Source organism: Nocardia sp. XZ_19_369 (assembly GCF_015355715.1).
GTDB lineage: Bacteria > Actinomycetota > Actinomycetes > Mycobacteriales > Mycobacteriaceae > Nocardia.
In genome coordinates, this window is record NZ_JACVED010000002.1 from 459,683 (window position 1) to 517,353 (window position 57,671).

Below are 57,671 nucleotides of genomic sequence, written 5' to 3' on the forward strand. Positions count from 1 at the left end.
GACTGTTCTACAGGCTCGCAGCGAACCTCGGCATCGGGGTGCTTGAAGAAGATGCCCGCATCGACCGCCCCGTCCTCAGCGGCCGGCTACTGCCCCCAGCCTCGCGGTAGCTGCCGAGTCACCCGACACGCGACGTGCCGATCAGTTGGACGACGGCGAAGCGCTCAATGCGTGTGTGCTCGACATCGGCCAGCAGGGCAATCTGCTCGGAAAGTTCTGCGGTGCCGGTATTTTGTCTGGCGACGCTCATCCCACCGCACCGCTCGAGTTCGATTCCATCGCGCCGCCAATCACGTGCACTCAGACCAATTCTCCGGACCTAGTGGCCGGTTCGGGTCAGCGGGCTCCGCGCCATGAGCGAGCGTCGGCGTGCTATTCGAGCCTGTCAACGTTCAGGCGAGCTGTGCCGCCTCTGTCTGCGATCGCGGAGGCCAAGTCGCGCGCGAAGGTACCGATGGCTTGATAGCTCGTCGGGATCAGGATGCGGGCCTCGGTCACGGTGCCGACGGTCGGTGAGTTGTCATCGATGTCGACCGTCGCAAGATGTGCCGCGACCGCAAGCTGGCCGCGGTTCGTCACCATGTAGGCGGCCAGGTCGACGGTCTCTTGGTCGCCCAACGATGCGGAAACCCGCAGTCGTGCATCGCTTTTCCATGGATAAGCTTGCAGCGCGTGAGCCCACTCGCGAAGGTCGGTGTCGTTGAAGTAACCCACAGCGGCCCCCGAGCGAAGGGCGGTACGCGCGCGGACACGAGCAGCTCGCCGATCCCGAGCCGCCACCCCAGCCTTCCCCGGAGCCGGGGTGCGCTGTATCCAAGCCAAGGCGCCGACGGTCCGAGAACCGGGGCACCGACTCCGCCCTCTTATTGGTAGATCCGAAAGTGGATCAACTGACCGTGGGCTCACCCGCCAGGCGAGTAGCCGCTCGGTCCGAATTCATCGGCGCATCCCCGTACAGGGATGAGATATCGAGACCCATACTAGCGAGCCATGCACTCCGGATACTTTGAACCGCACATGGATTCGTGTTCAGATCTCCGCTGACACCGTGCGAGCGGCGCTCCTACGACGCCGTACCGGCGACCCGGTCGTAGGTGAGGAAGGCCGCTCCGCTGCCGAGGACCGTGTGGTCGACGAGGTTCCATGCATCGGGGGCGAAGCTCGCCGAGCGCCCGAACATCGGAATGCCGGCGCCGAGGGTGAGTGGGCTGAGCTTGACGATAACCTGATCGATCTCGCCATAGAGCGCGCCTGCCAGGTCTCCGCCGCCCACGAGCCAGATGTCCTTGCCGCCTTGACGTTTCAGCTCGCGCACCGTCGCCGCCGGATCATCGGCCACGACCTTCACCTGCGGGTCCGGGCTTTCGGTCAGGGTCCGGGAGAAGACCACATGCTCCAGATGCGGGTAGGCATCGGACACCCCGACCGCCAGCCCGATCTCGTAGCTCTTACGGCCCTCTACGACGGTATCGAACCGAACGTTCTCGGCCGTGATGCCGAACGCGGCCCGCGCCGCCCCGGGCAGCGTCTCGGGGTATTCCTCGATGAGGTGCTTCAGGTAGTCCTCCGACGGAGTCCAGAAGCCACCGGGCCCGCTCGGATCCGATCCGTCCGGGCCCGCGATGAAGCCGTCGAGAGTGGAGGCAATGAGGTACACCAGCTTGCGCAAAAAAGGCCCTTCGTTGATCGGATGGTGAGTGTCCGGTCCGAACCGGACGTTCACCGAGCTATCACTTCGTTGAAGTTGGACCAGTAAAGCACTTCATTCACAGTACTGCAAGCAGAGTGGTTATGTGGTGTCGGCCACTACCGCCGAGCATCCCCGACGTTGAAGAACGTCAACGTAATCCGGCCAGTTGCGGACGTTCGCGAACGGGCGGGGCGCGGCTATATAGGACGTCGTAACCGGCCGCTACTGCTTTCTTCACGGCGTATGAGCTCAATCGTGACAATTTGGCCGACGTGGGACACAGGCAAACCTTCGGCTTCTGAATCTCATGGCAGTGCTCTCCAGCGTTCTGATCTGGCGTAGCAGGGCGGGCTCGCTGTAAGCAGCATCTCTCCACTGCCGATGTGCGGTCGGGTTTGCTCGGTCAGAGCTGGGGAAAGCGCGACAGGGGGATAGATACTGAAGGAGCAATCTGATGGCTAACTCTGGCGCAGCATATGAGTACGACACGGCATCGCGTGACCCGGAATCCGGCGGCTTTTCTTCCGATGCGGCGCGGACCTCGAGAGGTCACGCTGGGGAAGGAATACAAGACGGTTACAACATTCCTGGCATCCTGTTATGGGTGGTGGGTATCGCTGCGCTTGGTGCGACGCTCACCGCGGCCGGGTCCGGCTTCCGTGGGTGGGCGACGATCGGCGCGATCGTGTGCGTAGTCAGCCTGCTGGGCGGTTCGGGCTGGCTCATCCTCGAGCATCGTCGAATCAAGGCCAAGGAAGGACTTTCCCTGACCGACCAAGTGGGGCACTAGCACTGCGGAGCTGGCGCATGCTCCGCGACGGGCCCGCCGACCAGCGCGCGCACGCCGCGCAAGTCACGGTCGTCGGGCCCATCAGCCCCGGCGCCCGACACGAACCGGACGCGGTGGCCCAGGAACTGTGGCACCTCCACCCCGAATGGGCCAGCCACTGACCGTCTTACGCTGACACCACCCCACAGTGTGCGATGCTCGGCATGAGCGGATGTTGCCGCAACGTCCGGGGTTCGGCGGCGATTTCGTATGCGGCAAGCTGGTTCGATGGGATTTGAACTGGTTTCCGACCGGCGTCCGCTGCTGTTCCTGACGTTGGTCACCACGATGTCGTTGCCCTTCTTCGTCTTGGGCGCGTTCGTCGACAGTGTGCGGGTGGGGGCGCTGGAATTGCCTGCCAGCGCGGCGATGTTCCTGGTACCGGTACTCGCGGCGGTGTTCCTCATCCGCCGGGACGAAGGCAAAAAGGCGGTCTGGGCGCTGCTGCGGCGCGCGTTCGACTATTCGGCCGCACCGCACAAGGTTTGGTACCTCGTGGCGGCGGGGGTGCCCGTAGTCGCCGGAATAGCTGCTTACGGGATCGCCCGGGGGTTGGGCGCGGTCGGCGGGGGTGTCCCAATTGCTTTGGCGGCGTTGCCTTTCGTGCTGATCGCAACGTTGTTCTCGGCGACCTGCGAGGAACTGGGCTGGACCGGCTACGCGACCGACCCGCTGCAACGGCGCTGGGGTCCGGTGTGGGCGGGCATTGCCCTCGGAATCTATTGGGCGGTCTGGCATCTGGTGCCGCTTGCCCAGGTCGGGCACGGCTTCTGGTGGATCTCCGGATGGTTCGTCGGGACCGTAGCCGGGCGAGTGCTGATCGTCTGGCTGCACAACCGAACCGGCCAGGGGGTCCTGGCCGCGATTCTGTTTCACGCCATGCTCAATGTAACCGCCGTGGTGACACCGGATTACGGCGAGCCGATCGTCCTGATCCTCGGCGGAGCGCTCCTGACCCTGGCCGTAGTCCTGGCATATGTTCCTGGACCACTGGGCGACCGGGCGGCACCGCCGGCTACCGCACTGTCGATGGCTGACAGGCCAGATCAATGAACCGCTCATCGGCAATTCCGGATGTTCGCCGGGCGGTCCGGCCGATCGCTACTCGCGGGTCGTCCGAACGCGCAGCTCGCGGCATGACAGTGCGTCGGCCGCTGCGGTTCCGGGCGAAAACGCCTATTCAGTGGATTGATGCTCCTTGCAGCATTGGCAGTAAGTACGAACTGAGTTCGTATCCACGCATCGGCCGCTGTCGAAACCGTTGACTTCACAACTGACAGCGCAGGATTCCGCGCTCTTACACGGCATATACAGCGGTCTGCAATCCTGCTCGACGACGGCTGGTCCCCAATTGCACGGTGTGGCCGGCGCAGCGGTAGCGGCGGCCGCGCTCAGGGGCAGAACAGCGACTGCCAGGGCTGTCGTTGTGAGAGTCAGAGCGCGTGACAACATGCGAGCAACGACGGGGGTCATGGATCGAGTCAACAACAACCCCCGACGCGACTCGACTTGCCACGCCGCAGAACGCATGCCGCGGGCAGTGCACGCTCGTCGGCAGAATAGGTCGTTCGCGAACGCGTGCCACGCGGCTTTATGCTCATTCGCCCCAGCTGAAGTCGGCTCGGGCGGGCGTGGTTCCGAGCGTCTTCGCTGATAAGCGGATAGTCGACTTTCCGCCGCGAGACCCGGGTTCAGTCAGATCCTCGATACCCGTTCACAAATGAGTCCAGCCGAGCGAAAACTATGTGTTCGGCTTGATCCGCAGTGATGTTGCCGGTCAGGGTCAGTCCGGCAAGGCCCGTGGACAGCGCGAGGAGTTCGCGTGCGGCCGCCGCAACGTCGAGACCGGTTGTGACCGTGCGGCCCAGAAGAAGTGCGATCAGGTCGATCAGCCCGCCGTAACCCTGGGTCACCTGGACGGCGAGACTCGGGCGCGGCAGCGCGTGCGTCTCGAACGCCTGCATGATTCGGAACAGTCGGCGGTCGGCGGCTGTTCGCGGAATGGTCTCGGCGAGTATCGCGCGCAGCACCGCGATCGGGTCGTCGGTGCTCGCTGCCGCGACTCGCTCTCGAACTCGGTTGCCGCCGGTCTCGGTGATGCTGGTGAACGCTGCCGCGAGCAGATCATCCTTGGTGGGAAAGTAATGCTGGACTCGGCCGATGGAGACGTCGGCCTGCTGCGCGACGTTCCGGATGCTCACCCTTTCAACCCCTTCGGTATCCACGATCGTGAACACCGCCTCCAGAATTGACTGCCGTCGCTCGTCGTGCGCGGCACCCACACCGCGCACCGGCGCGCCCTTGCCGCTCACCGCCGCCTCCTTTCCATATCGATCGTATTGGTTTGACTCTAGCCCAGGCCAAGGCTAGCCTGGCGACATCAAATCAATACGATCGTATCGATAAGGGAGAATGATGCTCGAAACACTGGGGTTGCTTCTGCTCGTCCAGGGCGTCGGCGGGCTGATCAACAACCTCGCCGGGGGCTCGAAAAGTTGGTTCGTACTGAACTATGTCGACGTCCCGGACTGGGCTCGGCTGGTCGGCTACCTGCTCCTGAGCGCCGTCGGTGCTGCGGTTCTGCTGTGGCGCAAAGCTTTCCGCTGACCGAGCGAGTCAGGCACCTGGCTATCCCGCACTGAACGCCGCAGATCCGACTAGGCCGAACGGATCGTGCGCAAGGTAAGGCACATGGGCATTCGACCCAGTAAACCGGTCGTCGCTTCGTTTGATCGGAGGCTGAACCCGCAGGCAGTATCGTGCGTTGGGAAGCCTTGCCCGCCAGCTGATTCGGGCGAGGCCGGTGATGGTTCATGCCGGTAGGTGGTTGGGGGAGTTGGGGACTGGGATTTGGAATTGCCAGGGGCCGGGGAGGGTGGGGTGGGCGGCGGCTTGGGTGTGGAGGTGCAGGTAGTCGGTGCGGGGGAGGTCGGTGGCGCCGAGGGAGGTGAGGTGGGTGGAGGTGACCTGGCAGTCGATGAGGGGGAAGTTCCAGGCGGCTAGTTGGGTGCAGAGCCAATACAGGGCGATCTGGAGGTGTCGCGGGCGCGGGAGAACATGGACTCGCCGGCGAAGGAGTGGCCGCAGGCGACGCCGTAGAGGCCGCCGACCAGGTCGCCGTTGCGCCATACTTCGACCGAGTGTGCGTGACCGAGTTGGTGTAGCTGCTGGTAGGCGGCCAGCATGTCGGGGCCGATCCAGGTTCCGGTCTCCTTGTCGCGCGGTTCAGCGCAATTCGACATCACCTCGGTGAAGGCGCGATCCATGGTCACCGCGTAGTCGGTGTTGGTGACCGCGCGGCGATAGGACTTGCTCACTCGCAGGTCGGTCGGCACGAGAATGCTGCGCGGGTCCGGGCAGTACCAGAGGATCGTTTCGCCGGGGTTGTACCAGGGGAAGATGCCCGCGGAATAGGCGTTCAACAGCCGCTCTGGCGACAGATCCCCGCCGAAAGCGACCAGTCCGGATGGATCTGCTAACTCGACAGGCGGGAAGGGCTGGTCTGGATCGACCAGATACATCCGCATCAGGTCGGTAGCGTCGGTCACCGGAAGGAGATTACCGACCTGCCTCAGGCTGCGACGACGCCTATGTCCGGGGAAACGGCCGGTGGCTCAGGCTGCGGTGCACCATCTCGGTGAGAGTGACGATGTCGAAGACGGGGAGGCCGAGGCGATCTTGGATGGCGTGGCTGTAGGGGGCCAGGTCGGTGCATTCGATGATGAGTGCGCCCATGTCGGGGTTGGCCGCGGCCAGTTGTTCGATCTCGGTCAGTACCTCGTTGCCGAGGCGTTCGGCGTCGAGTGTCGTCCGGCGTCCCTCCAGGATGACCTCGCGGAACTCCGGCTGGGTGTCCATTCCGGCGACGCAGATCGGTACCGACTCACCGCCGATCGCCGCCAGGTGACGCCGGGTGAGCGATTCCTTCTTGGCAACCAGCAGGCCGACTTTGCGATTCGCGGCGAGCATGCGGTGCACCATCGGTAACTGGATGAGACTCGAGCTGTACAGCGGGATCCCCACGGCGTCGGCCAGTTGCTGCTGGAAGATGACGAGGAAACCGCATCCGCTGGTAATCGCCGCCACGCCACAGGTTTCGAGCTCCTTGGCGGCGATGATGAACGGCTCCAGCAGGGTCGGATCGGCCTCGGTCACCATTCGCTGCGGCGTCGCGCCCTGCACCACCTGGTAGACGACCGGGAAGTCGAAGGTCGTCGGATTGCGGATATGGCCCGGGATCTTGGTGAATGCGGTGTCGAGGCAGAGGACGCCGATTGCGTGCTCGCCCTTGGTATTTTCGGCCATTGTTATCGCCTTGTCGATTCGGTGCTGCCGAACCGATCCGGCCGCAGCGGGGCCGGTTCGGTGATCGGTTGTTCGCCCGCCAGGATGTGTCTGATCAGCTCGCCACCGGCGGGCGCGAGCCCCATCCCGATATGGCCGTAGCCGACCGCGACCAGCAGGTTGCGCAGACCGGTGCGGCCGATCAGCGGCACCCCGTCGGGCGTGCACGGACGCAAACCGCTCCAGGTCTCCCGGGTCTGTGTTTCTTCCAACTCCGGCAGGTATTCGTGGACGGTCCGCAGCATCCCTTGGACACGCCGGGCGGAGATGTCGTTGTTCATCCCGGTGAGCTCGAGCCTGCCGCCGATGCGCAGCCGATCACCCAGCGGAACCATCGCCACCCGGCCCTCACTCAGCAATACCGGCCTGCTGGGACCACTCGGCGGCATATCGATGGTGACGCTGTAACCCTTGATCGGTTGCAGCATCAGCCCGATCCCCGCTAGCCGAGCACAATCGGTCGACCACGCACCTGCCGCGACGACCACGTCACGGGGGCGGAGATCCCCACGGTTCGTATGCAGCCCTACGACTTTCGTAGCTTGGACCTCGAAGCCGAGCACATCGGTGCGCTCGCAGATCTCGACACCCATCTCGCGCAGCAGCCGACCGAACTCGATCACGAACTCCGGTACACGCAGATAGGCCCCCTCCGGGTTGTGCAGCGCCCCATGAACAGCGAACCGGGTCTTCGGCTCGAGCTCTTCGAGCTCCCGAGGACCGAGGACCCGCAGCGGCACCCCGCTCGCGACGGTCCGTGCCACCGATCGACTGGCAGCCGCAAACCCTTCTGCGGTGCGATAGGTCAGCACAATACCGGGCGACTCGAAAGTCGCAGCGATGCTGGGTGATTCACACAGCCCGAGCAGTATCTCGAGGCTGCGCTTCTTCATCCCGACCAGTACCCGAAAACCGGCCGCCGCAGCCGTCGCCGAGCAGGCCCGCCCGAAATGCCCGAGCCAGCGCAGCAATTCGCCGTCCAGCCGCGGCTTGACATAGAACGCGGCGTCCGGACTCAACATCCCGAGCGTGCGCAGCGATCGAATGCCGGGCTCGGCCAGCGGTGCCGCACCGTGGGTTCCGACGAAACCGGTGTTCCCGTACGAACACGACTGCGGCCCACCGAGCGCCCCGCGCTCCAGCACGGTCACCGAAGCGCCACTGCGCCGCAGGTGATAAGCACAGAACAAACCGGCGACCCCGCCGCCGACAACCACCACATCCGGGTCGCTGCGCACGGGAGCCGCCCCCTCGCTCGTCACGAACCGACCTACACGGTGACGACGAAGAAGTTGGTCGGTAGGTTCACCACGACGCGCTCGTAGATCTCCGCCATGACCGCCGCGCCGGGTTCGCTGAAGGTGCCCGGCGGCGGCTCGGCGAAGCGGATCACCGACCGTCCCGCGTCGAAAAGCTGTGCGCCGTGGCCGAAGTCGCCCACCAGGGCGGTGCCGGGCTCGACCAGCCGGGTGCGGACGATGAACATGCCGTTCTGCTCGAGATCGTCCATCAGCCGTCCGGTGCCCATGGCGCGGTAGTAGTCGACCGGGTTGATGATCATGCCGTCGGCGGTGCCACCCATCTGCTCGACCTCGTTGCAGGCGCGCAGGATCGTCGAAGCGAACGGCCCAGGGGAGGTCATCCGTTCGATCCCGGGAATGTTGAGCAGGCCGCCCTCGCCGCTGATGATCGTGTGGTTCTCGGCGGTGCAGAGCCGGACGATCAGCCGGTAGTTGATGAAGGATTCGAACGTCTCCGGGTCCTCCCACAGCTGCGGCGGCACCTGCACCCAGGCCGTGGTGGTGAGCAGTTCGGGGATCGGCGACTTGTGGAACCGGCTGGCCAGTTCGCGGCGCACGTCGGCGCCTTCGATCGGGGCGTCGTCCGCGCTAGGTGCACTCTCGTGCCAGTAGAAATCGCGTGGATCACGCGACAGATCAACGGCTTTGAGCATATTGCGCGCCGGGTAGCGCGGTTTGCGGCGCGAGCTGGTCAGCGAGTCGGTGATGGTCACGTCGTACTCGACGGCGGCGTCGAGGCCGTCTTTCGCGCAGGCCTCGACGAACATCCGCCCCGGCGAAGGCTCCTTCTTGCGGTCCGCGACCACCTGCGCCAGCGTCTCTTTGACGCCTTCGGTCTTCAGCATGTGTGATTCCTTCCGTGTCATCGGCAACGGTGCCGAGAGCAGTGCTGGTCACTCCGGTTTCGCGCTGGCCTGCCAGGGCAGATGAGCCGCGGACGGTCCGAGCACGCTCGCACCGCCGTCGACCAGCTGTACCGTGCCGGTGAGGTAGGAGGCCCGCGCGCTCACCAGAAAGGTGGCCACGGCGGCCATCTCCTCCGGCCGGGCGATCCGCCCCACCGCCGTGTGCCTGCCCATCGCCTCGAACTGTGCCTCGCTCGGGCCTTCGGTAGAGCGTTGCGCCACAACACGTTCCAGCAGGGGAGTGCGGGTTGCGCTGGGCGCGAGCACATTGACCGTGACACCGTCCCGGCCCACCTCGGCGGCCAGCGACTGGGCGAATCGGACCAGGGCCGTGCGGGTTACGCCGGACATGGCCAGGCCGCTGATGGGGACACTCGCCGTCTCCGAGGCCACGAAAAGCATTCGGCCCCAACGCGCGTCCCGGAGATGTGGCAACGCGCCCAGCGCCACATCGACCGCCGGTATCAGCACCGCATCAACCGCCGCCCGATAGTCCGCCGTCTCGAAGGCTGCCGCGTGGCCGGTCGGCGGCGTGCCACCACTGATGACGACGATGTGCAGTCCGCCGAATTCGGCGGCGACCTCGTCGATCCAACGCCGGGTCGCCGCGCTGTCGGTGATGTCCACGCTGGTGGCATGCACCCGAGCACGTGCCACTTCTTTGACGGCACGCTCGGCCGCAGCGAGCCGCCCGGCGTCGCGCGCGCCGATCGCTACGTGGGCCCCCTCGGCGGCCAATTCCCGCGCGATCGCCAAGCCGATCCCGCTGGATCCGCCCGTCACCAGCGCGACCTTGTTCGACAACCCCAGATCCACGTGGCTAGCCCTTTCCCGTCGAGTCCACGGCGCCGAATTCATAGCCGTACCGGCGCGACAGCGGCCACGACAAGGCCGCGACGGTTCGCCTGTCCGACTTCGACAGCCCGCGCCGCCAGGAGTCGTCGGTCGGCCGCACCACGGTTTCGCCGATCTTGAATCGGTCCGGGTTCCCGGTCACCGTGTGATTGGTATGCAATTCGACCGTTCGATCGGTGACCGGGTTGGCCGCCGGATCGGTCGCACACAGCCGCAACAGCCGGTCGATCGTGCCCGCCGGATCCGCGATGAAGTCTTCGTACCGCAGGAACATGGACCGTTCCGGATAACGCCGGGTGATCGCATGTGTGGCGAGATTGAAGCCGGTCCAGTACCCGGTGCTCTTGCCCGGTGCCATGGCGTACACGTATTCCTTTGGCCTGCTCCAGGATTGGGCCACCGCACGCGGGTCACGCACCAGATGGACGTAATACGGGGTGATCCCGTCGAGGTGCGCCAGCAACGCCGCTTCACCGGGAATCTTCGTGGTATCCACGATCACCCGCGACTCGCTGCGCTCCGCGATGGCTTGGTAAACCTGGGTCATCAGCGCCGCGTGCGCACGGATCTGCTCGTTGTGCAGTCCACGACCGAGCACCCGCCAGGTATGCCGGGTCCGGACGCTGCCGAGTTGCCGCCGGATCACCGCGTCGGCGTGCTCCACCAGGGTCGTGCCCGCCGGTTGGCCGATCGGCAGGATAGTCGACCAGAACGGGCAGTCGACCAGTTTTAGTCCGCAGCCACATTCCTCGTTCACCCCGCGCCCCGCCGCGTTCCGCCACAGGAAGTGCAGCTCGCCGACGTGGAAGAAGCCCGGAATCTCATTGAGGATGTTGCCGATGATGGTGCTGCCGTTGCGGCACCAGCCGGTAATGCACAGGACCTTCACCGTGTTCGTCACCTGTCGACCGCCTTCTCCGTGGTCACCGCTTGCCGGATCGTCATGGCCAGCGCCGAAGCCGCCAGCGCGCAGCCTGCACCGACCACGAAGACGGCCGGGTAGCCGAACCCGGTGGCGATCGCGCCGGTCACCGGCCCCCACACGAACAACCCCAGATCCCAGAACGAGGTGTACGCACCGAGCGCGGCTCCCTGTTTGGCGCTGTCGGTGTTGTTCATGACCATCAACGCCAACGACGGGTGCAGCAGCGAGAATCCGACGCCCATCACTACGGCCCCGAGCACCGCCACCGGCAGACTCGGCGCCCACGCGATGATCAGCAACCCGGCCGCCTCGCCCAGCCCGCACCACGCAGCGACCCGCCGCGGTCCGTACTTGTCCGGTAGGTGCCCGATGAACAAGCGGGTGCCCGCGTACACCGCGCTGAAGGTGCTCAAAACCACTACGCCCGAGTCGATTCCACGCACTTGCAGCCCGTGGATGACGAACGCGGCCAGGCCGACGTAGCCTGCGGCCCCCAAGGCAAGACCGAGACCGGGCAGCACGGCGGGCCGCAGCAGCAACCCGCGCCCGCTGGTCGGCGTGACGTGCGGTTGCGGCGCGACAATGCTGATCAGGACGAGACCGATGAGCGGTGCGACGGAGCAGAAACTCCACACCGCGGTGATGCCGAAGTGCCGGATGGCCGCGCCGAGCGCGGTGCCCAGCGAGATACCACCCCACATGGCCACGCCGTAGAGCCCGATCACCTGCCCGCGACGGTGGTGCGGCGCGAGCGTGACGGTCCAGACCGCACCCGCGGTGAACAGCGCGGCCTCACCGACGCCCAGCAGCAGGCGCACCATGATCAGCCCGGCCAGACCGAGCGGCAGGAAGTACAGCAGGCCGCCCGCCGCGATGGCGAGCGCACCGAACTGCATGACGTTGCGGTGTCCATATCGGTCAGCCAGCCCACCGGAGATCGGACGGGTCAGCAGCGCGGTGAGCGCGGTGGACGTGACAGCGAGACCCACCGCGAGATCACCCGCGCCGAACTCGTCCCGGACATGCGCGGGCAGCACCGGAATCGCCGCGGCCAGGCCGAGGTAGCCGCAGAACAGCCCGCCGAACACTCCGGCCAGTGCGAGTCGGGGGAACGCTCCGGTTTCGGACGAAGTCATCGCCGACCGGCCCAGGTGGAACTGGAACCTTCTTCGTCGTCGAGGGTTTCGGTGACCGCGAGTGCATCCGCGACCTTGCGCACCGCCGCGACCAGGTGGTCACAGTCCGCCAGCGACAGCGTCGAAGACAACGGAATGTCCACTGCCCGTTGCAGATACCGCGTCGCGTTCGGCAGTAGTTCTTTGATGGCCGCGGTCTCCATCCCGCTGAACATGAACCGCCAGTTCCAGAACGCACGGATATTGCGATCGGAGTCCGAACCGAGATTGCGCGCCTCGATGCCCTCGTGGCGCAGCGCTTGCGCGAACCACTGCGCGCGGCCGTTCGGCACCTGAAAGATGAACGCCTCACCGAGATAGGCCCCGGGCGCGACCGGGCGCCGGATCCGGATCCCGGCGACATCGGCCAATGCCGAGGCCACGTAGTCGTAGTTGCGCCGGAACGCGGCCAAACGCACCGGCAGCCTGCCGAGCTCCGCCCGCAGCAGCGCGGCCCGGATCTCATCCATCCGGAAGCTGAGCAGCGGCAGGTCCAGATCGGTGGCGATCGGCGGTTCGCCGTCCGGGAAGTGCCGCCGCAGCCGTCCCTCGTAGGCGCCGGAAAGCACGGTGGCACGGGCGAACAGGGCACTGTCGTCGGTGACGAGGAAACCGCCCTCGCCGCTGTTGAGCGACTTGTCCGACTGGGTGCTGAACGCGCCGGCCAGGCCGAAGGTGCCGAGCTTGCGGCCGTCGAGTTCCGCGCCGAGGGCGGGGACCGCGTCCTCGAAGATCGGCACGTGCATGTCGTCGGCGAAGCGGAGCAGCGCGCCCATGTCACCGGCGAAGCCGCGCATGTGCACCACCATGATGCCCTTGACCTGCGGGGTCCATCGGCTGCGCAGGTCGGCCACGTCCAGGTGCAGGTTTTCGTCGACGTCGACCAGGAAGGGCGTGCAGCCGGCCAGGATGATGGCGCTCGGGGTGGCGGCGAAAGTGAAACCGGGACAGGCGATCAGGCTGCCCGGGGCGATACCCGCGGCCATGATGGCCAAGGCCAGCGCGGTGGTGCCGCTGGAGGTCGCCAGGGCGTGGCGGCAGTCGAAGTAGCGGCACAGGTCCGCTTCGAACTTGCCGCATTCGGTTTCGTGCGGCGGGCGATAGTCGTAGCGGAAGTAGAGGTGACTGCGGATCGCGCGCAGTGCGGCTTCCTCGTCATCGGGGTGAACGCAGACCGCGCCGCGGTCGTAGGTCGGCCATGGGGTCTGGCGAATGGGATTTCCGCCGTCCAAGGCCAGTCGCGAATCGGCGGTTATTCGGGTTCCCGGCAACTGCCGGGCTGCTGCTGAATGGTCGACTTCGTTGTCTGCCATCGTATTTCCCTGCCCAACTCTAAAACATCGGCGAGCCGCCACCTCATCGTCGGTCGAGCTTTTGCCGAAGCTCGTAGGACGATTCCGAAAACGCTACACCGAAGTCTCAATCTGGATACCCGAAATCGATTGTTCAGCAATGACATTGGTTGCTGCGACTTCACTGGGATCGTTTTGTCCAGGCAGCTGGAATTCGGGATGGGGGATATGGCACCGATGCGCCAGTGGGCCAAAAGAGTCGCAGCCGAACAAGTTTCAGTGCTGAAACTCGTTCGGCTGCCGCATCGTATTCGGTCCGGGTTATCCGGCTGTGCGCTGGGCACGCCTGCGCAGCAGATGGTGTCTGATGGCGACGGCGCTGCCCGCGACGACGACCAGCGCGGCGAGCAGGGGGTGGATGTCCTTCGACAGGCTCTGCGCCGGGTCCGGTCGGGTGGCCCAAATAGCCAGTGTGACAGCGTAAGCCACGGCGAGGGCGGCGGCCCACCAGCGGAGCGAGCGGAGCCGGGCATCGCGCAGGGTGCCGATGAGGACGATGGTGACCGGAACGATGGCCACCATCGCGAACTGACCGACGATGAGGACGGGAACGGCCCACGCCGCGATGAGGACGGGCCGTGCGGCGGGATACGTTTCCAGGTCGGGTCGAGGTGTGCTGGTGAACATGGTCTGCTCCTTGATGAATGGGCCGACAAGCGGTCGCGGCTAGGGTCGAACGCCGAGGGTGGCCAGCAGGACGTGCATGTCGGAGTTCACCCAGTACTCGGCGATGCGATCCTGGGTGAGGCGCAGGATGTCCGTGCCGGTGAACCGGACCGCGGTGCCCGAAGGGGCGGTCGCGCCGGGGAATCCGGCGTGATAGGTGCCGACGGCGACCCAGCGGAGCGCGAGGTGGTCGCGCTCGACAATGGGTCCGACCTCGACGCTGAACACGAGTTCGGTGAAGGCGGCTCGGGTCTGCGCGATCCAATCGACCAGGCTTTCCGGTCCGTGGACCGCACTGCCGTCGCCGCCGCCCAGTAGTGCGGCGTGCAAGCGGAAGTCCGGGGCGACGATCTGGTGGGCGAGGGCGTAATCCCCGTTCCAGAGGGACATCCATCCCGCCAGCAGGTCCCGGTAGGTCGGCGGATCATCGATGGTCGTCGTTCGGGTGTTCTGTTCCACGGCAATGCCTTTCGTATGGTCCCGGCATGGGTTTCGAGATCAGTCCTGGTCCGGGATCCAGTGCCCATGGATGCCTGCGGGTACCCGCTGCGGGAGGTCGACGGTGGCGACCGGTGGCTTGGCGAGGTCCGAAGCGTCGAGCACGAGGAGCCGCGACGCGTCGGCCGCGAGGTCGCTGACGATGGTGAGCAGGTATCCGTCGTCCTCCCGCGTGGCGCCCTCGGCCGGCACGAAGACGGCTTCGCCCGGCATTCGGTCCGGTCCGTGTGTGAACAACTGGCGTTGTCCGGTGAGGGTGTCGAATTTGACTGTGTGGTAGCCGGTGAGTCCCGCGCCGGGGAAGGCGACGGCGTAGCTGTAGCGGTTGTGCGTTCCGGTGTGGTCGTCGTTGATGGCGGGGAACTCGATCACCAGATCATCGAGCTCCTCCTCGGTGACCTTGCGGGTGGCCGGGTCGAGGATCCAGCGATGGAAGGTCGTGCCGACGCCGGGGGTGTCGGGGTAACCCGGCGCGCCCACCCACCACTTCCAGGAGGTTTCCCAGGCCGCACGGTCGAAGCGCGGGCATTCCAAGATGATTCGTCCGCGATCATCGACGTAGGAGTTGGCGACATGCAGGATCGCGCCCGCGCTTTCAACGTCGAACCAGACGACCTCGCCTAGTGTGTTCCGCGGCAGCACGCCGAGGCGCAGCGGGACCTGGTCGTGCCAGCGGTACGGGATGCCGGACTGTTCGGCGTGGTCGAAGACGACCGGGGAGCCGAGGAAGACAGCGTGCTCGCGGGTGATCGCGAAATCGTGCATCAGCGCCGAGCCCGCACCGGCGATCGGCGTGGACCGGATGATCTCGCCGCGGGCATCGGCCACGTAGTAGATCAGGTAGGGCGGAAAGGGACTGTAGGAGAAGAAATGTAGTTCTCCGGTCGCCGGGTCCACCTTCGGATGGGCGGTCATGGAGGTGGTCAGCTTGCCACCGAAGTTGTGCACGCCGATCGTCTCCAGCTCGCTGGTAACTTCCCAGGGCAGGTTCGCCTCCTGCAACGCGAGGTAGCGCCCGCCGTGGAAGATGATGCTGGTCGCGGCGGCGCTGACGTCGAGTTCGGTGCCGGTGAACGGGACACCGTCCAGGTACGGCGTTTTCACCCAGCGGTTGCGGTACCACTCGGCGCGGCCGCCGGTCAGCCGGATACCGTGCAGCATGCCCGCGCCGCGGAACCAATGCGTCGGTGTGACTCCGGGTTTGGGGTTGTGGCCGTTGCGGAAGTAGCGCCCGTTCAACTCCGGCGGCAGGATGCCGTGCACGGTCAGGTCGAACGAGGTGTGCTCCTCGGCGGTCGGTGCGAAGTGGCCGGTGAGGTAGGGCAGCGGTCGCGGTTGCATGATTGTCAGTTTTGTGGCGGGGGAGGTCTCCTCGCGTCGGTGATTCCTGCCTATACGGAGGTGGGCGGTACCTATGCCTGCGTTTGGCATGGGAGGTCGATTCGCGGAAGGATCGGCTCGTGAGCGAGCGCCCGTCAGTGAATCAATGGCACAGCGTGTGGCAGCGCGCGCTGAAGCCGAGCGCCGGCGAGGCGGAGTTGTGAGCGAGCGTCAGCGAGGGAACCGAAGACGCAGCGTGCTGGAGCGCACGACGGAGCCGAGTGCCGGCGAGGCGGAGTTGTGAGCGAGTGTCAGCGAGGGAACCGAAGACGCAGCGTGCTGGAGCGCACGACGGAGCCGAGCGCTAGCGAGGCGGAGTCGTGAGTTACCTGGTCGGGCGATCCGAGGAAACCGCGCGGTTGCTTGCGCTGCTGCACGAGGCGCGGGAGTCCCGTGGCGGGGCATTGCTGCTGCTGGGGGAGCCGGGTATCGGCAAGAGCGCGCTGCTGGACCACTTGGCTCAGGCATCCTCAGGCTTCCTGATCATGCGCGCGTCCGGAGCGGAGTTCGAGACGGAACTGCCGTACTCGGCGCTGCACCAGCTGTGCGCCCCGGTGCTGGACCACCTCGACGCACTGCCCGCACCCCACCGCACCGCACTGCGGATCGCGTTCGGCCTGGACACCGGCGCCCCGGACCCGTTCCTGGCCGGCGCGGCGGCGCTGGGTCTGCTGCTCGAGAACGATCGACCGCTGCTGTGCCTCATCGATGACGCGCAGTGGCTGGACCATGCCTCGGCTCGCGCGTTGGCGTTCGTGGCCCGCCGGATCGGCGCCGAACGCGTCGCGATGGTATTCGCCGCGCGGGAAGACGTGGGCGGGCTGGCGCAGCTACCCCAGGTCGACGTGGAGCGATTGAGCGAATCCGAGGCGCGCGCGTTGCTGGTGCGCGAGGTCCCCGCGTCGCTGGACGAGCGGGTGCGTGACCGCATCCTGGCCGAGGCGCGCGGCAACCCGCTCGCCCTGCTGGAACTGCCGCGAACCGCGGGATTGGCGGGCATGGCAGGCGGATTCGACCTGCCCGCGCCGCGCGCCGCCGAACGCAGCTTCCGTGCCCGCCTGGCGACGTTGTCGCCCGAGGTACGGTTACTACTGACCGTGGCCGCGGCCGAGCCGGTCGGCGATCCCGGCCTGCTGTGGCCCGCGGCGAAGCTCTTGGGAGTTGAAGGCGCTGCGGCCGAGGACGTTTCGCTGGTCGAGTTCGGCACGCGCGTTCGGTTCATTCACCCGCTGGCCCGCTCGGCGGTGTACCAGGCCGCGACCGCGGCGGAGCGGCGCCGTGCGCACGGCGCACTCGCCCAGGTGAGCGACCCGGTCACCGACCCCGACCGGGTGGCTTGGCATCGCGCGCTGGCCAGCGCGGGGCCGGACGAGGAGGTGGCGACCGCGCTGACGCGATCGGCGAATCGGGCGCAGGCGCGCGGCGGAGTCGCCGCCGCGGCGGCCTTCCTGGAACGCGCCGCCGCCTTGACACTCGACCCCGTCCTGCGTACCGAGCGGGTCCTCGCTGCGGTCGAGGCCAAGCTGTCGGTCGGGGATTTCGGCGTCGCCGCCGAACTGCTCTCGACCCTGGACTCCGACGATCCGCGCGTCGACCTGCTGCGCGGCCGGATCTCCTTCGCCCGCTTCCGCGGCGGCGACCAGCCGACCGACCATCTGCTCCGCGCCGCCACCCGGCTGGCCGACCACGATCCGGTCCGGTCACGCGAGTGCTATGTGGACGCGATCGAGATGAGCCTGCTGACCGGCGGATTCGACGCCGTGATCGCGGCCGCGCGCACCGCGCCACCCCACCCGCAACCACCGACCAGCGCCGACCTCATCCTCGACGGCATGATCGCGCTGACCGTCGAGGGACATCAGGCGGCCGCGAAGCTGCTGCGCTCCGTCGTGGCCGACAGTGCCGACGCGGCGTGGGCGCGGTGGCCGACCCTCGGCTTCCTGCTCGCCCTCGAACTGTGGGACATCGACGCCATGCGCGGCATCGCCACCAGGGTCACCGCGTCCGGCCGCGAGGTCGGCTCGTTCCACATGCTGCCGATCGGGCTGGCCATGCTCGCCACGGTCACCGCGTACTCCGGCGACTTCGGCGCCGCGACGGCGATGATCTCCGAGGAGGAGGCGATCGCGGAGGCCACCGGCGCGGCCCCGCTCGTCTATCCGCGAATTCACCTGGCCGCCTTGCGCGGTCGGCGCGCCGAGGCCGAAAAGCTGTTCGCCGGTGTCGGCCCGCACATGTCCCTCAGCGTGCAGTACGCCACCGCCGTCCTCAACAACGGACTCGCCGATTACCCCGCGGCGATGCGGGCCGCCGAACGCGCCGTCGCCACCGGCGATCTGGGGCTGGCGGGCCAGGCGCTCCCCGAACTGGTCGAGGCGGCGGTGCGCTGCCACGAACCGGACGTCGCTCGTGCCGCGCTCGCAATGCTCGCCGAACGCGCGGGCGGACATCCGTTCGGGCTCGGAATGCAAACTTACGCAAAGGCTTTGGTCGACGACGATGAGGACTCCTACCGCCAGGCCGTGTCGCTGCTCGATTCCAGCACCTTCGCCATCGCGGCCGGCCGTGCCCACCTCGTCTACGGCGAATGGCTGCGCCGCCAAGGTCGCCGCCGCGACGCCAGAACCGAACTGCGGCACGCCCACGAGGTGCTCGCGGCTCTCGGCGCCGAGGCCTTCGCGGCCCGCGCGGCAGGCGAACTCCGTGCCACCGGCGAGCACACCCGCAGCCGATCCGCCGACGTCTCCGACGCGCTCACCGTGCAGGAAGTACACATCGCCCGCCTGGTCGCCGAGGGCGCAACCTCGAAAGAAGTAGCCGCCAAACTGTTCTTGAGCCCGCGCACCGTAGATGCCCACCTACGCAACATCTTTCGCAAGTTGGGCATCACCTCCCGCCGTCAACTCCGAGATCTCCCAGACCTCCGCTAGCCGCCGCCTGTCCCGCGCCACCAGCCTGCATTCACCGCGGTCGGCTATGGTCGACTCGCTCTCCTCGACCACTACCCTGCGGCGGATTCCATGCTGATCGAGCTCGTACTTGCGGCGGTTGCCGTACTGGAGGCCATCGGACTGGTGGTGCTGCTCGTGCTGTGGGTGCGCAGCCGCCGCCAATCCGAGGAGCTGCAACGCCGGCTCGACGACTTGCAGCGCAGGTTCGATGCCCGGCAACTGCTGCGTAATGGCGGGCGGGAAGCGGTGAAAACCGTGTGGGATACGGCGAACCTGTTGCGCAAGAAAGGGTTCCGTGGCGCGGTCCTCACCTCGATCGAGAACCTGGCGGGCTGGGCGCAGGTGGAACGACCGGATCTGGCGGGCCTGACACCCGACGGTCACGTGGTGATCATGTTCTCCGACATCGAAGGCTCCACCGCCCTCAACGAACGCCTCGGCGACCAGGCCTGGGTCAAACTCCTCGACCGGCACGACCGCCTGACCCGCCAGTGCGTCGCCGAACACGGCGGGCACATCGTGAAAAGTCAGGGCGACGGCTTCATGATCGCCTTCGCCGAGCCCGAACAAGCCGTCTGCTGCGCCCTGGACATGCAGGCCGCCCTGCACAATTCCGGCAAATCCGTTGGCCGCGAACGGGTTCGCGTGCGGATCGGCGTCCACATGGGCAAGTCCGTCCGCCGCGGCGACGACCTCTTCGGCCGCAACGTAGCCATGGCCGCCCGGGTAGCCGACCAAGCCGACGGCAGCGAAATCCTCATCAGCACCCCGGTCCACGACGCCATCGCCGACCACCCCGACATCACCGTCACCGCGGAACGCCAGGTCGAACTCAAGGGCCTGCACGGCAGCCACCATCTCTTCACCGTCGAGCGCACCCGCACCACGTCAACGGACCGCCGCTCGTAGTTCGTCGGTGGCGTTTGGTAGACATCACCTGACAGCTATGGGGAGGAGCGGTGCCGGAGATGGAAGCTCGCGAGGAAGCTCAGCCGTCGCGCGCGGTAAGCGGGTGGACGGTCGGGCTGGTGTGTGTGGCGATCGTGGCGAGTGGCGTCATCGTCGGTGGGCTGCTGCACGAGCCGGAGCCGGAGCTGACGACCAAGCCGGTGCCTACGGCTACCGCTACTCCGTCCAGACCGCCGGTCGAGAGCTCCTATGTCACTCCACCTGTTGTGTTCCCGGTGGAGATTCCGGGTTGTGCCGTGGTGGAGCCGCCTACCGAGGGCAACTTGATGGCGTGGGCCAGCTACGGCACGTTCGGTTACGACAATCCGGCGTATCCGTGGTTCTCCGGTCCGAAGGCTGTCGCGATGTCGCGGGCGCTGCGGGACGGGTTGCCGGACGATGTCGAGGTCGCCTTTGCGTCCGACGAGCAGTCGCTGCTGTTTCAGCCCATCCTCGATGATCCGGAGGATGCCGATTCACCGCCGGGGGCCGGCGGCTGGACCACCGCGAGCGGCACGCTGCGCCGGGGTGCGGGCGAGGGTGGGCTGATGGTGACGGTGCGGCAGTCCACGGCACCTGTTCCGCCTTGTGTCGCAGGTGATCTCGATGAGCGGCGTCGGCTCGCCGATGGCACGACGGTCGATGTGCACGACACCTGGTACGAGATCGACAAGGTTCGCACGCTGTCTCGCACCGCCCGCGCGTACTTGCCGGACGGTACTGCGGTCACCACCGCCGCCACCGATCAGCGCACGGACGGCAGCGGTCATTCCGGCACGGTGCCGTTGACGGTCGACGAGCTCGCGGCCCTGGCCGCCGCCCCCGGCCTGCGCGTCACGACGCCGGTGCCGCCGGGCACCCCGGACGTTCCCGAAAGCTGTTCCGGTGCGACGGAAACCGGTGGGATGATCGACGAGGGCGTTACCCGGCGGTTGGACGCGGTGCTGGCGCGCATCCCGCTCGACGGTCTCACTCTCGATCGGCCACTCGGGCAGCTGCGACCGGCGGGCCCCAGCGCGAGCGGGGTGTGCCAAGCGGTTCGGATCACCACGCCGGGGCGGGAGTCGCGGTTGAGCGTCGCGATCGCCACGGAACAGCGCCTTCCGGAGGACGCGCCACCCAACCGTGACGGTGACCGCGTGACGACCCGGCGACTGCCGGACGGGACCGTGGTCGAGACCCGGGAGTCGCGGTTTTCGGTGCAGTCGCAGAAGCCGGGGGCGCAACCCGTGCCGGAAACTATGCGCACGGTCACCGTCACCCGTCCGTCGGGCACCCGTATTCACGTGTCGTCCACCGCCGCCGAACCGATCGAACCTTTCCCTTTCGCGCAGCTCGAAGCGATCGCCACCACCCCCGATCTCGAGGTGCGGTGATGGCGCCGATCCCGGGCTTGCGCAATCTGCTGCTTGCCGCTGCCGCCGCGGTAATCACCAGTGCCGGAGCCGTTTACGTCCTGGTGCAACCCGACGACGCCACCCGCAAGATCACCGGCACCGCGGCCGCAGCTCCCGGCCTCGCCTGGTCGGTCGATGCCACCGCGGCCTACGACGGCGCGTCCCCCGAATTCCGTGATCCGGTCGCGGGCACCGAATACGACATCGGCAGTGCGGGTTTCGTCGAAGCGGGCGACACCCTCGTCGCCGTGGTCGGCTCCTCGGACGGCGATATGTCGCTGCGTAATCCGACAATGATCGGTATCGATGCCGCCTCCGGCGCGGTGCGCTGGCGTACCCCCGCCGCCCACCTCGGTGGTTGTGCGCGCGCTCCGCTCGACAATCACCTCGTCTGCTTCACCGGACCGTCCGAGCCGCCCGCTCTCATCGGTTACGACATCGGCAGTGGAAAGGTCACCCGCACCTCCCTCGAGTGGTCGGTCTTCGCCCTCGCGACCGCCGAGGATCGCCTGTACCTGGCGGAAGGCGATGTCGAGTCCGACGACGTGCGCGTGCATTCCGGCACCCTCGCCGATCCCGACGCCCACTGGACCCGCGCGTTCACCATGGGCACCGCATGGGAATCCCTGCCCGCCGACGCGCTGGACGTCGCGCATGGGCAAGGGCTGTTCGCCCTCGGTGCCGATCTCGCCGGATTCGACCTGCGCACCGGCGCACCCACCTGGACTGCGGAACTGACCGGGTGTTCCCGTACAACCCAAACGAACCCGGCGCTGGTCGTGCGAATCCACACCGACTGCACCGGCTACCGGATCACCGGCTCCGACATCCTCGACCACACCGGGCGGGTGCTGGCCACCACCGATCACGAAGCCGCCCATAGCCTCTCGATCGACCTGCCGACCGACGACACCGTCCCCGTGTTGCTCGCCGACGGCGCCCGCGATCGCCGCACCGGACAGCTGATGTGGACCAGCCCCGATCTCGTCACGCAGCCGCGTACGACCCAGAGCGAGTACGGGAACGCCACTTCCGGCTCCGCGATCGCAGTGCTCGGCGACGTCGCACTGCTCCGAGATGACGCCGCAGGCACCACGACCGGGCTTGATATGCGCACGGGACGCCGACTGTGGCAGCACGCGACCGAGCGTTCCGGCACCCCGAACGCCTGGGACGGCGACGTCGTCGTTTTCGCCGATTCCACCGGTCTGTGGGCGATCGACCCGAAATCCGGCGGCACGGTGTGGGACATCCCGTTCCGGGCGGTGACCGACGTCCCGGACGCTCTCAGCGACGGCGGCCAAGTGACTGCCCGCGGCAAGGGCCACTACGTTTACGCTTCCGCACGCACGTTGATCGGCCTGCGCCCGCTCGGCCGGTAGACCTACGTCTTTACCTGTGACAGTTTGTTACAGGGAGGTAGTGTGGGCATATCAGAGCTCGTTCCCCGTGCAGCGTGGTTAAGGACCCCCATGCCCTCGAATTTCGCTCTCAAGACAATGAACACGGCCCATCGCGCGCTCTTGAAGGTCAGTTGCGGCAAGCTGGGCAACGACTTCAGCGGGATGCCGTCGATCGAACTCGTGACCATCGGCCGCAAATCCGGTCGCCCGCACGCGGTGATGCTGACCGCGCCGATCGTCGACGGCGACACCTACGTCGTCGTCGCCTCCCGCGGCGGCGACCCGCAACATCCGGCCTGGCTGCACAATGTGCGCGACAACCCGGATGTCCAGGTGTCGGTGCGCAGCGGACCCCGGCAACCGATGACCGCCCGGATCGCGAACGCCGAAGAGCGGGCCGCACTGTGGCCGCGCGTGATCGCCGCACAGAAGGTCTACGCCGGCTACCAGAAGAAGACGACCCGCGAGATCCCGCTGGTCCTGCTGACGCCGAAGCCCGCATCGGCCAACTGACCGTCTAACGGCTCGTTCGGTCGATTCGCTTCCGCGGCAGAGGGAATGGCATGAGCGAAGCGGGTTCGTACATCATTCGCGGCGGTATCCAGGGCCGAGAACGGTTGCGCGTCTTGGCCGGCGTGCTGGCGCCGCGCACCCGGGCATTGCTCGAGCAGTTACCTGTCCGCCCGGGTGATCGGTGCTGGGACGTCGGTTCCGGCGGCGGCGATGTGACACTGATGATCGCGGACATGGTCGGCCGGGACGGTCGAGTACTCGGCACCGACCTCGACCCCGCCAAAGTGGCGCTGGCCGAAGCCGAAGCCGCCGCGTATCCGCAGGTGGAATACCGAGTCGCCGACATCACGGAGGAGCTGCCTGCGGAAACCTTCGACATCGCGCACGCCCGTTTCCTGCTCTCGCACCTGACCGACCCCGCCGCGGCCGTCGCCGCCATCGCCCGGACACTCCGGCCGGGCGGCACCCTGGCCGTCGCGGACGTCGACTTCAGCGCACCCCTCTGCTGTCCCGACTCACCCGCATTCCGCGCCTACCACGACCTGTACATTCGCACCGGTCGTCACCGGGGCGCCGATCCGCTGATCGGCCCCCGGCTGCCCGCGCTGCTGCACAACGCGGGCCTCACCGACATCCACATCCAGGTGAATCAACCCGCCGAACCGGACCCCGCCACCAAACTCGTCCACGTCCTCACCCTCGAGAACATCGCGGACGCCGCGCTCACCGCCGGACTGACCAGCACCGCCGAACTCGACGCCATCCTCGCCGATCTCCGTGCGGCAGTAGATGATTCATCGATGGCGCTGGCCGCTCCCCGAATGGTCCAGACCTGGGGCCGCGCGCCGCGATGATCGCACGGTCAAGCGGCATCGAGGGCGGCGCGGAGCATGGCGAAGGCGCGCCGGGCGGCGGCGACGGCTTCGGGGTGCACCTCGTCGAGTGCGCGACCACCGGCTAGCTCGCGCAGATTCTCCTCGGCGAGCACCCGCAGCGTAATGATCACCTGGTGCGCGGCCACCCGCGCGGTGACACCGTCGGAGACGGCTCCGGCGTCGATCAGGGCTGCGGCGAGCTCCTCGGCGCCCTTGGCCACGAAACCGAGCACTCGCGCCGACAGGCTGGGCGTGGTCTCGAACATCTGGTGCAGCGCAAGCACTTCCGGGTCATCGTTCAACCCGGTGATCGGATCGTGCGCGTCGAGCGCGGCCAGGAAGTGCCGGCGCAGCGCGTTCAACGGAGCCTCGCCGGACCGCCGTTCGCGGACCACCCTGGCGGCCTCCTGCTCGTGGTCGATGATCCGGTGCAGCACCAGATCTTCTTTGGTGGGGAAGTATTTGAACAGCGTCGGCTTGGAAACCTGTGCGCGCGTAGCGATCTCGGCGCAAGACACCTGATCGAAGCCGGACTCCAGAAACATCTCGATCGCCGTATCGGCGATGGCTGTCCGAGTCTGCTGCTTCTTCCGCTCCCGCAGGCCGCCTTCTGCTCCCATGGCGTGAGCGTACCAAAGGTGCAACCGAGGCAATATAGACAGCGTGTGTATATATTGACTGGGTTAACGAATCGGTTCGTCACAACGCAGCTCGGGAGACTTCATGCGTATCGGTATTGCCTTGCCCACCAACTACACTCGCCTATCCGCGACAGCCGACCCGGTGCAGACCCTGATCAGCCAGGTCGCGGAGCTGGCCGCAGCCGGACTGGACGCCGCCTGGTTCATTCAGCGGTTCGACCACGACGCCCTCACCGTCGCCGCGCTCGCCGCACGCGAAGTACCGGACATCGCGGTCGGCACCGCGGTGGTCCCGATCTACCCTCGGCACCCGATCACGCTCGCGATGCAGGCCCGGACCGTGCAGGCCACCAGCCACGGCCGCCTCACCCTCGGCCTCGGGATGTCGATCGCCTCGTTCGTCGAACAGACCTACGGAATAGCGCCGCACCCCCGGATCCGGCATCTACGCGACTACCTGAAAGCGTTGCGCGCCTTGCTGGATGACGGAGCAGTGGAACTGGAAGGTGACACCCTGATCGCCCGAACGCCCCGGTCGGAACCGTTGCACGGCGTGCGGCCCCGCGTGCCGGTCCTGGTCGCGGCGGCAGGCGAGCTGACACTGCGCGCCGGCGCGGAGCTCGCCGACGGCGTGATCCCGATTCTCTCCGGGCCACGCACTCTGGCCGACTACACGGTGCCCACCCTCACCCGCTATGCCGACGCCGCCGGTCGGCCGACACCGCGGACCGCCGTGATCGTCTCCGGGGTGGTGACCGCCGACGTGGCGGGAGCCCGCGCGCGGGCCGAAGAGAATATGCAGCCCTATGCGACGATCCCGGCGTACCGCGCCGCCTTGGATCGCGAAGGCGTGCACCATCCGGCCGACCTGGTCGCGATCGGTGACGAGCAGGTACTGGCCGATCAGGTCGCCGCGTATCGCGAAGCGGGGGCAACGGAACTCATCTACACGCAGACCGCGATCGGTTCACCGGACGACGAACAGCGCACTTGGAAACTGCTGGGCGAACTGGCCGCGAGTTTCCGTAGCCCGTAGCGGATCTGATCAGGGCCTCATCGGCGGATCTCGTGTGGATTGTGTGGACGAGTGGCGGAGGCGCGAGCGACTCGAGTGAGACTGACGGGGTGAACGGGACTTGGGAGTCGTGGGGCGGGGTGGTGCTCGCCGCGATCGCCGCGCTGCCGGTGGCCGGTGTGGTGGCGTGGTGGCTGGCTCGGCGGCGCGGGTGGCGGGTGGCGCTGTGCGAGGTCGGGATGGTGGTGGGTACCGCGCCGTGGCTGTGGATGATCCTCACGCCCAAGGGATCTGGGCGTTCGTTGAACCTGGTGCCGCTGCGTGATCTGGCCGATCAGCTGACCGACGGAAGGGTGATCGAGCAGTTCGGTGGGAATCTGCTGGTCTTCGCCGCGCTCGGGTTCCTGCTGCCGGTGCGCTTCGCCTGGTTCACTCGCTCGTACCGGGTCCTGCTGGTGGGCGTCTGCGCGTCGATCGCGGTGGAGGCGGTGCAGTTCGCGCTGGCCATCGGCCGTCACTCCTCCATCGATGACGTGCTGTTGAACGCGACCGGTGCCTACCTCGCGGCCCAGCTCTCCCGGCCCTGGTGGGCGTCGCGCGCCGATCCCGCGTAGCCGGCCGGTCAGGGACCCTTCGGATCGACCATCGCGGCCATCGCAACCGCGCGACTCGACGGCGACAGATCGCATCGGATCAACGCCGCGGCCCTGCGGAACTCGGCCGAATGCGCTTCGGCCGCTTGCGTTGCCGTGGCGGCGAGAAACGTCGAGTCGATGCTGGCGACATGATCGGCGATGCGCCGGGTCTCCGGTAGGCCCAGGCTCGCGGCGATCGTCAGAGCGGTCTTCCAGTGCTTGCGCGCGACCGAGAAGTGCGCAGAGCAATAACTGACCGTGGCGATGGCGTCGTAGGCCAGCATTTCCTCATACGGCGAGCCGGATGCATAGGCGATATGCAGTGCGCGTTCGTAGTGGGCTAGCGCTTCCCGGTAGTGACCCTGCCTGCGATGGATATCGCCGATACCCAGATACGCGCAACACTTGAGGATCAGATCATTGCTGCGCTCGGCTCGCGCCAGCGCCACCCGGAAATTTTCCACCGCTGTCTCGTACTGCTTCAGCTGACAATAGGTATTGCCGATGCGGATCGAAAAATAGTTGTGGAAAAGGGTATTCGGCGACATCGGCGTCAGCGTTTTACGCGCGTCCTCCAGGTGTGCGAGCGCGTCGTCATATTTGTCGACCCGCATGTCGGCATCGCTGATGCGCATGAGGGCACTGGCGCGCAGGTATGGGTCGCCGGTTTCGTCGGCGATATCGACGGCTTGCCGCAGATAGTCGACGGCGTCCTCGCAATGCCCCATCCGCTCGTGGACCTGCCCGAGCCCTTGCAGCGCATAGCCTTCCATATATCTGTTACCGCTGGACCGGGACAACGACAGCGCTTGGTGATACCCCATCAGCGCATCCCGATACCGCGCCAGCCGGAAGTAGACCAGCCCGCTGTGATGCATGGCCCGCGCCGCGTTGGCCTGGTCGCGCATGCCGTGCGCCAGCCCGACGGCGTCGTTCAGCACCACCAGCGCCTGCTGGCAATGCCGCATCCGCCAGAGCGTGTAGCCCAGGTTGACCAGCAACCGACACTCTTCCGCGTGCTGTCCGCTACTACGCGCCACTTCGACCGCGTCGAAGTGCAAGGTGATCGCGTCGTCGGAGCAGCGCAGGCCCGTCACGTAAGGCCACCAGAGGATTTCGGAGAACAGCCTGGTGTAGCCGGACCAGCGGGCTTTGGTCGCCTCGCGGGCGATCGCCAGCAAGTTGAGCCGTTCGCTGTGTAACCAGGTCACGCACTCGTGATGAGTGACGAGCGCGGGCGTAGGCGTCGTCGGCCTGGGCAGATCGGCGACGCGGAAGGTGCGGTCGGGCAGTATTCGGGTGCCGACCGCCCACGCGGCATACCGGTAGTAGTCGAACAGTCGGGTCAACGCTTCGTCGCCATCAAGATCGGACGGCTCGCTCAGAGTCGCTGCGTAATCGCGTACCAAGCTGTGGAACCGATAGCGCTCGGAGACAACTTGCTCCAGCAGATGAACATCGACGAGCGCCTCCAGGATCTGCTCGGCGGCGTCGATCCCGATATCGGCGAGGGCGGCGGTGGCGTAGGTGTCGAAGTCGCGGCCGGGGTGCAGGCCGAGCAGCCGGAACGCCCGCTGCTGATCGTGCGACAGGTCTTGGAAACTGGCGGTGAGGGCGGCCGCTACGCTGCGGGATCCCGCGGACAGGTGTTCCAGCCGGCTGGGATGTCGGAGCCGCTCGGCCAACCGGTCGATCGGCCAGACCGGCCGCGCACGCAGCCGTCCGGCCGCAATGCGAATGGCCAGCGGCAGATAACCGCACAACCGGACGGTTTCCTGCACCGCCTCGGGCTCCGCCGCGACGCGCTCGTCGTGCACGATGGTGGTGAACAGCGCGGTGGCGTCTTCGCGTGAAAACACGTCCAATGACAGGGTTCTGGAGACTTCCAGGTCGACGAGCCTGCGCCTGCTGGTGATCAGCACCAGGCAGCTCGCTGTGCCGGGCAGCAGCGGCCGCACCTGATCGACGTCGGCGACGTTGTCCAGCACCAGCAGCGCCGAACGGGCGGCGATTCTGGTGCGCCACATAGCGGCTCGCGCATCCAGATCCGGCGGTATCGACTCACTCGGCACGCCCACCGCCCGCAACAGCCGGTCCAGCGCGACCATCGGTTCGACGGGCGCGCTCTCGGCGGCGTGCCCGTGCAGGTCGATATAGAGCTGGGCGTCGGGAAAGCGGCCGCTGAGCCGGTGCGCCGCGTGAATCGCCAGCGTCGTCTTACCCACACCGGCCATGCCGTCGATGGCCTCGATCAACACGGTCGGACGAGCCGCTTCCGGCGGTATGTCGGCGAGGAGCAGGTCCATTTCGCCGGTGCGGCCGGTGAAGTCCGCGATGTCGCCGGGCAGCTGATTTCGGCTGGGCAACACCTCGGGCTGGAACTCGGTCTTGTCCCCGCCGCCGACCTCACCCAGTGTGGACGCGCCCTCGGCGGCGGGCCGTGCCGCGTCCTGCTCTAGTCCTGCGAAATCGGTTGGGCTGTAGAGCGATTCATGCCGACCGGTCGGTGTGGACACGCCGCCCAGTGGTGGCTCGATCTCGTCGCGCAGGATTCTGCGGTGCAGCTCGCGCAGCTCGCGTCCCGGCTCGATCCCGATCTCGTCGGCGAGATGGCGCTGCGCGTCCTGGAAGACCAGCAGCGCCTCGGCTTGCCGCCCGCAGTGGTAGAGCCCGAGCATGAGCAGCGTCCGAAACCGTTCCTGCAGCGGATAAGAGGTGACCAGCGGGGCGAGCTCGGCGACCGCTTCGGCATGCTGGCCGCGGGCGAGTTTGATCGCGGCGCGGTGCTCGAGCGCGGTCAGGTAGCGCTCCTGCAACCTGCGGCGTTCGGCCTCGATGATGGGGCCAGCCAGGCCACTGAACGGTTCGCCGCGCCACAGTGCCAACGCGGCATCGGTGTGCGTGGCGGCCGCGGCGAGGTCGCTGTCGCGCCGGCATCGCTCGGCGGTAGCGAGGAGCCGGTCGAACGCGACGTGGTCCGACAGCGTGGGGTCGCCGTGCAGCACATAGCCGGTCTCCGACCACACCAGCGCGGGTTCGGCGGCCTTGCGGCACGGCGCCAAGGCGCGACGCAGCCGACTGACGTAGGTCTGTACGCCGTTGCGCGCGTCACCCGGAGGGTGTTCGCCCCACACCCCGTCGATGATCGCGTTCACCGTTACCGGCCGGTTCATCTCCAGCATCAGTGCCGCAAGCACCGCTTGCTGTTTCGCTGGGCCCAGCTCGATTTCACAGTCGTCGCGCCTTGCTGTGAACGAACCGAGCACCCCGTATCTGATCTGCGTGTGCGCCATGGACAAGCCCTCCTGAACCATGTGCTACCAGCGCTGAGCATAGGTGGCGCCGGACTCCTCCGAGGGAGGAACACTGGATAGTTACCATTTTGACCAGTCATTTACGCGCTAGTACAGCGGCAGTTACGCAGCTCGAGACATCCTGATCGAGTGTGCGGCAGCGGGATTCGGGGGAGGCGAGTTCATCGGCAGCCGACGAGCTGTCCGGGCAGCAACAGCTCATCTAGTTGTGAGCAAGCGTCCGATTCCGGGCTTTGTCACGCGCCGCACCAGTCGAATCGCCGTTTCGCCCTGCTGACGCAGGCTGTGGACAGGGTTGTCCCGCACGGTGATTCGGGGTGGGTGCCGCACTGGTGGTCAAGCAAATGGCCCGGTGCGGATTCGTCGACGGGGGCGGCGGCAGTCGACCGGGGACAACGAGTGTCCCCACCTTTGCCAGCGCAGCGAGCTGGGCGCGCGGCGGTGCAGTACGGGGCTGCATCCACGGCGCGCCCGCATCGCCGAAAACGATTCCGTTCGGCCAGCAGCGGATCGGTACGGCCCGGCAAAGGTGATAAGCGAGGGAGTTTGTCATGCAATCCGGTAACAAGTCACTGCTGCGCAGTCTGACATCGATTCAGAAAGAACTTTGGCTGGCCCACGAGCTTTCCGATATTCCCAATAATTGCCTGATATATATCGACATCGAGGCCGAACTGGAACTCGGCTACTTCGTCACCGCTTTGCGGCACGTGTTCGCGGAATCGGAGGCGCTCACGGTCAATTTCGTCGGTGGCGCCGACGGGCCGATGCAGATCGACCGAAACAGCCGCGATTGGATGCCCGCCTACCTCGATCTCAGCGAACAGCCCGAGCCCATCTCGGCCGCTTTCGACTACATGTCCCGTGAGCTCGAGCTGGCTTTCGATCTGGAGCTGGATGCGCTGTTGCGCGTCGCACTGCTCAAAGTCGAGGCCGGACAATACTTTCTGTCGATGTGCTTCCACCACATCATCATGGATGGGGTCGGTGTCGCCACCTGGGCGCAGCGGGTGCTGGATGTATACGGCGCCCTGAGCGCCGGAATGCCCATCGAGCCCGCCGATTTCGTGCCCGTCGACGAGATCATCGAGAGTGATCGGGCGTACCGTCGCCACCAGCAGGCGATCGATCGCGAGTACTGGCGCGGGCAGATCCCGCCCGGGATCGAACCGCTGCGCCTGCCGGGCAATGCCGCGCCAGGCGCCAAGCCCGGCCGGATCGGTTGCACGCACGGCTTTTCCGGCGCGGAGCTCGGCAGGTTGATCGATTCCGCGCAGGCGATCGGCGTGAAGCTGCCCTACCTGTTGATGTCGGTCGCGGCGGCCGCGGTGCAGCGCTATGCGTTGCGCGACGAATTCTGCGTACAGATGCCGGTCTCCAATCAGAATGCCATCGCCCGGCGCACGCCGTGCCAGCTGTCGGATACCGTTCCGTTGCTGGTGGATTCGGGCCGTGACCTCTCGCTGGGGCAACTGTCCCGACGGCTGCAGGACAGCATCGCGAGTGCGCGTGACCATCTCCGGTACGGGATGTCGGAGATCCGGCGCGACTTGAAAATGCCGCCCGCACAAGGGAACCCGTTCGGCCCGGTCATCAACGTCATGTCGTTCTTCGGAGCCTTGCGGATGACCGGTGGGACAGCCGATCTCCAGGTCTACTCGGCAGGCAACAGCGGGGATCTGTCGATCGTCCTGCACTACGAAAGGCAGTCGGCCCGTGGGGGATACCTGCGGATAGAAGGTGACGCGCAGCTCTACACCGAAGACGATCTGCGCGGCTACCTCGATTCGATCGCGTGTTACCTGTCGCAGGCGGTCACCGATCCGGCGGCGCCGATCGGGGCGGTGGATATCCTCGGCGACGATCGGTCGCTGGTCGTCGAGGCATGGAACGACACCGAAGTGCCGGTCGATCCGGCGGCGACTCTGCTGGGGTTGTTCGAGGATCAGGTGCGCCGGGCCCCGGACGCGGTGGCCGTGGTGTCCGGTGGGGAGCGGCTGTCGTATCGCGAACTCGACACGCGGGCGGATCGCGTCGCGCAGACTCTGCTCGCCGCGGATGTGCGTCCGGACAGCGTTGTGGCGGTTGCCTTGCCGAGGTCGGCGGAGCTGATCGTCGCGATTCTGGCGGTGTCGAAGGCCGGTGGTGCGTACCTGCCGATCGACCCGGGTTATCCGGCGGAACGGTTGACCTTCGTCCTCGCCGATGCCGCACCGATCGCGGTCCTCACCGACCGCGCGACCTCGAAACTGCTGCCGCAGCACGGAGTTCCGCGCATCCTGCTCGAAGAGGCCGAGACGGCACGCTATGACATGGTGCGGCCCGCCGCGCCGCTGCCCGGCAACCTCGCGTATCTGATCTACACCTCCGGCTCCACCGGCACGCCGAAGGGCGTGGCCGTCACCCATCGCAATGTGGCCTCGCTGTTCCTGAGTACCGCGCCGTGGTGTGCATTCCGGGCCGATGATGTGTGGGCTTGGTGCCATTCGCAGGCCTTCGACTTTTCGGTGTGGGAGATCTGGGGTGCACTCCTGCACGGTGGCCGGGTCGTCGTCGTGCCATGGGATGTGGTGCGCACGCCCGCGCAGCTGTGGGATCTGGTGGTCGCCGAGGGCGTGACCATCCTCAATCAGACCCCCTCGGCTTTCCACGCACTGGCCGAAGCCCGGTCGGTGAGCGGCCGCGTCGATTCGGCGCTGCGCCTGGTGATCTTCGGCGGGGAAGCTTTGCACCACAGCCACGTACAACCGTGGTATTCGGTCGGCGCTGCCGGTCCGGCCCTGGTGAACATGTATGGGATCACCGAAACAACGGTGCACGTCACGAAGCTGGAACTGCTGGCCGAGCACGGCGCCCGGGGTGAGAGCCCAATCGGGACGCCGCTGGGGAACATGCGGGCGTTCGTGCTCGACCCGTGGCTGGCGCCGGTTCCGGTGGGGACGGCCGGCGAACTGTATGTGGCCGGTGCGCAATTGGCGCGGGGCTATCGCGGTCGGCCGGGGTTGACCGCAACGCGGTTCATCGCCGATCCGTTCGATCGCACCGGCGGCCGGTTGTATCGCACCGGCGATGTGGTGCGCTGGACTCCGGCCGGGGTGCTGGAGTTCGTCGGCCGCGCCGACGATCAGGTCAAGATCCGCGGCTTTCGGGTGGAGCCGGGCGAGGTCGAATCGGTGCTGGTGCGACATCCCGCGGTGTCGCAGGCCGTGGTGCTGGCCCGCGACACCGGAACCGGGGACGACAAGCAGCTGATCGGTTATGTGGTCGCCGATCGGAGCAACGGTAACGGGGGCACGAACGCAAACGCGCTCGATGGGGCACTGGTGCGCCGGTTCGCCGCGGAGCGCCTGCCGGAGTTCCTGGTGCCGACCGTGGTGATGGTGATCGACCGCGTGCCACTGACCCCCAACGGCAAGCTCGATCGGGCCGCCCTGCCCGCCCCGGAGTTCGCCTCCTCGCGGGCCTATCGGGCGCCGGGCACCGAGCGCGAACGGGTGCTGGCAGGGTTGTTCGGCGAGGTGCTGGGGATCGACCGGGTCGGTGCGGACGACAGCTTCTTCGAGCTGGGCGGTCATTCGTTGTCCGCCACCCGGCTGATCAGTCGGATCCGGGTGGTGCTCGGGGTCGAGGTGCCCATCCGGACGGTGTTCGACGCGCCGACGGTGGCGCAGTTGGTGACCCGGCTCGATGCCGGCGTCGCCATGCGCCCGATGCTGCTCGCCCGGCCGCGACCCGAGGTGATTCCGCTGTCGTTCGCGCAGCGGCGACTGTGGTTCATCCACCGGTTGGAGGGGCCGTCGGCCACCTACAACATGCCGCTTGCCGCCCGGGTGACAGGCGCCTTCGATGCGGCGGCCTTCACGGCGGCGGTGCGCGACGTGGTGGCCCGGCACGAGAGCCTGCGCACGGTCTTCGTCGAAACCGACGGCGTCCCAGCTCAACTCGTGCTCGAGGCGGACGACGTCGAGGTGGCGGTGACCATCGCCGTCGTAGCTCCCAATGCGGTGGACGCGGCGGTCGCCGAGGCGGCGCGGTATCCGTTCGAGCTGTCCACACAGATCCCGATCCGCGCCGGTGCGTTCCGGTACGGGGCCGACGAGTGGACGGTGCTGGTGCTGATCCACCACATCGCCAGCGACGGCTGGTCCGCGGCGTCGCTACTGGACGATCTGTCGACGGCCTACGCGGCGCGCCGGGCAGGGCGGGCGCCGGAGTGGGAGCCGCTGCCCGTGCAGTACGTCGACTACACGCTGTGGCAGCAGGAACTGCTCGGTTCGCCGGACGATCCCGACAGTGTGCTGTCGCGGCAGTTCGGTTACTGGCGCGCCGAACTCGACGGTCTGCCGGAGCAGCTGCGGTTGCCGACCGATCGGCCGCGGCCGCGGGTGGCCAGCTACCGCGGCGACGTGGTGCTGTTCGACATCGAACCCGAGGTGCGTACCGCGGTGGAGCGGTTGGCGGCCCGCGAGGGCGCGACGGTGTCCATGGTGTGGCAGTCGGCGCTGGCGGTGCTGCTGGCGAAACTCGGTGCCGGCGAGGATATCCCGATCGGTTCGCCGATCGCCGGCCGTACCGATGACGCGCTGGCCGATCTGGTGGGCTTCTTCGTCAACACCTGGGTGCTGCGCGCGACGGTCTCTCCCGCAGCGTCATTCACCGAGATCCTCGATGGTGTCCGCGCGAAAGCGCTGGCGGCCTACGACAATCAGGACGCGCCGTTCGAGTTGCTGGTCGAGCTGCTGAATCCGACTCGCTCGTCGGCATACCATCCGCTGTTCCAAGTCCTGCTGACACTGCAGAACAACGCGCTGCCCACCCTCCGGCTGCCGGGAGCACGGGTAACGCCGCACATGCCGGCCACCAACACCTCGCGCTTCGACTTGACATTCAATATCGGCGACGGCCCGGCCGGTGCGCGCGACAACGGCACCGGGTGGGACGGATACATCGAATACGCCACCGATCTGTTCGATCGGTCCACGGTAGAAGCCATGGCGGGTCGGCTGGTGCGGATCCTGCGACAGGTGGTGTCGAATCCGGACACCGCGGTGGGGTCGGTCGATGTGCTGGACAGCGACGAACGTGACCTGGTCTTGTACCGATGGAACGACACCGCTGCCCCGGTCGACCGCGACGCCACCGTGGTCGCCTCGTTCGCGGCGCAGGTCGCGCGCACGCCGGACGTGGTGGCCGTGGTCTGCGGTGACCACGAGATCTCGTATCGGGAACTCGACACGCGGGCAACCGAATTGGCGTGCGTCCTGGTCTCGCGCGGAGTAGGCCCCGACACCATCGCCGCCGTGGCGTTGCCGCGGTCGGTGGAGTTGATCGTGGCATTGCTCGCGGTGCTGAAGTCGGGTGGCGGGTATCTGCCGATCGATCCGACCTATCCCTCGGATCGGCTGGCGTTCATCCTGGCCGACGCGGCTCCGGTGGTCGTCGTGACCGATTCCGCGACTGTCGATCTCCTGCCCGAGACGGCGGCTCCGCACCTCTACCTGGACACGACCGATGTGGTGGAGGGCGCCACCCTGGACAGAGCCGCCGCGGCGGCGTCGCAGAACCTGGCCTACGTGATCTACACCTCGGGCTCCACCGGAGTCCCGAAAGGTGTTGCCATCACACACCGCAACGTGGTGGCCTTCGCGACCAAGCACAGTTGGCACGACGGTGCGCACGCGAGCGTGCTGGTGCATTCGTCGGTCGCGTTCGATGCGTCCACCTACGAGATCTGGGTGCCGCTGCTGGGCGGCGGCCGGATAGTCGTCGCGCCGCCGGGCCGCACCGATATCGCGGTGCTCGGCCGGCAGTTGGTGGCGCACAAGGTGACTGCGGTATTCCTCACCACGCGCTTGTTCGAGTTGTTCGTCGACCATTGCCCCGACGCGCTCGCCGGTCTTCGCGAGGTCTGGGTCGGCGGCGAGGAGATGCCGCCGGAGGTCTTCGCGCGTGCACTGCGGCTGTGCCCCGAGACCCGCATCGTGCATGTCTACGGGCCCACCGAGACAACGACATTCGCGATCCGCCGGCCGTTCCGGGCCGGGGAGCGCTTCGACGACGCCTTGGTGCCGATCGGAACCCCGCTGGCCAATGTTCGGGCGTTCGTGCTGGATTCGTGGTTGGCGCCCGTCCCGGCAGGGGTGGCGGGTGAGTTGTATGTCGCCGGTGCGCAGTTGGGCCGGGGATACCACGGCCGGGCCGATCTGACCGCGGCACGGTTCGTCGCCGATCCCTTCGACCCGAACGGTGGCCGGCTGTACCGCACCGGTGACCTGGTGCGCCGGAACCACGGCGGGCAGGTGGAGTTCCTGGGTCGCATCGATGATCAGGTGAAGATCCGCGGCTTCCGGGTCGAACCCGGTGAGGTCGAATCGGTTCTGGCACAGCATCCGTCGGTGGCGCAGGCGCTGGTGGTGGTCCGCGACAGCGACACCGGTGACAAGCAGTTGATCGGCTATGTGGTCGCCGACCGTACGGGTGATCGAACCGACCTCGTCGGCGCGGAGGTGCGCGACTTCGCCGCCGCACGGCTGCCGGAGTTCATGGTGCCGACGGTGGTGACGGTGATCGACGCGGTGCCGTTGACCGCCAACGGAAAGCTGGACCGCGCGGCGCTGCCCGCGCCGGAGTCGGTGTCCTCGGTCCGATACCGGGCGCCGGGCAGTGCGCGCGAACGGGTGCTGGCCGAGCTGTTCGGCGCGGTCCTCGGACGCGACCGGGTCGGCGTGGACGACAGCTTCTTCGAGCTGGGCGGCCACTCGCTGCTGGCGACCCGCCTGGCCAGCCGGATCCGGGTGGAGCTCGGCATCGAGGTACCGATCCGGACGGTGTTCGACGCGCCGACGGTGGCGCAGTTGGCGACCCGGCTCGACGCGGGCGTGCAGGTGCGCCCGGCTCTGCTGGCCCGGCCACGGCCGGACGTGGTTCCGCTGTCGTTCGCCCAGCGGCGACTGTGGTTCATCCATCGGCTGGAGGGGCCGTCGGCCACCTACAACATGGCGCTGGCGGTGCGGTTGCACGGGGTGGACGTGGCGGCGTTGACCGCCGCGATCGGCGATGTGGTCACCCGGCACGAGAGCCTGCGGACGGTCTTCGTCGACGCCGACGGTGTGCCCTCCCAACGGGTTCTGGACATGGACAGTGTCGAGGTACCGGTCACGGTGACCGATATGCGGGCCGCCGAACCCGCCGAGACGGACGCGGCGGTGACCTCGGCGGTGCGCTACGGCTTCGACCTTTCATCGGAGATTCCGTTGCGCGCCACTGTGTTCCGCCGTACCGACGATGCGGCCGTGCTGGTGTTGCTGATCCATCACATCGCGGGTGACGGCTGGTCGTTGACGCCGCTGCTGCGTGACCTGTCCGAGGCGTACGCCGCACGAAAGGAACATCAGGCACCGCGGTGGCGGCCGTTGCCGGTGCAGTACGCGGATTACACGTTGTGGCAGCGGGAGCTGCTCGGCTCGTCGACCGATCCGGACAGCGTGTTGTCGCAGCAGTTCGAGTATTGGCGCCGCGAACTCGAGGGCCTGCCCGAGCAGTTGCGGTTGCCGACCGATCGGCCGCGGCCGCGGGTCGCCAGTTATCGCGGCGACATGGTGCACTTCCACATCGAGCCGAAGATCCGTGCCGCGGTAGAGCGGTTGGCGGCCCGTGAGGGCGCGACGGTGTCGATGGTGCTGCAATCGGCGCTGGCCGTACTGCTGTTCAAACTCGGTGCCGGAGAAGACATTCCGATCGGCGCGCCGATCGCAGGCCGGACCGACGAGGCCCTGGCCGAGCTGGTCGGCTTCTTCGTGAATACCTGGGTGCTGCGGGCGGCCGTCGTCCCGGACGCGTCGTTCACCGAGATCTTGGGTGTGGTGCGGGAAAAGGCGTTGGCCGGCTACGAGAATCAAGATGTTCCGTTCGAACTGCTGGTGGAGTTGCTGAACCCGGCCCGCTCGGCCGCGCACCATCCGTTGTTCCAGGTGACGCTGGCCTTCCAGAACAACACGCTGCCCGCGCTCGAGCTGTCGGGCGTGCGGATCGAGCCCTATCCCGCGGCCACCGCGACCGCGCGGTTCGATCTGTTCTTCAACATCGCCGAAGCTCCCGCCGGTGACCCGTGGAGCGGGTTCGTCGAGTATGCGACCGAACTGTTCGACCGGTCGACGGTCGAGGCGGTGGCGGCCCGGCTGGTCCGGCTGCTGCGGCAGGTCGGGTCGGATCCCGAAGTCCCGGTGGGCGCCGTCGATGTCCTCGACACCGACGAGCGCGAACTGGTGCTGCGCCGGTGGAACGACACCACGGTCGAGGTACCGGCCACCGCCACCCTCACCGAACTGTTCGCCGCGCAGGTCGCCGCGACCCCGGATGCGATCGCGGTCGTCTGCGCGGACGCGAAGCTGACCTACCACGATCTGGACCGGCGCGCCGATCAGCTGGCGCGGGCGTTGAGCTCGCGCGGCGTCGGCCCGGATGGTGTGGTGGCGGTGGCGTTGCCCCGGTCCACGAACCTGATCGTGACCCTGCTGGGTGTGCTGAAAGCCGGTGGCGGATATCTGCCGATCGATCCCGCGTACCCCTCGGATCGGCTGGCGTTCGTCCTCGCCGACGCCGCGCCGGTGGTCGTCGTGACCGACTCGGCCACCGCGCACGCGCTGCCACCGACCGCGACGCCACACCTGTATCTGGACGCCATGGAAGCGCTCGACGGTGACCGGGCCGGTCTGGACCGGGCGGTCGCGGTGGGCGCGCACAATCTGGCGTGCGTGATCTACACCTCGGGCTCCACGGGTGTCCCGAAAGGTGTTGGTATCACGCACCATAACGTCGTCAACCTGGTCAACCAGGCGTGGCAGACGGGTGTCGAGGACCGGGTGCTGGTGCATTCGTCGATCGCCTTCGACGCCTCGACCTACGAGATCTGGCCGGCCCTGTGCGGTGGCGCGACGTTGGTCGTCGCCGGTGAGCAGCGCTCGGACCCGGGGGAGATCACGCGGCTGGTGGAGACCTGGTCGGTGACGAAGATGTTCGCCACGCCACCGTTGCTGTCGGCGTTGGTCGATCATGTGGAAGCGTTGCCGGACAACCCGTTCCGGAGCCTGCGGCAGGTCAATACCGGCGCCGACACGCTGACCTCCGGGTTGGTGCGGGCGCTGCGTGGCACCTGCCGCGACCTTCGGGTCGACAACCTTTACGGCCCGACCGAGGCGACCGTCGATGTGACCGCGTATCGCGTGCCCGAGGACGAACCGGGTGCGGTGGTGCCGATCGGTGTGCCGGTGGCGAATTCGCGAGTGTTCGTGCTGGATTCGTGGCTGGTGCCGGTGCCGGTGGGGGTTCCGGGCGAGTTGTATGTGGCGGGTGCGCAGCTGGCGCGCGGCTATCACGGCCGGGCCGGACTGACCGCGGCAAGGTTCGTGGCCGACCCGTTCGATCGAACCGGTGGCGGCAGGCTGTATCGCACTGGTGACGTGGTGCGCTGGACCGCGGCGGGGGTGCTGGAGTTCGCGGGCCGGGTCGATGACCAGGTCAAGATCCGTGGCTTCCGGGTCGAACCCGGCGAAGTCGAAAGCATACTGGCCCAACATCCTTCGGTGGCGCAGGCGGTGGTCGTGGCACACGACTCCGATGCCGGAAAGCAGTTGGTGGGGTACGTGGTCGCCGACCACTCCGGGGCCACCGTCGGCGAAGGCGAACTGGTGGGGCAGTGGCGGCGGGTCTACGACGACCTGTACGCCGGCGCCGGAAACACACCGGACACCGGTCCGGTCGACGGTGACGAGGTCGGGTTCGTTACCGGCTTCGGCGGCTGGAACAGCAGCTACACCGGGGGCGCGATCCCGGTGGAGCAGATGCGCGAATGGCGTGCGACCACCGTCGAGCGTATTCGAGGGCTGCGTCCGCAGCGCGTGCTGGAGATCGGGGTGGGGTCGGGCTTGCTGATGTCGCAGCTGGCGCCCGACTGCGCCGAATACTGGGCGACGGACTTCTCGTCCGCCACGATCAGCACCCTGCAACGACAGCTGGGCGAACTGAACGAGCAGTGGGTCGACCGTGTCTCGCTGAGCGTGCGCGGCGCCGACGAGACCGACGGGTTGCCGGAACACTATTTCGACACGGTCGTGCTGAACTCGGTGATCCAGTACTTCCCCAGTCAGAGCTATCTGCGCCGGGTACTCGAGCGGGTGCTGCGCGTGCTGGCTCCGGGTGGCGCGGTGTTCGTCGGTGACGTCCGGAATCTGGCGCTGCTGGAGGAGTTCACCACCGCCGCGCAGATCGCGCGCAACGGCGCCGACGATCCGGTGGCGGTCGCCGACCGGGTCCGCCGTGACATCTCCGCCGAACAGGAACTGCTGCTGGCGCCGGAGTACTTCCTCGCACTCGGCGAGGTGCTCGATATCGGTGCCGTCGACATCGAACTCAAACGCGGGTACTCGATGAACGAGTTGACGCGCTATCGGTACGACGTGGTGCTACATCCGGCTGCGGCGAACCCGCTTTCGGTCGCCGAGGTACCGAAAGTCGCGTTCCGCGATCATGATTCGTTGCAGACACTGCTGCGCGACCAGCATCCGGACGCTATCCGGATCACCGGCATCCGACATGCCGGGCTGGTCGGGGAAGTCGAAGCGACGCACCGGATCAAGGCAGGCCACGCCGGTATCGCTACCGACGCACTGGGTGTCGGCTTCGAGGGGATCCTCGAGACGATCGCCGATCGGGCAGGTGTCGTGCCGGAAGACCTGCATCTGCTCGGCCGTCGACTCGGCTACGCGACCGCGGTCACCTGGTCCGCGCAGCCCGATCGGATGGATGCGGTCTTCGTCGACACCGCGACCCTCGGCGACAGGCCACTGGCCGACGTGTACACCGCCGCCGGCCCGGTGGATGATCCGGTGGCGTACGCCAACAACCCGCAGGCGGGCCTACTGGCCGCCGACGTGCGCCGGTGGGCGAGCGATCGCTTGCCCGAGTTCATGGTGCCCGCGACGGTGATGGTGATCGGGTCGGTGCCTTTGACGTCCAGCGGAAAACTGGATCGCCGGGCCCTGCCGGATCCGGAGTTCGCCTCGTCGGCGGAGTATCGCGCGCCGAGCAGCGAACAAGAACGGCTCCTTGCCGAACTGTTCGCCGAGATCCTCGGATTCGATCGGGTCGGCGTGGACGACAGCTTCTTCGCGCTGGGTGGTCACTCGTTGCTGGCGACCCGCCTGGCCAGCCGGATCCGTGCGCTGATGGGAGTCGAGGTCCCGATCCGCACGATCTTCGACGCGCCGACGGTGGCGCAGTTGGTGACTCGGCTCGATGCCGATGTGCAGGTGCGTCCGCCGCTGCTGCCCCGGCCACGGCCGGACGTGGTGCCGTTGTCGTTCGCGCAGCGCCGGTTGTGGTTCATCCACCGGCTGGAGGGGCCGTCGGCCACCTACAACATGCCGTTGCCGGTCCGGTTGCGCGGTGTATTCGACGCGTCGGCCTTCGCGGCAGCGCTCGGTGACGTGGTTGCCAGGCACGAGAGTCTGCGGACGGTCTTCGTCGAGGCCGAGGGGGTACCGACCCAGCAGGTGCTCGCGGCCGACAGTGTGGAGGTACCGGTCACCGTCGAGGTGGAGACCGTGGATCCCGCAGAGCTGGACGCGGCGGTGAACGCCGCGGTGCGGTACGGGTTCGACTTGTCGTCGGAGATCCCCGTCCGCGCCACCGTATTCCGATCCGGTGCCGACGAGTGCGTGCTGGTGTTGCTGGTCCATCACATCGCGGGGGACGGCTGGTCGGCCGCACCGTTGTTGCGGGATTTGGCTACCGCGTATGCCGCGCGCCTCGAGCATCGAGCGCCCCGGTGGACGCCGTTGCCGGTTCAGTACGTGGACTACACGCTGTGGCAGCAAGAATTCCTCGGGTCGCCGGACGATCCCGACAGTGCGCTGTCCCAGCAATACGAGTATTGGCGTCGTGAGCTCGACGGATTGCCGGAGCAGTTGCGGTTGCCGACCGATCGACCGCGACCGCGAGTGGCCAGTTACCGCGGGGATATGGTGGCCTTCGGTATCGACCCGGACATCCGTACCGCGGTGGAGCGGTTGGCGGCCCGGGAGGGCGCGACGGTGTCGATGGTGCTGCAATCGGCGCTGGCGGTGCTGTTGTTCAAACTCGGTGCCGGGCAAGACATTCCGCTCGGTTCGCCGATCGCGGGTCGGACCGACGAGGCGCTGGCGGAGCTGGTCGGCTTCTTCGTCAACACCTGGGTGTTGCGGGCAACTGTTTCTCCGGGAACATCTTTCGCCGAGGTGATGGCCCAGGTTCGGACGAAGGCGTTGGCCGCGTACGAGAATCAGGATGTACCGTTCGAATTGCTGGTCGAGCTGCTGAACCCGGCCCGCTCGGCGGCGCATCATCCCTTGTTCCAGGTGTCTCTGGCCTTCCAGAACAACACGCTGCCCAGCCTGCGGCTGCCGGGGGTCGGGTTCGAGCCCTATCCCGCGTCCATCGCGGCCGCACGCTTCGACCTGTTCTTCAACGTCGCCGACGCGCCCGTCGGAGACCCGTGGGGCGGGTTCGTCGAGTATTCGACCGATCTGTTCGACCGGAGCACGGTCGAGGCGATGGTCGCCCGGTTCGTACGAATACTGGACCGGATCGTGACGGACCCGGGTAGCCCCGTTGGCGCGATCGACGTCCTCGATACCGACGAACGCGAGTCGATGCTGCGGCGGTGGAACGACACCACCGTCGCGGTCCCGGACACCACCATGGTCGGGCTGTTCGAGGCTCAGGTCGCCCGGACACCGGCGGCCACCGCGGTGATCGGCGGCGGCACGGAGATCTCGTATCGGGAACTCGATATCCGAGCCGACAGGTTGGCGCGCGCACTGGTCGCGCGCGGCGTACGCCCGGACCACCTCGTCGCAGTGGCCCTGCCGCGGTCGGTGGAGTTGATCGTGGCGTTGCTGGGTGTGTTGAAGGCCGGTGGCGGGTATCTGCCGATCGATCCCGGCTATCCGTCGGATCGGTTGTCGTTCATCCTTTCCGACGCCGCGCCGGTCGTTGTCGTGACCGACTCCACTACCGCCCCCTTCCTGCCCCACACGGCGGCCCCGCACCACCATCTCGACGCGCCCGGTAACAACGGCGGCGAACCCATGTACTCGGCGGGTATCGGCGGGGCCGGTGCGATCGGTCTGCGGCCGCAGCATTTGGCCTACGTGACCTACACCTCCGGTTCCACCGGTGTTCCGAAAGGTGTGGGAATAACCCACCGCAACTTGGTGAACCTGGTTGCCCGGGCCTGGTCGATCGAACCCGATGATCGGGTATTGACGCATTCCTCGATCGCTTTCGACGCCACGACCTATGAAATCTGGCCTGCGCTGGCCGGCGGTGCGGCGCTGGTGGTGGCCGGATCGCCGCGTTCGGACCTGGTGGAGCTCACTGGCCTGATCGAGACACGTTCGGTGACGAAGATGTTCGCCACGCCACCGTTGTTGTCGGCGTTGGTCGATCACGTGGAACTCTTGCCCGGCGCACCGCTGCGTAGTTTACGGCGGGTGATCGCCGGCGGTGCCGAGCTGACAGCGGCGGTCGTGGACAAGCTGAACGCGAAATACGTTGCCGTGCAGGTGATGAATGGCTACGGGCCCACAGAAACCACGGCGTGCGTGACCGATTACGACGCCGGGAACGACGTCGACGGTGCGGTGCCGATCGGGCGCCCGTCGGTGAATGTGCGGGTGTTCGTGTTGGATTCGTGGCTGGCGCCGGTGCCGGTGGGCGTCGCGGGGGAGCTGTACGTGGCAGGCGCGCAGTTGGCGCGGGGCTACCACGGACGTGCGGGGCTCACCGCGGCCCGGTTCGTCGCCGACCCCTTCGACGCGGCCGGTGGTGGTCGCCTGTATCGCACCGGAGATGTGGTGCGCTGGCACAACTCCGGACAGTTGCAGTTCGTCGGCCGGGCCGACGACCAGGTCAAGGTCCGCGGCTTCCGAGTGGAACCAGGCGAGGTGGAAAGCGTTCTGGAGCAACACTCCTCGGTTTCTCAGGCGGTGGTGGTCGTGCGCGACACCAGCACTGGTGGGCAGCAGCTGGTGGGGTACGTGGTCGCGGACCGATCCGGGCCGGGCGTCGGTGCAGCGGAACTGGTCGGGCAGTGGCGCCGGGTGTACGACGACCTGTATGGCGCGGCAGGCAAGCAGGCCGGCAGTTCCGCCCACAGCGCCGGGAAGGGGAATGGCGGCGGCGATCGGGCTCGAGCTGGATTCGGTATGGACTTCGGCGGCTGGAACAGCAGCTATACCGGAGCGTCGATTCCGCTCGAGCAGATGCGCGAATGGCGCGCGGCCACGGTGGATCGGATTCGCGGCTTGGCCCCACGGCGAGTGCTCGAGATCGGTGTCGGATCGGGCCTGTTGCTGTCGCAGTTGGCGCCGGACTGCGACGAGTATTGGGCGTCGGACTTCTCCGCCGCGACTGTCAGCACCCTGCAACAACAGTTGGACGAACTCGATCTGCGGTGGACCGAGCGGGTCTCGCTGAGCGTCCGGTCCGCCGAGGACGTCGCGGGATTGCCTGCGGAGTATTTCGACACGGTGATCGTGAACTCGGTGGTGCAGTACTTCCCCGGGGAACGGTATCTGCGTCGAGTGCTCGAGCAGATACTCGGCTTGCTGGCTCCCGGCGGCGCGATATTCGTCGGTGACGTCCGAAATCTGGGCCTACTGGAAGAATTCACCACGGCGGTGCAGATCGCCCGCAACGACGGTGACGACCCGGCGGCCATTCGGGAACGCGTGCGCCGCACGGTGTTCGCCGAACAAGAAATGTTGGTCGCGCCGGAATACTTCCACGCGTTGTGCCGCGCCACCGACTTCGACACCGTCGATATCGAACTCAAACGCGGCTATTCGGTCAACGAGTTGACCCGCTACCGATACGACGTGGTCCTGCACAAGACACCCACCACGGCGCTGTCCGTCGCCGAGGTGCCGAGAGTCGAGTTCCGCGACCACGACTGGTTGCGGACACTGCTGCAATTCCGACACCCGGACGGCATCCGGGTTACCGGGATTCCGCACGCCGGGCTGACCGGCCAGATCGCGGCGGTCAACCGAATCCGAACCGGTGAGCCGGTTCCAGCCGATCCGCGCACCGACCCGCGCGCAGCGGGATTCGAGGGAGTACTCGCCGATCCCGCCGCTCGAATGGATGTCGGATTGCTGCCCGAAGACCTGCACGTGCTGGGCGACCGACTGGGCTACACCACGGCGGTCACCTGGTCGGCACAACCGGATCGGATGGAGGCGGTGTTCATCGACACTGCGACCGTGCAGAGCCGACCGTTGACCGGCGTATATGTGCCGTCGGCGGAAGTAGATGATCCGACGCCGTACGCCAGCAACCCACAGGACACGCTCCTGCCCGCCGCCGTGCGGGAGTTGGCGGCCGAGCGATTGCCGGAATTCATGGTGCCGTCGGTGGTGATGGTGATCGACGATGTGCCGTTGACCGCGAACGGAAAACTCGATCGCGCGGCACTGCCGGACCCGGAGTTCTCCGCCGCGGCGGAGTATCGGGCGCCGAGCAGCGAGCGGGAGCGAGTGCTCGCCGAATTGTTCGCCGAAATCCTCGGACTCGACCGGGTCGGCGTGGACGACAGCTTCTTCACGCTGGGTGGTCACTCGTTGCTGGCGACTCGCCTGGCCAGCCGGATTCGAGCAGTGCTCGGCGTCGAAGTCCCGATCCGGGTGATATTCGACGCCGCGACCGTCGCTGAACTCGCGCGCCGATGGCCCGAATTGGCGCCGTCGCGCAGACCGGCGCTGCGCAGGATGAATCGGAAGGTGGGCCTGTGATGATTCCGTTGTCGTTCGCGCAACGCCGGTTGTGGTTCATCCACCGGCTGGAGGGCCCCTCGGCCACCTACAACATGCCGCTGACGGTTCGATTGCTCGGCGTGTTCGACGCGCCCGCTTTCGCGGCGGCGATCGGTGATGTGGTGGCCAGGCACGAGAGTCTGCGCACGATCTTCGTCGAAGCCGACGGTATGCCTGGCCAACAGGTACTCGACGAGGACGAGGTCGAGGTACCCGTGATCATCACCGAGGTCGATCCGGCCGCGTTGGATACGGCGGTGACCGAGGCGGCGCGCTACGAGTTCGATCTGGCGTCGGAGATTCCCATCCGCGCCGACGTTTTCCGCTATGGCGTCGACGAATGTGTCGTGGTGTTGTTGATTCACCACATCGCCGGTGACGGCTGGTCGATGACGCCGTTGTTGCGCGACTTGTCGATGGCGTACGCCGCTCGGCGGCAGGGGCGGGCGCCGGGTTGGGAGTCGTTGCCGGTCCAGTACGTGGATTACACGCTGTGGCAGCAGGAACTGCTTGGTTCACCGGACGATCCGGACAGTGTGCTGTCCCAGCAGTTCGAGTACTGGCGTAGGGAACTCGATGGCTTGCCGGAGCAGTTGCGGCTGCCGACCGACCGGCCGCGACCGCGGGTGGCCAGCTACCGGGGGGACCTGCTGGTCTTCGACATCGATGCGGGAACCAGGGCGGAAGTCGAGGAGTTTGCGAGTCGCTCCGGCGCGACGGTGGCCATGGTCTTGCAGTCGGCGTTGGCCGTGTTGCTGTTCAAACTCGGTGCCGGAGAGGATATTCCGATCGGTTCGCCGATCGCGGGCCGTACCGATGACGCGCTGAGCGAGTTGGTGGGGTTCTTCGTCAACACCTGGGTGTTGCGTGCGGGCGTGCGGCCGGCGGACTCGTTCGCCGAGGTGCTGGGCCAGGTCAAAGCGAAAGCCTTGGCGGCCTACGAGAATCAGGATCTGCCGTTCGAGCTGCTGGTCGAGCTGCTCAATCCAGCCCGCTCGGCGGCCCACCACCCCTTGTTCCAGGTGCTGCTGAGCTTCCAGAACAACACGGCAGCCACCTTCGAGTTGTCCGGCGTCGGGTTCGAGCCGTATGCCCTGCCCGCGCTGACCTCGCGATTCGACCTGACCTTCAATGTCGGCGACGCCGCGAGCGGTGGGCGGGGCAACGGTGCCGCCGGGTGGGACGTGCACGTCGAGTACGCCACCGACCTGTTCGACCGGCCCACGATCGAGGCGATGGCGGCGCGGTTCCTCCGGATCCTGCGGCACGTGGTGGCGGACCCGCACGGGCCAGTGGGGTCGGTCGAGGTGCTCGACACCGAGGAACGCGAGCTGGTGCTGCACCGGTGGAACGACAGCACCGTCGCCGTGGACCCGGACGCCACGCTGGGCGGATTGTTCGCGGCACAGGTCACCGAGACGCCGCATGCGACCGCGGTGGTCTGTGGTGCGGTAGAGCTGAGCTATCGAGAGCTCGATGCCCGTGCGGAGCGGCTGGCGCGCGTGCTGGTGTCGCGCGGGGTGCGCCCGGACACTCTTGTCGCGGTGGCGTTGCCCCGGTCGGTGAAGTTGATCGTGGCATTGCTGGGTGTAGTGAAGGCCGGTGGTGGCTATCTGCCGATCGATCCCGGCTATCCGTCGGATCGGTTGGCGTTCGTGCTGAGCGATGCCGCGCCGGTCGTCGTTGTCACCGATCGCGCGACCTCGGCCGCGTTGCCGCACACCGCGATACCGCGGCTGTACCTCGATACGCCCGACACCACTGCGGGCGAGGAAACGAGCGGGATGGATCGTGTCGTCCCGGTGCGGCCACAGAATCTGGCGTACGTGATGTATACCTCCGGTTCGACTGGTGCGCCGAAGGGCGTCGGTGTTACCCATCGCAATGTAGTGAACTTGGTTGCGCAGAACTGGCATACGGGTTCCGGCGAGCGGGTGCTGGTGCATTCTTCGATCGCTTTCGATGCTTCGACGTACGAGATCTGGCCCGCATTGACCAGTGGTGGCGCTGTAGTGCTGGCCGGTGAGCTGCGTTCGGATCCGGTGGAGATCACCGAGCTCGTCGCGAGCAGGTCGGTGACGAAGATGTTTTCGACTCCGGCGTTGCTGTCGGTGTTGCTCGACCGGGTCGACGCGGTGGCGGATCATTCTTTCCGGGGGCTGGATGAGGTGATCATCGGTGGCGCCGAGCTCAGTTCGGCGTTGGTGCGTCGATTGCACTCCAGCGTTGCCGGTGTGCGGGTGGTCAATGGCTATGGCCCGACGGAAACGACGGTGTTCGCTACAGTGTTCGCCGCCGATGCGGTGTCCGATGGGGATGCGTCGGTGCCGATCGGGTCAGCGTTGGCGAATGCGTCTGCGTATGTGCTGGATTCGTGGTTGATGCCGGTTCCGGTGGGGGTGCCTGGTGAGTTGTACGTGGCCGGCGCGCAGTTGGCTCGCGGTTATCACGGTCGGATGGGTTTGACTGCCTCTCGGTTTGTGGCTGATCCGTTCGATCCGGCCGGTGGTGGTCGGTTGTATCGCACTGGCGATCTGGTGCGCTGGAATCGCGCCGGGCAATTGGAGTTCGTCGGCCGGGCCGACGACCAGGTAAAGATTCGCGGTTTCCGGGTCGAGCCCGGTGAGGTCGAAGCGATTCTGGCGCAACACCCTTCGGTATCCCAGGCGGTAGTGGTCGCCCGTGATACCGATAGCGGTAAACAATTGGTCGGGTATGCGGTTGCCGATCGAATCGGCAGCGGTGAACTCGACGGCGGGGAGGTGCGCAGGTTCGTTTCCGAGCGGTTGCCGGAGTTCATGGTGCCCGTGGTGGTGATGGTGATCGATGCGCTGCCGTTGACCGCGAATGGAAAACTCGACCACGCTGCGCTGCCGGAGCCGGAGTTCGTCGCCGCGGCGCGGTATCGCGCACCGCGCACGAGCCGGGAACAGATCCTGACGGCGATATTCGCCGAGGTCCTCGGACGCGATCAGGTCGGTATGGACGATGGCTTCTTCGAGCTCGGCGGACACTCGCTGTCGGCCACTCGCCTGGCCGGCCGAATCCGTGCGGCGCTGGGCGTCGAAGTTCCGATCCGGACGATATTCGAGGCTCCGACGGTGGCGCAGTTGGTGACCCGGCTCGATGCCGGTGTGCAGGTGCGTCCGGCATTGTCGGCTCGGCCACGGCCGCGCGTGATTCCGTTGTCGTTCGCGCAGCGGCGGTTGTGGTTCGTGCACCGGCTGGAGGGGCCCTCGGCCACCTTCAACATCCCGTTGGTGATGCGGTTGCGCGGGGTGGATCTGTCGGCGTTGTTCGCTGCGATCGGTGACGTCGTGGCCCGGCACGAGAGCCTGCGTACGGTGTTCGTCGAAGCCGACGGCGTGCCGTCGCAACGGGTTCTGGAGGCCGACAGCGTCGAGATTCCGATGACGGTATGCGAACCGGATCCGGCCGAGGTGCCTGCGGCGGTGACCGCCGCGGTACGGTACGGGTTCGACCTGTCGTCGGAGATTCCCTTGCGCGCCGATGTCTTCCGGTGCGCTGACGACGAGTGTGTCGCCGTGCTGTTGGTCCACCATATCGCCGGCGACGGCTGGTCGATGACGCCGCTGTGGCGAGACCTGGCCACGGCTTACTCCGCTCGCCTCGAGAATCGGGTCGCGCGGTGGGCGCCGTTGCCCGTGCAGTACGTGGACTACACGTTGTGGCAACAGGAATGGCTGGGGTCGTCGACCGATCCGCAGAGCGTGTTGTCCCGGCAGTTCGACTACTGGCGCCGCGAACTCGACGGCTTGCCGGAGCAGTTGCGGCTACCTACCGACCGACCGCGACCGCGGGTGGCGAGCCACCGCGGGGACATGGTTCCGTTCATGATCGATGCCGAGACCAGATCGGGATTGGAACGGCTTGCGGCTCGTGAGGGCGCGACGGTGTCGATGGTGTTGCAGTCGGCGTTGGCGGTGTTGTTGTTCAAACTCGGTGCGGGGGAGGATATTCCGATCGGCTCGCCGATCGCCGGTCGGACCGATGAGGCGCTGACGGATCTGGTCGGCTTCTTCGTCAACACGTGGGTTCTGCGCACGGCCGTATCACCCGCGGCATCGTTCACCGAGATACTCGGCCAGGTCAGAGCGAAAGCGTTGGCCGCGTACGAGAATCAAGACATTCCGTTCGAGCTGCTGGTGGAATTGCTCAATCCCGCGCGGTCGGCGGCGCATCATCCGTTGTTCCAGGTGTCGTTGGCATTTCAGAACAACAGTCTGCCCTCGCTCGAGTTGGCGGGGGGCCGGGTCGAGCCCTACCCGGCGTCTACCGCGGTATCCCGATTCGACCTGTCCTTCGATATCGCTGACGCCCCCGACGGCCTGGCGTGGAACGGGTTGGTGGAGTACGCGACAGATCTGTTCGACCGCAGCACGGTCGAGACCATGGTCGGCTGGTTGGTACGGCTACTGCATCAGGTGGCGTCTGTCCCGGATTCCCCGGTGGGATCGATCGACGTGATCGACGGGAACGAACGTGCGCTCGTGGTGAGTCGGTGGAACGAGACCGCCGCCGAAGTCCCGGACACGACCATTGTCGGGCTGTTCGAGGCGCAGGTCGCTCGGGCGCCGGATGCGGCCGCGGTCGTCGGCGCGAACACGCAGTTGACGTACGCGGAGCTCGATGCTCGCGCTGATCGGCTCGCGTATGACCTGGTTTCGCGTGGGGTGGGTCCGGATGGCGTTGTCGCGGTCGCGTTGCCTCGGTCGGTGGAATCGGTGGTGGCGATGGTGGGCGTGTTGAAGGCCGGCGGCGCTTATCTGCCGATCGATCCGGCTTATCCCTCGGAGCGGTTGGTGTTCATCCTCGGTGATGCCGCCCCGGTTGTCGTGGTGACCGATTCGGTGACCGCAGATCTGCTGCCACCCCACACCACACCGCGCCTCTGCCTCGACACGCTCGACACTGTCGACGGGCGGGGCCGGGCCGGTACCGATCGGGTAGTCGCGAGTGGCGTGCAGAACTTGGCATACGTGATCTACACCTCCGGCTCCACCGGCGTGCCGAAAGGCGTTGGTATCACGCATCGTAACGTGACCAACCTGGTTGCTCAGGCGTGGTCGGTGGGTGTCGAGGATCGCGTGTTGGTGCACTCGTCGGCCGCCTTCGATGCCTCGACCTATGAGATCTGGCCGGCGCTGTGTGGCGGCGCGACGTTGGTGCTGGCGGGTGAGCAGCGTTCGGATCCGGCGGAGATCGCGCGGCTGATCGAGACCTGGTCGGTGACGAAGCTGTTTGCCACGCCGCCGTTGTTGTCGGCCTTGGTCGACTATGCGGAGGCGCTTCCCGGCAGACCGTTCCGGAGCTTGCAGCAGGTGAATACCGGGGCGGACACGCTGACTTGGGGGCTGGTAGCGGCGCTACGCGCCATGTGCCGGAATCTGCGGATCGATAATCTTTACGGCCCGACCGAAGCGACGGTTGACGTGACGTCCTGTCGCGTGCCCGACGAAGCGGTGGGGACGGTGGTGCCGATCGGTGTGCCGGTGGCCAATACGCGGGTGTTCGTGCTGGATGCGTGGTTGGTGCCGGTCCCGGTGGGAGTGGTCGGTGAATTGTATGTAGCCGGTGCGCAGTTGGCGCGGGGCTACCGAGGTAAGGCGGGGTTGACCGCGGCGAGGTTCGTGGCCGATCCGTTCGATCCGGCCGGCGCGGGTCGGTTGTATCGCACTGGGGACGTCGTGCGGTGGAATCGCGCCGGGCAGTTGGAGTTTGCGGGCCGGGTGGATGACCAGGTGAAGATCCGCGGCTTCCGGGTCGAGCCGGGAGAAGTGGAAGCCATACTGGCGCAACACCCTTCGGTGTCTCGAGCGGCAGTGGTGGCACGTGACAGCGATACCGGTGGCAAGCAGCTGATCGGCTATGTGGTCGCCGAGCGGGCCGACTCGGCATCGGGTGGAAGCGATGGCCTCGCGGGCGGTGCTGTGCGTGCGTTCGCCGCCGAACGGTTGCCGGAGTTCATGGTGCCGACGGTGGTAATGGTGATCGACACGCTGCCGTTGACCGCGAACGGGAAACTGGATCACGCGGCGCTGCCGGTCCCTGAGCTCGCGTCGTCGGTGCCGTACCGGGCGCCGGGCACTCTCCAGGAGCAAATGCTGGTCGAGCTGTTCGCGGAAATCCTCGGACTCGACCGGCTCGGTGTGGACGACAGCTTCTTCGCCCTGGGTGGACATTCTTTGTCGGCTACCCGTCTCGTCAGCCGGATTCGAGCGGTGCTGGACATCGAGGTGCCGATCCGAACCGTATTCGACGCCCCTACGGTGGCGCAGTTGGCGACCCGGCTCGATGCCGATGTGCAGCGGCGGCCGGTGTTGGCGGTGCGGCTGCGGCCGAACATGGTTCCGTTGTCGTTCGCGCAGCGGCGGTTGTGGTTTCTGCACCGGCTGGAAGGACCGTCCGCCACCTTCAACATCCCGTTGGCACTGCGACTGTACGGCGTCGATGTGTCGGCGTTGACCGCCGCGATCGGCGACGTCGTCGCTCGGCACGAGAGCTTGCGGACGGTCTTCGTCGAAGCCGACGGTATGCCGTCGCAACGGGTACTCGCCGCCGACGAGGTCGAGGTGCCGGTCGCGGTGACCGAGGTGGGCACCGGCGCGGCGAACCCCGCTGGGCTCGACGCGGCGGTCACCGCGGCGGCGCGGTACGAGTTCGACCTGTCCACGGAGATTCCGGTCCGCGCCGACGTCTTCCGATGCGCTGACGACGAGTGCGTCGCGGTGCTGTTGATCCACCATATCGCCGGCGACGGCTGGTCGCTGACGCCGCTCCTGCGCGACTTGGCCACGGCTTACCTGGCGCGCCGCGAGGATCGGGCGCCGCAATGGCGGCCGTTGCCGGTGCAGTACGTGGATTACACGCTGTGGCAGCGGGAAGTGCTCGGCTCATCGAGTGATCCGGAAAGTCTGTTGTCCCGCCAGTTCGACTACTGGCGCGGTGAACTCGCGGGCTTGCCGGAGCAGCTGCGGTTGCCGACCGACCGGCCGCGTCCACGAGTGGCCGGCTACCGCGGCGACACGGTGCTGTTCGGTATCGATTCGTTGCTGCGCGCGGAGGTCGAGCGGCTGGCCGCTCGCGAAGGTGCGACGGTGTCGATGGTGCTGCAGTCGGCGCTGGCGTTGCTGTTGTTCGAACTCGGTGCGGGGGAGGATATTCCGATCGGCTCGCCGATCGCCGGTCGGACCGATGAGGCGTTGGCCGATCTGGTCGGGTTCTTCGTCAATACCTGGGTTTTGCGCACGGTGGTGTCGCCTGCGGAATCGTTCAACCAGCTCCTGGGGCAGGTCAGGGCGAAAGCGCTGGGCGCGTACGAGAATCAAGACATTCCGTTCGAGTTGCTGGTGGAGTTGCTCAATCCGGTGCGGTCGGCGTCGCATCATCCGTTGTTCCAGGTGTCGTTGGCATTTCAGAACAACGCCCTGCCTTCGTTCGAGTTGGCGGGCGGCCGGGTCGAGCCGTATCCCGCGTCGACGGCGGTATCGCGGTTCGACTTGTTCTTCAACGTCATCGACGCCGCGGATGGCCAGGGATGGAACGGATTGGTCGAATACGCGACGGATCTGTTCGACCGCGCCACGGTCGAGGCGATGGCCGGACGGTTGGTGCGGGTACTGCGACAGGTGGTATCGGCTCCGGACGCGCCGGTGGGCTCGGTCGATGTGCTCGACAGCGGCGAACGCGACCTGGTATTGCATCGGTGGAACGACACCACCGCAGCGGTTTCCGACACCACGATCATCGGCCTGTTCCGGGCTCGGGTGGCCGCGGGCCCGGACACGTTCGCCCTCTCCTGCGGCGGCACCGAACTGACCTACCGGGATCTCGATCTGCGATCCGATCGGCTCGCGCGGGTCATGGCCGCACGCGGAGTAGGTCTCGAGGGGATTGTCGCGGTGGCGTTGCCTCGGTCGGCAGAGCTGATCGTGGCGTTGCTGGCCGTGCTGAAGTCGGGGGCGGCGTATTTGCCGATCGATCCGGCCTATTCCTCGGATCGGTTGGCGTTCATCCTCACGGACGCGACGCCGCTGATCGTGGTGACGGACACCGCCACCTCAGCTCTGCTGCCCGAAACTTCGGCACCGCTGCTCTACCTCGACACCCTCGAGACCGTCGACACCATCGACGCGGCGGACTGGTCCGTTGCGCCGGCCGGGCCGCAGAATCTGGCGTATGTGATCTACACATCGGGCTCCACCGGTGTGCCGAAAGGCGTTGGTGTCACGCATCGTAACGTCGTGAATCTCGTTTCCCAGGAGTGGTTGACGGGCTCGGACGAGCGGGTGTTGGTGCATTCGTCGATGGCTTTCGATGCTTCGACGTACGAAATGTGGGCGGCGTTGTGTGCCGGCGGGGGATTGGTGTTGGCGGGTGAATTGCGTTCCGACCCAGGCGAAATGCTCGAGTTGGTGGCGGCTGGGTCGGTGACGAGGATGTTCGTGACGCCTGCGTTGTTGTCGGTGCTGCTGGAGCAGGTGGAGGGGCGGCCGGGCAATGCTTTGCAGGGTTTGGTTCAGCTGGTTGTCGGTGGTGCTGAACTGTCGTCGGCGTTGGTGGGCCGGGTGCGCGCTGTGGCTGCTGGTGTAGACGTGGTCAACGGTTATGGTCCGACGGAGACCACAGTGTTCGCGACGGTATTCACCGCTGGTGCGGATTCTGCGGGGTCGGTGCCGATCGGCCGGCCGTTGGCGAATGTGCGTGCGTTCGTCCTGGATTCGTGGTTGAAGCCGGTTCCGGTGGGGGTTCCCGGTGAGCTGTACGTGGCCGGTGCGCAGTTGGGGCGGGGCTATCACGGTAAGGCGGGATTGACCGCGGCACGATTCGTGGCCGATCCGTTCGACCCGGCTGGGAGCGGAGGCCGGTTGTACCGCACCGGTGATGTGGTGCGATGGTCCGCAGACGGGACGCTGGAGTTCGTCGGGCGAGTCGACGATCAGGTGAAAATCCGTGGCTTCCGGATCGAGCCGGGTGAGGTCGAAACCGCACTGGCACAACATCCTTCCGTGTCCCAAGCCGTGGTAGTCGCCCGCGACACCGGCACGGGCGCCAAGCAGCTGATCGGGTACGTAGTCGGGTCGGCCCAGGACGATGAACTCGACGGCAGGAATATCCGCGCGTTCGTGTCCGAGCGTTTGCCGGAATTCATGGTGCCCGCGGTGGTCATGGTGATCGACTCGGTGCCGCTGACGCCGAACGGCAAACTGGATTACGCCGCGTTGCCGGATCCCGAGTTCACCTCGTCGGCGCGCTATCGCGCGCCGAGCACGAGCCAGGAGCAGATCCTGACCACGGTATTCGCCGAGCTGTTGGGGCTCGATCGGGTGGGCGTGGACGACAGATTCTTCGAGCTGGGCGGGGACAGTATCCGGTCGATTCAGGTGGTCTCGCGGGCGCGAGAGCTGGGGTTGCAGATCACGCCGCGGGAGGTGTTCGAGCATCAGACAGCGGGCGCGCTGGCCGCGGTCGCCGCCGGGCGTGCGCTCACTCCGGTGCTGGGGGAGTTGCCCGGTGGTGGTGTGGGCTGGATGCCGCTACTGCCGGTGGCCCGGTTCCTCCGGGAGCTGGGTGCGGGGTTCGACAGCTTTACCCAGTCGATGCTGCTGGACTTGCCGGTCGGTATCGACCGAGCCGGGTTGATCGCGACGTTGTCGGCGGTGATAGATCGTCATGATGTGTTGCGGTCGCGGTTGGTCGACGACGAGCGTGGCCAGGGCCTGGAGGTAGCGCCGGCCGGTGCATGGGAGGTGGACCGGCTGGTGCGCCGGGTCGAGGTGGCGAATCTCGAACAGTCTTCCGACGACAGCGTGGCAACGATCGCCGCACAGGTGAGCGCGGCAGCCGGCCGGTTGTCTCCGTCGGCCGGAGTGATGGTGCAGTTCGTCTGGTTCGATGCCGGTCCGGCGAGAGCGGGCCGCTTGTCGATCGTGGCCCACCACCTGGTGATCGACGGTGTGTCATGGCGAATCCTGTTGCCGGACTTGGCATCGGCATGGCACGCCGTAGCGACGGGCGCGACACCCGCGTTGGCGAGCATCGGCACATCGATGCGGCGCTGGGCGCATGGTTTGGTGGAGCAAGCCGGCGAGCCGGAGCTGGTGGAGCAGCTGCCGTGGTGGCGTTCGGTTTTGGACGGGCCGGACCCGATGTTGGGTAGTCGACCGTTGGATCCCGACGTCGACGTCATGGCGACCGTGGACCATGTGCGTGTCCGGATCCCGGCGGCGGTGAGCGAGACGATACTGACAACGGTGCCCGCGGCGTTCCACGGCGGCGTGGCGGACGCGTTGCTGGCGGCGTTGGCGGTAGCGGTCGGTCGGTGGCGTGCAAGCAGAGGCATCTCCGAGGAATCGGTGTTGCTTCGGTTGGAAGGGCACGGCCGCGAAGAAGGCACGGTTTCCGGTGCTGACTTGTCCAGGACGGTCGGCTGGTTCACCAGTATGTTCCCAGTTCGGTTGCGCACGAACGCCGCAGAGTGGGATCAGCTCCGCGCGGGCGGCCCGGCCGCGGGCGCGCTGGTCAAGTCGGTCAAAGAACAACTGCGCGCGGTGCCGGGCAAGGGTATCGGGTACGGGTTGTTGCGGTACCTGAATTCGGAGACCGCTGGTGTGCTGCAAGAGTTTTCGACCGGTCAGATCGGGTTCAACTATCTGGGGCGGTTCAGCTCGGCAGATCTGCTGCCGCAGCGATGGCAGGGAAATGGGTGGACTCCGGCCGAGAGTACTGCGGGATCCATTGCCGCCCCGGATCCGGCGATGCCGGCGATGGCGGTACTCGATGTCACCACGATGGTGACCGACACCGGCGAAGGGCCGGTAATTCAAGCGGACTTCGCGGCGCCATCGGAAGTGTTGGCGGATACCGAAGTGCGGGAGTTGGCCGATCTGTGGCAGGAAGCCATCGCGGGTATAGCCCGGTACGCGGCGACGGCGGGGGCGGGTGGTTTGACGCCGTCGGATCTGCCGCTGGTGCGGCTGCGGCAAACCGAGATCGAGGTGTTGGAGGACCGGTATCCGGGGTTGGTGGATGTGTGGCCGTTGACCTCGATGCAGTCGGGACTGCTGTTTCATCAAGTGCTGGCAGAGCAGGGTTTCGACGCCTATCACATGCAGGTGGTGTTCGGGCTGGCCGGGCGGGTGGATGCGGGGCGGCTGCGGGTGGCGGGCCAGCGGCTGCTGGATCGGTATCCGAATCTGCGGGTGGGTTTCGCTGCCGGGCCGGGCGGTGATCCGGTCCAGGTGGTTGTCGACGGCATCGAATTGCCCTGGCGGGTAGTCGATCTGAGCGAGCTGGACGGCGCCGGACGCGACGCGGCGCTGGAGCGGTTGCTGGTCGAGGATCGGAACGAGCATTTCGATGCGGCAGTTCCGCCGCTGCTGCGGTTGACGCTGGTGCGGACGGCGGAGCAACGCTCGGAGTTGGTGCTGACCGCTCATCATGTGCTGCTGGACGGGTGGTCGCTGCCGCTGCTGGTTCGGGATCTGTTGCGCCTCTACAGCTCCGGCGGCGCATCCGCTGAGCTGCCGCGACCGCCCGAGTACAAGGAATTCCTGACGTGGCTGGGCGAGCAGGACCCGCAGATCGGTCTGCAGGCCTGGACCCGCGAACTCGACGGCGTCCATGAGCCGACCCTGCTCGCCGGTCAGACGAGCTTCCCCGGCGATGTCAGGGTGGAGCAGGTCGAAGTACCGGTAAGTGTGGAGATGGCATCGGCGTTGCCCAGGCGTGCCGGTGAACTCGGCGTTACCGTCAATACGGTGGTGCAGGGCGGGTGGGGAATTCTGCTGGCTGCGTCGACCGGTCGTCATGATGTGATCGCCGGTGCCACGGTGTCGGGTCGTCCGCCGGTGTTGCCGGGCGTGGATTCGATGGTGGGTTTGTTCATCAATACGGTGCCGGTGCGGGTGCGGTTCGGTCCTCGTGACACTGTCGCCGACTTGTTGGTCGATCTGCAGGCTCGCCAAGTCGCTCTGCTCGATCATCATCATGTGGGGTTGGTCGATATTCATCGGGCGACCGGGTTGGATGTCTTGTTCGACACTCTGATCGGGTTCGAGTCCTATCCCGTCGACAGCGCCGGACTCGGTGCGGCGGCCACCAGCAGCGGCATCAGCATCGCTGATCTGCGTCCCAACGCACCCACGCACTACCCCCTCACGCTCGTCGCCGCCGCTACCCCGTCGCT

General features: G+C 66.9%; 31 protein-coding genes and 1 pseudogene (2 of these 32 running past the window's edge). 15 read left to right on the forward strand and 17 right to left on the reverse strand.

Annotated features, from left to right (window positions below):
• Positions 1–110, forward strand: partial view of a DUF6461 domain-containing protein gene (locus IBX18_RS08300; protein WP_194833149.1) — the 3' portion only. Its footprint begins 499 nt before the window's first position; 110 of the gene's 609 nt are visible here — the last part of the coding sequence; the start codon falls outside the window, past its left edge; its stop codon occupies positions 108–110.
• 8 nt (positions 111–118) lie between these two features.
• Here IBX18_RS08300 and IBX18_RS42775 read toward each other — a convergent pair whose 3' ends face one another.
• The 3 genes from IBX18_RS42775 to IBX18_RS08310 form a co-directional block, all read right to left on the reverse strand.
• Positions 119–250, reverse strand: coding sequence for a hypothetical protein (locus IBX18_RS42775; RefSeq protein WP_255528034.1), 132 nt, complete (start codon positions 248–250; stop codon positions 119–121).
• Between the two features lie 122 nt (positions 251–372).
• Complete coding sequence (locus IBX18_RS08305) at positions 373–714, reverse strand: hypothetical protein (RefSeq protein WP_194833150.1); 342 nt, start codon at positions 712–714, stop codon at positions 373–375.
• A 349-nt stretch (positions 715–1,063) separates the two neighbouring features.
• Complete coding sequence (locus IBX18_RS08310; protein ID WP_306796193.1) at positions 1,064–1,723, reverse strand: dihydrofolate reductase family protein; 660 nt, start codon at positions 1,721–1,723, stop codon at positions 1,064–1,066.
• 571 nt (positions 1,724–2,294) lie between these two features.
• Here IBX18_RS08310 and IBX18_RS08315 point away from each other — a divergent pair.
• The 3 genes from IBX18_RS08315 to IBX18_RS08325 all read left to right on the forward strand — a co-directional run bounded on the left by IBX18_RS08315 (position 2,295) and on the right by IBX18_RS08325 (position 3,572).
• Positions 2,295–2,480 carry a hypothetical protein gene (locus IBX18_RS08315; protein ID WP_373889173.1) on the forward strand — a complete coding sequence of 62 codons (186 nt, stop codon included), beginning with the start codon at positions 2,295–2,297 and terminating at the stop codon, positions 2,478–2,480.
• Positions 2,481–2,497: 17 nt separating this feature from the next.
• Positions 2,498–2,641, forward strand: a complete 144-nt coding sequence (locus IBX18_RS08320) for a hypothetical protein (RefSeq protein ID WP_194833151.1) — start codon at positions 2,498–2,500, stop codon at positions 2,639–2,641.
• 106 nt (positions 2,642–2,747) lie between these two features.
• Entirely contained in the window at positions 2,748–3,572 is an 825-nt protein-coding gene (locus IBX18_RS08325; protein WP_194833152.1) for a CPBP family intramembrane glutamic endopeptidase, read from the forward strand.
• Positions 3,573–4,210: 638 nt separating this feature from the next.
• Here IBX18_RS08325 and IBX18_RS08330 read toward each other — a convergent pair.
• Entirely contained in the window at positions 4,211–4,831 is a 621-nt protein-coding gene (locus tag IBX18_RS08330) for a TetR/AcrR family transcriptional regulator (protein ID WP_194833153.1), read from the reverse strand.
• A gap of 103 nt (positions 4,832–4,934) precedes the next feature.
• Between IBX18_RS08330 and IBX18_RS08335 the strand changes: the two genes are divergently transcribed.
• The gene (locus IBX18_RS08335; protein ID WP_194833154.1) at positions 4,935–5,126 is read left to right on the forward strand and encodes a hypothetical protein; all 192 of its coding nucleotides are present in this window, start codon (positions 4,935–4,937) and stop codon (positions 5,124–5,126) included.
• Between the two features lie 204 nt (positions 5,127–5,330).
• On the opposite strand, the pseudogene aat reads toward IBX18_RS08335, so the two are convergent.
• The 11 genes and pseudogenes from aat to IBX18_RS08390 form a co-directional block, all read right to left on the reverse strand.
• A pseudogene (gene aat, locus IBX18_RS08340) lies at positions 5,331–6,046 on the reverse strand (leucyl/phenylalanyl-tRNA--protein transferase).
• A gap of 61 nt (positions 6,047–6,107) precedes the next feature.
• Entirely contained in the window at positions 6,108–6,824 is a 717-nt protein-coding gene (locus IBX18_RS08345) for an aspartate/glutamate racemase family protein (RefSeq protein ID WP_194833155.1), read from the reverse strand.
• 2 nt (positions 6,825–6,826) lie between these two features.
• Entirely contained in the window at positions 6,827–8,125 is a 1,299-nt protein-coding gene (locus IBX18_RS08350) for an FAD-dependent oxidoreductase (RefSeq protein WP_194833156.1), read from the reverse strand.
• A gap of 8 nt (positions 8,126–8,133) precedes the next feature.
• Positions 8,134–9,009, reverse strand: a complete 876-nt coding sequence (locus tag IBX18_RS08355; RefSeq protein WP_194833157.1) for a family 3 encapsulin nanocompartment shell protein — start codon at positions 9,007–9,009, stop codon at positions 8,134–8,136.
• A 48-nt stretch (positions 9,010–9,057) separates the two neighbouring features.
• Positions 9,058–9,873: an SDR family NAD(P)-dependent oxidoreductase gene (locus IBX18_RS08360; protein WP_228540600.1), complete on the reverse strand. Its 816-nt coding sequence runs from the start codon at positions 9,871–9,873 to the stop codon at positions 9,058–9,060.
• A 16-nt stretch (positions 9,874–9,889) separates the two neighbouring features.
• Complete coding sequence (locus IBX18_RS08365; RefSeq protein ID WP_194833159.1) at positions 9,890–10,825, reverse strand: sulfotransferase; 936 nt, start codon at positions 10,823–10,825, stop codon at positions 9,890–9,892.
• Positions 10,822–11,985, reverse strand: coding sequence for an MFS transporter (locus IBX18_RS08370; protein ID WP_194833160.1), 1,164 nt, complete (start codon positions 11,983–11,985; stop codon positions 10,822–10,824). Before IBX18_RS08370 ends, IBX18_RS08365 begins: the two co-directional genes overlap by 4 nt.
• A complete protein-coding gene (locus IBX18_RS08375; RefSeq protein ID WP_194833161.1) occupies positions 11,982–13,337 on the reverse strand; it encodes a DegT/DnrJ/EryC1/StrS aminotransferase family protein in 1,356 nt (451 codons plus the stop codon). The genes IBX18_RS08370 and IBX18_RS08375 overlap by 4 nt, the downstream gene beginning before the upstream one ends.
• A 300-nt stretch (positions 13,338–13,637) precedes the next feature.
• On the reverse strand, positions 13,638–14,003 hold the full coding sequence (locus tag IBX18_RS08380) for a hypothetical protein (protein ID WP_194833162.1): 366 nt from the start codon (positions 14,001–14,003) through the stop codon (positions 13,638–13,640).
• Between the two features lie 39 nt (positions 14,004–14,042).
• A complete protein-coding gene (locus IBX18_RS08385; RefSeq protein WP_306796195.1) occupies positions 14,043–14,501 on the reverse strand; it encodes an ester cyclase in 459 nt (152 codons plus the stop codon).
• 39 nt (positions 14,502–14,540) lie between these two features.
• Positions 14,541–15,881, reverse strand: coding sequence for a carotenoid oxygenase family protein (locus IBX18_RS08390; RefSeq protein WP_194833163.1), 1,341 nt, complete (start codon positions 15,879–15,881; stop codon positions 14,541–14,543).
• A gap of 359 nt (positions 15,882–16,240) precedes the next feature.
• Between IBX18_RS08390 and IBX18_RS08395 the strand changes: the two genes are divergently transcribed.
• The 6 genes from IBX18_RS08395 (at position 16,241) to IBX18_RS08420 (ending at position 23,986) form a co-directional block, all read left to right on the forward strand.
• Positions 16,241–18,850, forward strand: coding sequence for an AAA family ATPase (locus IBX18_RS08395; protein ID WP_194833164.1), 2,610 nt, complete (start codon positions 16,241–16,243; stop codon positions 18,848–18,850).
• Positions 18,851–18,940: 90 nt separating this feature from the next.
• Positions 18,941–19,780, forward strand: coding sequence for an adenylate/guanylate cyclase domain-containing protein (locus IBX18_RS08400; RefSeq protein WP_194833165.1), 840 nt, complete (start codon positions 18,941–18,943; stop codon positions 19,778–19,780).
• Positions 19,781–19,839: 59 nt separating this feature from the next.
• Complete coding sequence (locus tag IBX18_RS08405) at positions 19,840–21,195, forward strand: hypothetical protein (RefSeq protein ID WP_194833702.1); 1,356 nt, start codon at positions 19,840–19,842, stop codon at positions 21,193–21,195.
• The gene (locus IBX18_RS08410; RefSeq protein WP_194833166.1) at positions 21,195–22,598 is read left to right on the forward strand and encodes a PQQ-binding-like beta-propeller repeat protein; all 1,404 of its coding nucleotides are present in this window, start codon (positions 21,195–21,197) and stop codon (positions 22,596–22,598) included. The genes IBX18_RS08405 and IBX18_RS08410 overlap by 1 nt, the downstream gene beginning before the upstream one ends.
• A gap of 90 nt (positions 22,599–22,688) precedes the next feature.
• Positions 22,689–23,132 carry a nitroreductase/quinone reductase family protein gene (locus IBX18_RS08415; RefSeq protein ID WP_194833167.1) on the forward strand — a complete coding sequence of 148 codons (444 nt, stop codon included), beginning with the start codon at positions 22,689–22,691 and terminating at the stop codon, positions 23,130–23,132.
• 50 nt (positions 23,133–23,182) lie between these two features.
• Entirely contained in the window at positions 23,183–23,986 is an 804-nt protein-coding gene (locus IBX18_RS08420) for a methyltransferase domain-containing protein (protein WP_194833168.1), read from the forward strand.
• 8 nt (positions 23,987–23,994) lie between these two features.
• On the opposite strand, the gene IBX18_RS08425 is transcribed toward IBX18_RS08420, so the two are convergent.
• Complete coding sequence (locus IBX18_RS08425) at positions 23,995–24,627, reverse strand: TetR/AcrR family transcriptional regulator (protein WP_194833169.1); 633 nt, start codon at positions 24,625–24,627, stop codon at positions 23,995–23,997.
• A gap of 103 nt (positions 24,628–24,730) precedes the next feature.
• On the opposite strand from IBX18_RS08425, the gene IBX18_RS08430 reads away from it, so the two are divergent.
• Both IBX18_RS08430 and IBX18_RS08435 read left to right on the forward strand, forming a co-directional pair.
• The gene (locus IBX18_RS08430) at positions 24,731–25,684 is read left to right on the forward strand and encodes a TIGR03564 family F420-dependent LLM class oxidoreductase (RefSeq protein WP_194833170.1); all 954 of its coding nucleotides are present in this window, start codon (positions 24,731–24,733) and stop codon (positions 25,682–25,684) included.
• A gap of 89 nt (positions 25,685–25,773) precedes the next feature.
• The gene (locus tag IBX18_RS08435) at positions 25,774–26,277 is read left to right on the forward strand and encodes a VanZ family protein (RefSeq protein WP_194833171.1); all 504 of its coding nucleotides are present in this window, start codon (positions 25,774–25,776) and stop codon (positions 26,275–26,277) included.
• 8 nt (positions 26,278–26,285) lie between these two features.
• On the opposite strand, the gene IBX18_RS08440 is transcribed toward IBX18_RS08435, so the two are convergent.
• On the reverse strand, positions 26,286–29,591 hold the full coding sequence (locus IBX18_RS08440) for a BTAD domain-containing putative transcriptional regulator (RefSeq protein WP_194833172.1): 3,306 nt from the start codon (positions 29,589–29,591) through the stop codon (positions 26,286–26,288).
• 572 nt (positions 29,592–30,163) lie between these two features.
• Between IBX18_RS08440 and IBX18_RS43055 the strand changes: the two genes are divergently transcribed.
• Together IBX18_RS43055 and IBX18_RS08450 are read left to right on the forward strand one after the other, a co-directional pair.
• Positions 30,164–45,442, forward strand: coding sequence for a non-ribosomal peptide synthetase (locus IBX18_RS43055; protein ID WP_194833173.1), 15,279 nt, complete (start codon positions 30,164–30,166; stop codon positions 45,440–45,442).
• Positions 45,442–57,671 carry the 5' portion of a non-ribosomal peptide synthase/polyketide synthase gene (locus tag IBX18_RS08450; protein WP_228540726.1) on the forward strand. Its footprint extends 11,785 nt past the window's final position, so the window shows 12,230 of its 24,015 coding nt (coding positions 1–12,230); the start codon lies at positions 45,442–45,444; the stop codon falls past the right edge of the window. Before IBX18_RS43055 ends, IBX18_RS08450 begins: the two co-directional genes overlap by 1 nt.

Coding starts and splice junctions, on each gene's coding strand:
- IBX18_RS42775 (WP_255528034.1), bottom strand. CDS start 250: ATGAGCGTCGCCAGACAAAATACCGGCACCGCAGAACTTTCCGAGCAG.
- IBX18_RS08320 (WP_194833151.1), top strand. CDS start 2,498: ATGCTCCGCGACGGGCCCGCCGACCAGCGCGCGCACGCCGCGCAAGTC.
- IBX18_RS08325 (WP_194833152.1), top strand. CDS start 2,748: ATGGGATTTGAACTGGTTTCCGACCGGCGTCCGCTGCTGTTCCTGACG.
- IBX18_RS08335 (WP_194833154.1), top strand. CDS start 4,935: ATGCTCGAAACACTGGGGTTGCTTCTGCTCGTCCAGGGCGTCGGCGGG.
- IBX18_RS08345 (WP_194833155.1), bottom strand. CDS start 6,824: ATGGCCGAAAATACCAAGGGCGAGCACGCAATCGGCGTCCTCTGCCTC.
- IBX18_RS08355 (WP_194833157.1), bottom strand. CDS start 9,009: ATGCTGAAGACCGAAGGCGTCAAAGAGACGCTGGCGCAGGTGGTCGCG.
- IBX18_RS08370 (WP_194833160.1), bottom strand. CDS start 11,985: ATGACTTCGTCCGAAACCGGAGCGTTCCCCCGACTCGCACTGGCCGGA.
- IBX18_RS08375 (WP_194833161.1), bottom strand. CDS start 13,337: ATGGCAGACAACGAAGTCGACCATTCAGCAGCAGCCCGGCAGTTGCCG.
- IBX18_RS08380 (WP_194833162.1), bottom strand. CDS start 14,003: ATGTTCACCAGCACACCTCGACCCGACCTGGAAACGTATCCCGCCGCA.
- IBX18_RS08390 (WP_194833163.1), bottom strand. CDS start 15,881: ATGCAACCGCGACCGCTGCCCTACCTCACCGGCCACTTCGCACCGACC.
- IBX18_RS08400 (WP_194833165.1), top strand. CDS start 18,941: ATGCTGATCGAGCTCGTACTTGCGGCGGTTGCCGTACTGGAGGCCATC.
- IBX18_RS08405 (WP_194833702.1), top strand. CDS start 19,840: ATGGAAGCTCGCGAGGAAGCTCAGCCGTCGCGCGCGGTAAGCGGGTGG.
- IBX18_RS08410 (WP_194833166.1), top strand. CDS start 21,195: ATGGCGCCGATCCCGGGCTTGCGCAATCTGCTGCTTGCCGCTGCCGCC.
- IBX18_RS08415 (WP_194833167.1), top strand. CDS start 22,689: ATGCCCTCGAATTTCGCTCTCAAGACAATGAACACGGCCCATCGCGCG.
- IBX18_RS08420 (WP_194833168.1), top strand. CDS start 23,183: ATGAGCGAAGCGGGTTCGTACATCATTCGCGGCGGTATCCAGGGCCGA.
- IBX18_RS08425 (WP_194833169.1), bottom strand. CDS start 24,627: ATGGGAGCAGAAGGCGGCCTGCGGGAGCGGAAGAAGCAGCAGACTCGG.
- IBX18_RS08430 (WP_194833170.1), top strand. CDS start 24,731: ATGCGTATCGGTATTGCCTTGCCCACCAACTACACTCGCCTATCCGCG.
- IBX18_RS08440 (WP_194833172.1), bottom strand. CDS start 29,591: ATGGCGCACACGCAGATCAGATACGGGGTGCTCGGTTCGTTCACAGCA.
- IBX18_RS43055 (WP_194833173.1), top strand. CDS start 30,164: ATGCAATCCGGTAACAAGTCACTGCTGCGCAGTCTGACATCGATTCAG.